Source organism: Streptomyces venezuelae, assembly GCF_008642375.1.
Lineage (GTDB): Bacteria > Actinomycetota > Actinomycetes > Streptomycetales > Streptomycetaceae > Streptomyces > Streptomyces venezuelae_G.
This window is the reverse complement of the sequence record NZ_CP029194.1, coordinates 5,609,454-5,666,060: the sequence shown is the minus strand read 5'-3', so window position 1 is coordinate 5,666,060 and position 56,607 is coordinate 5,609,454. Positions and strand designations below refer to the sequence as shown.

The following is a 56,607-nucleotide window of genomic DNA, read 5'->3' as shown; positions in this document are numbered from 1 at the left end:
CGCCCCGGAGTTGCCGCCGCCGACCACGATCACTTTCCGCGCGGCGAAGTCTCGCGGGCCGCCGTACTCGACCGTGTGGAGCTGGGCGCCCTGGAAGTCCGCACGGCCGGGGACGGCGGGGACGAAGGGGCGTGACCAGGTGCCGGTGGCGCTGATCACCGCGCGGGCGAGCCACGTGCCGGAGTCGGTCTCGACGCGCAGGAGTTCGCCGTCGCGGTGCACGCCGGCCACGCGCACGGGGCGGTGGACGGGGAGCTCGTACCGCTGCTCGTAGTCGGTCAGGTACGAGACGACGTGGGCGGCGTCCGGGTACGTCTCCCCCGGCTGCGGCGGCATGAGCCTTCCCGGCAGCGAGGAGAAGGCGGCCGGCGAGAACAGGTGCAGGGAGTCCCAGGTGTGCTGCCAGGCGCCGCCCGGCGTGGGCCGGGCGTCGAGGATCACGAAGCCGAGGCCGGCCCGGCGCAGGTGGTAGCCGGCGGCGAGCCCGGACTGGCCGCCGCCGATCACCACCACGTCCACCGGCAGGGTCACTCCGCGTCCGCCCTGCCGCGCACGAAGATCACCGCGACCAGAGCCAGGCCCACGGCCGCGCCGATCACCTGCATGCCGATGAACGCCGGGACGGAGGCGGGGGCGATGCCCGCGAACGTGTCGGTGAAGGCGCGGCCGATCGTCACGGCGGGATTGGCGAAGGACGTGGAGGAGGTGAACCAGTAGGCGGCGCCGATGTACGAGGCCACGGCGACGGGCGCGAAGCGGAGCCGGTCGGTGCGGGCCAGGCCGAAGATCAGCAGGATCAGGCCGGCGGTCGCGACGACCTCGCCGAGGAGCAGGTTCCCGGCCGAGCGGTCGTGCGTGGACCACTTCACCAGCGGCTCGCCGAACATCGCGTCCGCCAGGATCGCTCCGAGGATTCCGCCGACGATCTGCGACGGGACGTAGACGGCGAGCTCGCGCCCCGTCACACCCGCGCCGCCACGGCGGGCGGTCCACCACTCGGCCAGGCTGACCGCCGGGTTGAAGTGCGCGCCCGACACCGGCCCGAGGAGGGCGATCAGGACGCCGAGACCGAAGACGGTGGCCGTGGAGTTGGCGAGGAGCTGCAGCGCGACGTCGTCGGTGAGCAGGGTGGCCTGGATGCCGGAGCCGACGACGATCGCCACGAGCGCGGCGGTGCCGACGAGCTCGGCGGCGGCGCGGGCGGCGAGCGGGGTACGGGGCGGGGTGGCGCCCGGCGCGGGCTGCGGCGACGGGTCGGTGGCCATGGCGTCCCTCGCAGCGGGCTCGGTGGCGGTCACGGGCTGGGGCTCCTCGGCAGGTGAGGCACAGGGGGCAGGGTCAGGGAGCGACGTCAGGGAGCGACGTCAGGGAGCGACGTCAGGGAGCGACGTCAGGGGCAGGAGCGCTTGAAGTTCGCCTCTGCGGTCAGGCGCGCGGTCTGCGCGAGGGCGGCGAACTGCCCGGCGAGCTGCTCGACGACGTCCGGCCTGAGCCGGTAGTAGGTGAACCGGCCGCACGGCTCCGTCTCCACCACTCCCGCCTCGCGCAGCACTCTCAGATGGTTGGAGAGGTTGGTCTGCTTTGCGCCGGTCTCCTCCACGAGGTGGGTGGTGCAGAGCGTCTCGCGGGCGAGCAGGGTCACGATCCGGAGGCGCAGGGGGTCGCCCAGCACCCGCATCAGATCAGTGTCGACTGACGTCATCATGCGCTGATACTCTCACATCACTCTGAGCTGATACCAGCCTGGGCTGACCCCCTCCTCCGTCCCTGCCCAAGGAAGAACCGATGACCTCTCCGCTCGCCTCCGTGCTCTTCGTCTGCGTCCACAACGCCGGCCGTTCGCAGATGGCCGCAGGATTCCTCGACCACCTGGCCGGCGACCGCATCGAGGTCCGCTCCGCGGGTTCGGTTCCGGGCGACCGGGTCAACCCGGCCGCCGTCGAAGCCATGGCGGAGGTCGGCGTCGACATCTCCGGCCGGAAGCCGAAGGTCCTGACGACGGAGGCGGTCCAGGCGTCGGACTACGTCATCACCATGGGCTGCGGCGACGCCTGCCCGATCTTCCCCGGCAAGAAGTACCTGGACTGGGCGCTGGAGGATCCGGCCGGCCAGGGCGTCGAGGCCGTCCGCCCCATCCGCGACGAGATCAAGGTCCTCATCGAGGGCCTCATCTCCGAGATCGAGGCGAAGCAGCAGGCGTGACGCCCGTGACGTGCCGGGTTCAGGGGGCGGAGCTCCTCATCGAGAGGCGGACGTAGAGGAACTCGTCCAGGATCTTCGACAGCGGTACGTCGGGGCGGCCCACCAGGCCCGGGAGCTCCGCCTCGGTGGCGCCGGTCTCGGCGAGGACCGCGCTGGCCCAGTCGCGGCCGAGAGTGAGGTGCCGGGTGAAGGCGGCCGCGTCGCGGGTGCCGTGCAGCCGTTCGGCGATCGCCGCGTCCCACGCCATGATCGCCTCCGGGCGCAGGGCGTACAGGGCCTTGGCGGCAGCGGTCGGGCCGAGCGAGCGGACCGACCGGCCCGTCGTGACGGGCAGCGTCACGAGGTCGCCGTAGGCGCGGCCGAAGGCGGCCACGGCGGCGTCGTCCAGGCCGGCGAGCGTGCCGTGGGGCAGGGTGTCGGACCAGGTCGCCCACCAGCCGGCGACTCCGGTGTCGAAGGGGGCGGGCTCACCGGCCCGGGGATAGCGGATGCGGCAGCCCCAGGAGTTGAGCCAGCGCAGCAGGGCGTCGCGGTGGTCGGCGCGGGCGGGGTCCAGCCCCGGGCGGGTGCGCTCGCGGAGGGCGAGCCAGCTCCTGTCGACGCCGGTGAAGCCGTTGAAGACGTCGGCGGCCGCCCGGAGGTCGGCGAAGGTCGGCGCCTCGGCCCACGGCGGCTCTGCGGCAGGCGTCCCGACGGCCGGTGTCCCGACGGCCGGTGTCCCGGCAGCCGATGCCCCGGCGGCCGGCGCGGAGGTGTCTCGCAGGTGTTCGTTCGCCACCCGCCGGGGGACGACCATCCGCCAGGCATCGGTGACGATCTCCCGCATCTCCTCCGCGTCGATCGCGGCCAGCCGTACGCGCACCCAGTTGAAGCGCTCGTCCCTGGGGGCGGGCATCGCGAACTTCTCCGGCTGCGAGGCCACCAGGGCGGCGCGTTCCTCCTTGGGGTACGAGAAGCCCATCACCGTCTCGTCAGGCGAGAGCGCCACGTAGACGATCCTGCCGACCCGGAACTTCACCCGGTCCCGCACGAGCGCCTCATGTGTGCGCGGCAGGGCGAGGGCGTGGGCCCTCACCTCGTCGACCGTCACCGCCATGCCGTCCCCCTCCGACTCCTCGCGCCGCCCGGCGCCTTCAGCTCTCCGGAGTATCCGGCACGGTGACGATGTCGACCTCGGCGAGGGCCTCCTCGGCACGCCGCCGGGCCTCCCGCTCCGTCCCGGCCACGGCGACGGCCGCGCCGATCCGCTCCTTGGAGCTGCGCAGCTTCCGCACGCGGTCTCCCGCCTTCACCGCGACGTTGCAGGAGACCACGTCGGGTACTTCCCTGGCCCGCTCGAGTCCGCCGACCGTCTCGACCACTCCGGGGCGGGCGTGCAGGAAGCGGACGGCCGCCGCCCGCTCGGCGCTGCTGGGCAGGGGGCCCGGCAGCGGCCGGCCCTTCATCAGGGTCCAGAAGTGCCGGACGAGATCCACCGGGTAGGCGCGCTCGATCAGGTCGATGATCCCGTCACCGGCGAAGCGGCCCGCGCACTCCACGAGGAACGGCGTGCCGTCGGAGACGATCCACTCGCAGTGGACCACGCCGCTGCCGAAGCCGACCGCCCCGAGGACCTGCCGCGTCCGCTCGTAGAGCTCGCCCCGCAGCTCCTCCGGAATCCCGGCGGGCACGGCGTGCCCCATCTCGACCGGACGGTCGCCGGGGAAGAGGATCTTCTCGGTCACGTTGGCGAACAGCGGGGTGCCCCGGTCGACCAGCATCTCCACGCTGTACTCGGCGCCGGCCACGTACTGCTCCACGAGCATGCGGACCTCGCGGGGCCGGTCCGGCACGAAGACGCCCTCGTCGTGATCGGTGCACTCGATCCAGGCGGCGTCCGCCTCGTCCGCCGACGAGAGGATCCTGGTCCCCGTGGAGCCCTGCCGGTTCGCCGGCTTCAGCACCACGGGCCCCTCGTGCAGCTCCATGAACTTCCGTACCTCGGAGGCGTCCGCGACGGGCGTCGAGCGCGGGTTGGGGATGCCCGCGGCGGTCGTCACCTTGCGCGTCAGCTCCTTGTCCCGCAGGATCTGCGCCGCGCCGAATCCCGCCCCCGGCAGCCCGTACCGTTCGGCGAGTCTGGCCGCGAACGGCGTCGCGTACTCCTGCAGCGGACCGATCGCGGCGGGCACCAGATCGGGGTGCGCGTTGACGAACGCGTCGGCCGCACCCGGGAGTTGGTACTCCCAGTCGATCACCTCACGGACGACCGGGGAGTCGGCCACCTGCGCGCGTACACCACGCTTACGGATCACGTCCGGCTCATCGATGATGATCACGGACCGGTCGGGCTGGAACTCGGCGAGCGAGGTCACTGCCACCGGGACGAATCCCACCATGATGACGGGGCGGTCGGTCACTGTTGACTCCTTTTCCGCTGTCCGGCTGGACTGAGGGGAGAGAGTGGGGACGGGGATGCCGAGGGCCTGCGCGGCCGAGATCGCCTACGCGGCCGAGATCGCCTACGCGGCCGTGGTCGCCTCCGCGACCTCCTCGACCTCCTGCTTCGGGCTCTTGTCCCGGGCCTCGCTCAGCCCGTACGCCGCGAAGAGCGCCGCGAGGGCTCCGGCCGCCCCGCACAGCAGCCAGACGCCGTTCCCGAAGGCGCCCCAGGCGAGGACGCCCAGGGTCGTGCCCGTCGCCGAGCCGAGGGAGAACGCGGCCTGCGAGGAGCCGATGGCACGCCCCTTGACGTTCTCCGGCTTGCCGGCGGGATGCGCCCACAGCGTGGGGCCGCTCACCATCATTCCGCTCACGAACACGGCCGTGCCCAGCAGGATCACGACGGGGGACCCGGAGATCGCGTAAGCGGTCAGGCCGAGGGCCATGACGAAGGTCCCCGCTCCGGCCGCCACCGGCGCCTTCCACTCGGAGACGTAGCTGGTGATCTTCAGCTCAAGGGCGATCAGGAGTCCCGACGAGAGCGCGAGGGCGCTGCTGTACAGGGCTGTCGGGTTGCCGTCCGCCTGGACCTTGAGGGGCAGCACGGCCATGAACTGCATGTAGAACATGGCGCTCAGCGTCATCGAGGCCAGGTAGAGGACGAACTTGGTGTCGCGCAGCATCGCGAGGTAGCCGACCTTCTCGACCGGCTGCCCCTCGGCCGTGGCGCCGGGCGCGCCGTCGGTCCGCTTGCCGGCCTTGGCCGGGAGGAACACCAGGGAGAGCAGTGCGTACGCCAGCGCGGTGGCACCGTCCACCCAGTAGAGCAGGTCCCAGTTCGCCAGGGTGAGGGCCGCTGCCGCGAACGGGCCGATGACGGCGCCGAGGTTGAGCGCGGTACGCATCATCGAGAAGGCCATCACCCGCAGTTCCGCGGGCATCACCGCGTTCAGCAGGGCCGAGGCCCCCGGGCGGTACGCCGCCGTCGCGGCACCGGCCGCGCCGATCAGCACCGCGACGAAGGCGAAGTTGGACGGGTCCTTCAGGAACGGCAGGCTCGCCACCAGCAGGGCCGAGCAGCTCATCGCGATGACGATGGTGTTGCGGGGGCCGAGCCGCTGGGTCAGCTCGCCGCCGATCAGACCGCCGATCAGCGCACCGAGGCTGTAGGCGCCGAGGCAGATGCCGGCGCGCTTCATCGACCAGTCGTTGTGCACCAGGTAGAGCACCAGGAAGGTCTGGACGAACGCGCCCATCTGGTTGACGAATACTCCGCCGAGGAGGAAGCGGGCCGTACTCGGCGTCGCCTTCAGCGCGGCGAACACACCGATCCGCTTGGCGTCGTCTGTCATGACTGAATCCCTTGATCAAAACCGAACACGTTCGTGGGGTCGTACGTGCGCTTCACCTCGACGAGCCGCGGGTAGTTGGCCCCGTAGTAGGCCTGCCGCCAGTCGTCCAGTTCCGGGTCGACGAAGTTCTGGTACGACGCGTCGGACATGTAGGAGCCCATGTCGGCGTAGAGGCCGTTGACCCAGTCCTGGACCGCGTCGACCTGCTGCGCGGAGTCCTCGCGGCTCCAGGAGGCGTCCATCGAGGCGAGGAACATCGTGTCCCGGTGCACGAACGCGCTGTCGGCCGCGGGCACCTCGTTGATGGCGCCGCCCCAGGCGAACATGCCGAGTCCGCCCCCGTCCGGGTTCCTGCTCCCCGGCCACTTCTCCATCCAGGTCAGGATCGACCGGATCCCCTGCCCGGAGACGGGCTGCTTCACATATCTCGTACGGGTCATGAAATGGTCGTCGACCGGCGAGGGGTGCGACATGTTCCCCTTCGCCTCCCAGTACGTCTGGTCCACGAAGTGACTGCTCCGCGGAGTCGCCGCGGAGAGCACCGGCGCCAGGATCTCGCGCAGCTCCTCGGAGGGCCCGAAGTAGTAGCCCGAGACCCCGACGAAGCGGTTCCCGGCAGCCGAGAGCGAGTCGGCGCCGGACGTGGCGACCCTCAGGTTGAGGGAGAAGTCGTGCGGCGCCTCCGGCATGAGGCGCTGCACGGCATCGACCACGCGCTCCGCGTCCGACCAGTCCCAGGTCAGCCGGCACATCGACACATCGCGCGCCGGGTGCGTCCGGAAGGTGAGCGACACGTTGATGCCGAAGTTCCCGCCGCCGCCGCCCCGGCAGGCCCAGAACAGGTCCGGGTTCTCCGTCTCGTTGCACACGAGCACGTCGCCGTTCGCGGTGACGACCGTGGTCTCGACGAGGGAGTCGCAGGTGAGCCCGAGCGACCGGGAGGCGTACTCGCATCCGCCGCCGAGGGTGAGTCCGGCGATGCCGACCAGCGGGCTGGTCCCGGTCGGGACGGTCAGTTCGTAGGGCCGCAGCCGGTCGTGCACCTGTCCGGTGCGCGCGCCGCCGCCGGCGGTGACCAGACCGGTCGACGCGTCGACGTCGACGAGCGAGCACCTGCCGAGGTCCACGACCAGGCCGTCGTTGAGCGAGTAGCCCGCGAAGCTGTGGCCGCCGGAGCGCGCGACGACGGGAACGCCGTGCTCGCGCGCCCACAGGACGGACCTTCTGACGTCCTCGGTGTCGGCGGCCGCGACGACCGCCCGAGGGGTACGGGTGCCCTCGTGGCGCTTGTTGCGCACGTGGGTGGCCACCCGGTAGCCGGGGTCACCCGGCCGGAAGAGTCGCCCTCGCAGCTCGCCGGCCAGCCCTGCCCAGTTCGGGTCGATCACGTGTCCTCCTGCCTCGACTCGGATTCCGCGCTCAGACGAAGAGACCGTTGAGGTCGAAGTACGTCAGCGGGTCCGCGTTCTTGGCGTCGCCGTCCTTGGAGTCGCCGTCCTCGGCGAGCAGTTCGCGGGCGGCGGCGCGCGCCGCGGTGTAGGCGATCTCCGCCATCGCGGTGCCCACGCTGATGCGCTGCACGCCGGCGGCGGCGAGTTCGGCCACGCTCGGGCCACCCGGCCCGGTCATCGCGTTGATCGGCAGCGGGGAGGCGCCGACGAGCAGCTTGAGGACGGGCAGGCTGACCAGACCCGGCACGAACAGGCAGTCGGCGCCGGCCTCGGCGTAGGCCCGGGCCCTGCTCACGACCTCGTCGAAGCGCTCGGACGCCTCGCCGACCTCGAAGAGGAAGACGTCGGTACGGGCGTTGATCAGGAGGTCCTGGACGCCGACCTGGGCCGCCGCCTCACGGGCCGCGCTGATGCGCTCCGACTGGGCCTCCACACCGAAGAGCGTGGTGTCCGCGGCGCCCGAGTCCTCGAGGTTGATCCCGACGACGCCCGCGGCGACGGCGGCGCGGACGGTCTCGGCCACGTCCTGCGCGGAGGGACCGTAGCCGCCCTCGATGTCGGCGGTCACCGGCACGTCGACGACGGAGGCGATGCGCTCGGCCATCGCGAGCATCTCGGTCCGCGACAGGCCCTGCCCGTCAGGACGTCCCAGGGCCCAGGAGACTCCGCCGCTGGTGGTCGCGACGGCCTTGGCGCCCGCCTCCGCGAACAGCGCGGCACTCGCGGCATCCCAGGCGTTGGGCAGCACGAGGGTGCTTCCGGAGTGGTACGAGTGCAGCAGCTGGGCCTTGGCGTTCAGGGAGGAGTGAGCAGTGGCCATGGGATCACCTTTCGGAGGACGGCCGCCGTCGGGCCGTCGTTTGTCGCGGAGTTCGTGGGGGGAGGGAGGGGGGAGCGCCGGTATCCACCCGGCCGGCTTCATCTCTGTGCCTGCGAGCCCCCCGGGTGTGCCGCCGCGAGGCGGTCGAGGAGTCCGGCGGCCGCGGTCCGGCTCGCGGCGAGGACCGTCTTGGCGGCGCCCCCGCTTCCCCCGGTGAACGTGTACACCGGCGAACCGTCCTCCAGGTCGCGCAGGGCGAGACCCGGCTCCCGGTGGTAGCAGTCCGACGAACTGAACCCCTCCACGCCGGACGGCTCCAGCTTCAGCCGGAGCCGCTCCGAGGCCACCTCCAGCAGCGTGCCGATCAGGGACGGGTCGACGCCGACGCCGTCCGGGTCGACGCCCCACCGGTCCGTGGGGATCCCGAGGAGCAGGCCGCCGTCCGTCAGCGGACGCCCGTAGAGACCGCTGGTCTCGTCGGTGAACGCGCCGAGCCCCGGCGGGGCGACGGGGCAGCGGACGTACTGGATCGCCTTGGTCCGGAAGCCGCCGGCCACCGGATCGTGGTCGAGCAGCAGGTGCGGCGTCCATGCGCCGGCCGCGACCACGACGGCCCGGAAGCCCTTCGCGTGCTCGCGGTCGACGCCCTGGAGCGTGCCGTCGGGCAGGACTCCGGTCACGAGTTCCTGGGAGACCGCGACCCGGGACCCGAGCAGCTCGCTCGTCATCGACGTGCGCAGCCGGTGCGGGGAGAAGTACCCGCCCTGCCGCTCCACCACCGCGACGGTGCCGTCGGGCAGGCCCCGGACCGGGCAGGGCCCGGGGAGGTCCTCGACCGCCGACCACGTCAGCGAGCCGGGCAGTCTGGCCTCCACGATCGAGGCCAGGGCCGCCACGTCGGCGCTCCCGGGCTCCAGGAAGTAGTGGGAGCCGACCTCGCGGTAGTCCGCCCGGTCCCGCAGCGCGGGACCGGCGACCAGCTCGGCCAGGCTCTCCGAGGCCGCGAGACACGACTCGGCGTCGGTCTCGAAGCCTCGGACCATTCCTCCGGAGGCACCGGTGGCGTCCCCCCGGACACTGCGGTGGCCGACGAAGAGCGTGATCTCCACGTCGGGGTCGAGCCGGCGCAGCCGCCAGGCGAGCGCCGCACCGGCGATGCCACCACCGATCACCGCGATACTCATCGCGCTACTCCCCGATCGGGTCGAGAGTCAACGTGAAGGCCTTCTCCGCCGTGTCCAGCGCCGCCTCGCACGCGTCGGGGCCGTCGCCCCGGCAGATCGCGTAGCCGAAGCGCGCCACGATTCCGCGCGGGGGCAGCAGCAGCACGGCGCCGACCGTGGTCAGGGGGGCCGCCTCGACCAGGCCCGGGCCGGACCGGGGTACCTCGACCTCGCGGACCCGGCCGTCCTCGGGCGGATAGCCGAACCGGATGCCGACGCAGTCCTGCGCGGTCGCGGTCAGGGACGGCTCCCGGCCGGTGGCCACCTGGACCGCCACGAGCGCGGGGTCGATGCCGGTGGCCAGCTTTCCCAGATACGGGATGAGGCCGCCGCCGAGCCGCCCGTTGACCTCCACGATGGCCGGGCCTGCCGGGGTGAGCTTCACCTCGGTGTGCGTGATCCCGTCCTGGACGCCCAGGGCCCGGTGGGCCCGGGTCAGGACGTCGAGCAGCCCGGCGTCGGAGAGCAGGGGGTCGGCGGCGTCGACCACATGCCCGGTCTCCTCGAAGTACGGCTCCATGCCGGTCTGCTTGCGGGCCAGGACGAAGGGCTTGTACGCCCCTGCCACGACGGCGCCGTCGACGCTGATCTCCGGTCCGACGAGCATCTCCTCGACCAGGACGCCGCCCTCGTACGCGGGGTTGCCGCCGTGGCTCCCCCGCTCGGCGACCTCGTAGGCGTGGTCGAGCGCGGTCTCGTCGTCCGCGCGGACCACGCCGATGCTGGCGCCCATCCCCCGGGGCTTCAGCACGACGGGGAAGCCGAACTCCACGGCCGCCGCGCGCGCCGCGTCGAGCGAGGTGACGTGGCGGTAGCGGGGCTGCGGCAGCCCTGCCTCGGTGAGCAGCCGGCGGGTGTGCTCCTTGTTGCGGCAGTTCTCCGCACCCGCCACGGACAGGCCCGGGAGCCCGAGTGTCTCGGCGATGTGCGCGGTCGCGACGACGAGGGTCTCGTCGTACGTCCACACGCCGGCGATGGTGTGTTCCTCGGCCAGTGCGAGCGCGGCCTTCACCAGCGCTTCCTGGTCGGGGATCAGCCGGGCCCTGTCGATGAGCCCGACCACCGTGGCGCCGCGGACGAAGGGCCGCTGCCAGGTCGGCTCGGTGGAGTCCAGGAGCCAGACGTCGTGGTGGTCGCGGGCGCTCGCGAGGAGGTACTCGCGGTAGGCCTGGCCGCCGCTGCCGACGACGAGGACCAGGGCTCCGTTGGAGGGAGGCATGCTAGACCTCCCTCAGCTCGGAGACGCCGGTGGCCGCGTGCGGCCCGTAGCGCTCCCATGTCTCGTGCAGGGTGACACGACCGTCGTCGCCGGTCTCGGGGACGCTGTTGCACCGGCCGGTGATGACGTCGCCGCTGGTCATGACCATGGTGTAGCCGAACTCCAGGGAGCCGTCGGCCAGTTGCCGACCGGACAGGGCCCCCTTGCGTACGTCACCGCCTTCGAAGTCGGCCCACAGCAGATCGCCGTCCTGGCGGTACAGGGCGACCGGGGCCCGGTCGCCGTAGGCGGGATTGCGGAAGCGCTTCCCGTCGAAGTCAGTCACGGTCGCGGATCTCCAGCGTGCAGCACTTGACGCTTCCGCCGGCCTTCAGCAGCTCCGAGAGGGATGCGCCGATCGCGTGGAAGCCGCGCTCCGTGAGCCGGGCCCTGAGGTTGGTCGCCGCCTCGGGCAGGATGACGTTGCGGCCGTCGGACAGCGCGTTGAGGCCGAACGCCTGGGCGTCCTCGTCCGTCGCCGTGATGGCGTCGGGGTAGCGGTTGCGCAGGAACTGCCGGCTCGGCTCGGAGAACGCGGCCGGGTAGTACATGATCTCGCCGGGGGCGAGGACGGCCAGGGCCGTGTCCAGGTGGTAGAAGCGCGGGTCGACGAGCTCGAGGCCGACGACGGGGAGCCTGAGGTGGCGCTCCGCCTCGCGGTGGGCCTCCGGGTCGGTGCGGAAGCCGGTGCCGGCGAGGATGACGTCCTCGTCGACGAGGAAGTCCCCCTCGCCTTCGTTGACGTGCACGGGCTCGTGGACGTCGTAGCCACGGGTCCGGAACCAGTCGGCGTACGCGGGGCCTTCGGCCGCGCGCTCCTGGTAGCGGAACTTGGCGGCGAGGACGCGGCCGTTCACGACGGTCGCGCCGTTGGCGGCGAAGACCATGTCGGGCAGGCCCGGGAGGCCCTCGATCAGCTCCACGGTGTGGCCGAGGGAGACGAACAGCGCGTGCAGCTGCTCCCACTGGAGGATCGCGAGGTCGGCGTCGACCGGCTTTCCGGGGTCCATCCACGGGTTGATGGAGTAGTCGACCGCGAAGTGCGTCGGTCGGCACATCAGGTAGTGACGCGGGCGGGCAATGCGCTCACTGGTCATGAGAGGGACACCTCAATCTTGTTCGCCAGCTCGGTGGCGGTGTTCATCGCGTCTTCGAGGGAGGTGCCGGTGGCACCGAGGAAACCGAGGATGCTGTTGCCCTCGGGGGGGCGCTTGATCAGGTCGCCGGGCTTGGCGGTCACGTTGAAGAAGAAGAGCCGGTCCGACTCCTCGACCTCCGCGGGCACCGAGATCGACCGGATCTCGCCGGGGCCGCTGATCAGGCACATCGCCGCCGTGTGGGTCTCGGTGGGCGTGTAGCCGTCGACGTCGGGCCGCTGCCCCGCGGCGACGTCCGCCGTCGCGCGGATGGGGCAGAATCCGGCGCTCAGCCGCGCCATGTGGTCCAGGCCGCCGCCGCCGGGGCGGGCGGCGATCTCCAGGATGTACGGCTCGTCGCCGTGGAAGCGGACCTCGGCGTGCATCGCGACCTGCCTGAGGCCCTGGGCGTGCGCCGCGGCCGTGACGGCCTGGTGCACCCGGGCCAGCCGGGGCCCGGAGAGCGAGGTGGGGGCGTGGTGCACGTCGTCGTCGAAGGTGGCGCCCTCGACGGTGACCCGGTCGACCACGGAGCCCAGATGGACCTCGCCGTCCCAGGCCACGGCCTCGATCAGGTACTCGTCCCCGTCGAGGAAGGACTCGATCAGCAGGCCCGACGGGCCGACGTCCATGCCGTCGGCCTCCAGCTGGAAGAGGGCCGCTTCCGTGATCCCCTGGGCGGCCGTCGCGAACCGCTCGCGCAGTTCCGCGGCGTCGTCGAGCCGGAAGACGAAGCTGCTGGCCGCGCCGAGCGTCGGCTTGAGGATCACGGGGTAGCCGAACTCCTCGGCGGCGGCCGCCGCCTCGTCCACGGTGGAGACGTACCGGAACCGCGGGTGCGGCGCCTTGTGCTCCTCGTGGGCCTGCCGCATCAGGAACTTGTTGCGGCTCGTGCGGGCGGCCTCCACCCCGATCGTGGGAAGGCCCAGCGCCTCGGCGACGTGCGCCACGGCCATGACGCCGAACTCGCTGAAGGTGAAGACTCCGTCGAAGTCCTCCTCGGCGTGCCATTCCCGTGCGGCCGCGACGATGTCGTCGACGTGCTTGCTGCCGGCCACGCGGTAGCGGTCCGCGGGCCAGAAGTCTTCCGTTCCGATGCCGTTCAGTACGTGGACGTCGACGCCCAGGTCGACCACCTGCCGGTAGCGGGCCTGGAAGTACGTGCGGTACTGGACGGCCTCGATGGCGAGCAGCTTCATGGTGCGGTCCTCGAAGGGGTGGCGATCTGCGGCAGTCGGAACGGCGGGATCTCGTCGGCGGTCTCGCCTCGGAGGTCGACGGCGACACCGGCCTCACGGGCCTGCTCGGCCACGTCGATGAGGATGGGCGAGGCGCAGGACAGCAGCGTCCGGGTCTCCAGGAGGAGGTCGCCGGGCGCCGTGCCGGGGAGGTCCGCGTTCCGCTCGAGCCGCTGTACCTGGGAGATGATCAGGTCGGCGGCACGGGCGAGGCTGTACGAGGACAGCTCGTAGCACGTGTGGAACCGCTCCTCCATCGCCGCGGCCCGGGCCCTGCCCTCGGCGGAGGTCGGCAGCGGTCCGGTGGGACCGGCGTCGTCGAGGCGCTGCGCGAGCCGGTCGGACAGCCGGTTCCACGGGGCGACCAGCCGGTCGGCCGTGATCTGCTCGAAGGCCGCCCGGCTGAAGTTCGTGCGCTGGTTCTCGGGGCACGTCAGCGAGAGGTAGAAGCGGATCAGGTCGCGGGGCACCTCGTCGACGAGCTCCTCGGCCCAGACCACGTGGCCCTTGCTGGTCGAGAACTTCTCGTGCTCGAGCTCGTAGAACTCGTTGCAGACGATGGTGTCGGGCAGGATGTACCGGCCGTCGTGGGCCATCAGCATCGCGAGGTGCGTGCCGCCCCAGAAGTAGCCGTTGTCGAAGCCGAGGAAGTACACGAGCCGGGCGGAGTTCTCGGCCCGCCACGCCTCGTCCGTGGCCGCGGCACGGTCGTCGCCGGCCCACCAGGTGCAGTACATCGACGCGGCCATGCCCTCGGCCCACGCGTTGAGCACCTGCCCGGGCGTCTCGGGGAACGGCGCCGGGATGCCCCAGCCGGTCGGGAAGGTGATGGGGAAGTCCGGCAGCGGCCGGGACAGCACTTCCTTGAACAGCTGCACGAGATGCGGCCGCCAGCCGGCGCCCTGGCTCTCGTGGTAGGCGGTGAGCTGCTCGCGGTACTCCTCCATCGGGAGGACGAGGATCTCGGCTTCCCGGAAGGCGACGGGCTCGGTGGGGTCGATGGTGGAGCGGGGGTCGATCAGCTCCGAGAAGTTGTTCGGGTGACCGCACGACTCGCAGAGCCCGCCCCGGCTCGGGGCCAGGCAGACCGGGCAGTCGCCGGCGACCAGGCCCTCCATCAGGTACTCGCCGGTGCGCTCCAGGTACGGAAACGTGCCGGTGCGGAGCCGGAGCCGGCCGGCCGCGTGGAGTGCCGTGAGGAAGTCCAGGGCCGTCCGGCGGTAGCCGTCGTCGAAGGGGGCGAACCCGTCGACGGAGATGCCCATCACCTCGAGCGTGCGCTCGATCTGCTTGGCGGACAGGGCGCACAGCTCCTGCGGAGTGGTGCCGAGCTTCGCCGCGCTCGCGACCACGTACGTCTGGCTGTCGTCCGTGCCGGTCGTGAAGACGACCGGCCGGCCGTTGGCGCGCAGGTAGCGCGCGTACACGTCACCGGCCAGGTAGGGGCCGGCGATGTGTCCGACGTGCAGGTTCCCGTTGGGTGTGGGCGGGGGCGCGATGATGACCGTGGTGGGGCTCACTCGCCCCCCTCGTGCTTCGCGACGAACACGTCCGCCATCGGGCGGTCCCACCAGACGCTGTACATCTCGAAGTCGGCGTCGCTCTCGTTGACGATCGAGTGCCGCTCTCCGGGGGTGAAGTGCACGATGTCGCCGGCGACGAAGGGGGTGCGTCCCCCGTCGTGGTCGAGGACGGCTTCGCCCTTCATGGCGATGAAGATCTCGTACTCGTGGTGAGCGTGGGGGGTCGAAGCGGTGCCGGGCCTGATGACGCACCAGGACCCCTCGAAGGGCGCGTTCAACGCGGGCCAGGGAACAAGTCGTTGGGCGTCGAGTCCGTTCTCGTGAACGAGCTCGTCGCGGTTGAGATGACGAATCTCCATCAGGTCCCCCTCAGTTCAGGCCGTGTGGGACGGCACACGGCTGTTCTCGTAATGCCGGACGATGTCTGCCGCGATTTCCCCGGAGCGGCTTGCCAGCACACTGAGGAGCGAGTCGGCGATGCCGTGCGTGGCCTCGTTGACGCCCTGCAGGTAGCAGCCTGCGGCGGTCCGGCCGGGCACCACCAGGCGGTAGTCACGGGTGACCTCGACGTCGGCGAGGCCCAGGGAGTCCGCGAGGTCGCGGACGTGCCGGGGCATGGAGCGGACGAATCCCGTGCCGAGCAGCACGGTGTCGCAGCGCACGGAGTCGGTCCTGCCGGTCCGGCGGTCCGTGTAGGTGAGGACGACGTCGTCGCCGTCCATGCGGGTCGACGTCACATCGGACATGCTGACCATGTCGATGCGCTCGGTGCCGGTGAGCCGGTCCTGGTACATCTGGTGGTAGAGGCTGTTCAGCAGGTCCGGGGCGAGGCCGCCGTAGTTCGTGCGGTACATCTCGTCGAGCATCTGGCGGCGGGCCTCCGGACGCGACGCGTGGAACTCGTCCACGAACGAGGGGTAGAACAGCTCGTTGGTGAACTTGCTCCCCTCGTAGGCCACCAGGCCGATCGACCGCATGAGCAGGGTCAGCCGAGCGTGCGGGAACTCCTGGTAGGACGACCAGAGCATCTCGCCGGCGCTCTGCGCGGCGCCGACCACGGCGATGCGGTGCGCCCCGAACTTGTCGAGCTTGCCGATGCGCTCCGAGAACTCGGTGCTGTGGATGACGCGTTCGGCCGGCAGCGACCGGAAGGCCTCCGGCACGTACGGGTCGCGGCCGCCGCCGATGACGAGGTTCCGGCAGGAGATGACGGAACCGTCGGAGAAGGTGACCTGCCACCCGTCGAGGTCGCCGGAGTCCAGCCGGACCGGGCGGATGCCGACGGCCTTCTTGTTGAACTCGACCGGAATCGGAACTTCCGCCGCGACCCAGCGGAGATAGGCGGAGATCTCCATGCGGTGCGGCGTGAAGGTGCCCGTGTTGATGAAGTCATCGAGACGGCCGACCGAATGGAGATAGTTCAGGAAGGAGAAGCGACTGGTGGGATTGCGAAGCGTCACCAGATCCTTCAGGAAGGACACCTGGCTGCGCGCCCACGGCATCATCATTCCGCGCTGCCAGGTCACATCCTCGGCCTGCTCGACCACGAGTGAACTCTCGACCAGCCACGACGGTGCCGATTCACTGAGCGCTACCGCCAGTGCGAGGTTTGCCGGCCCGGCTCCGATCGCCAGCAACTCCACGTGCCGTTCCGACACTTGACCCCCCATTTTCATGATGTTGCGAATGGACAAGCGGTGAGCATTCCCGCGGCGGAATCGCGTTCGCGCATTTCCCGATCCGCGGAATCGGCGTCATCCCCAGCCGAGATCGTCACCCAGCGCGGTCACGACGACATCGCGGCTCGGCGCGCCGCCGGTGACCAGGAAGGCGTCGGCCTGGGTCAGGGCCAGCACACCGAACGCGGAGACCACAACCGCCACTCGCTGAAGGTGTCTGGAAAGGGTGCTCATCATGTGTTTCCCCCACTGTCATCTGGTGCCACTCAGGCTCGTGACCTGCGGCGACATCCACTATCGCGAGGGAGAAACCACGGATCCAGGGAGTTGAGGGATCATGTTGCCGCTGGCAGAAATGCGACCCTAGAACGTAAGGTGCGTTCGTGATCAAAACAGGCGGATCGGACACCGCGGGATCCCTTGCGGCGGGAGCCGCGCAGGTCTACGCCTGCCTCCTCGCGCGGGAGCAGGCGACATTCCAGGAGATTCAGGCAGAAGTCCGGTGCCTTCCCGCCGACGCCGAGAAGGCCGTGCACGCCCTGATCGGCTGGGGTCTGCTGCAAGGCCCTTCGGAGGACGGCCACTTCCACGCCGTCTCCCCGGAGACCGCGCGCCGGGTCGCGCTGAGCCCGCTCTACCAGGAGGTCCAGGGGCTGCAGCACGCCATCGCGGAGACCAGCGCGGCCTTCGACATGCTCACTCCGGTCTACGAGACGCACGCAGGGGCGAGAGGCGTTCCCGACCTGGAGGAGATCCACTCCCTGCCGGCGGTGCGCAACCTCATCACCGGTCTGGCGGTCGACGCCCAGGAGGAGGTCCTGACGTCACAGCCGGGAGGCCCCCGGCCGGAGGAGCTGATCCGCGAGTCGCTGGCGAAGGCGGAGAGCCTCCTGCAGCGAAATGTGCGCATGCGGACGCTCTACCAGCACTCCGCCCAGTTCGACCAGGGCACCATCGCGTACGTGGAGCACGTGGCCCGACGCGGTGCGGCGGTCCGCACCACGGCGGCGGGGTTTCCGCGCGTCCTCATCTTCGACCGCAGGGTCGCCGTGCTCTCCCTGCGGGGGAGCAAGGAGGGCGCGCTGATCGCCCGGAGCCCGAGCGTCGTCGACATGGCGGTACAGGCCTTCGAACACGCCTGGGCGGTGGCCACGGACTTCCCCGTGAGCTACGACAGGGAAGTCACGCAGAGCACGTCCAACGCGATCCGCTCGTCCATCGAGCAGCAACTGGTCGACGGCATCAGCGACAAACGGATCTCCGAAGGCCTGGGACTCTCCCTCCGCGCCGTTCAACGGCACATCGCGGAGATCATCCGAGAGCTCGGCGCACGGAACCGCCTGCACGCGGGGTACCTGCTCTGCGAGAAGCGGCTCCACAAGGGCTCGACGCCTCCCGACGGTTCACCGGAGACGCCCGCCGCGCAGCCCTGAAGCACTCCCGGCGTCAGTCGGTGTACGTGCGCGCGGTCAGCCTGCGTTCGGCCTGCGGCGGGACGGTGAGGGCGAAACCGTGGTTCGCGGCGACGGCCCGGGTGTGGTCGGCCGAGAGCGAACCGTGCCGTTCGAGGGTCAGGGCCGGCAGGCCCGAGCGGCCGAAGCCCGAGGTGCGGTGGAAGGACAGCACCGTCGTCGACATCGGCACGTGGTGCGGGTGGTGGCGGCGGGCGACGGCCTCGTCGTCATGGGCGAGGATCCGCACGTCCGGCTCGTGGCCGAAGTCCCTGGCCACCCCGTCGGCCCGCCAGTGGGCCGGTTCGTGCTCCGCCCCGGTCAGACAGCGGGAACGGTTCACCGAGGTGATGGAGAGGAATCCGGCGCCCGTGCGGCCGAGGGCCTCGGCGAGGAAGGCGTTGGACGGGCAGCGGTAGCCGGGGGCGATCAACTGCACGGTCGGCACGCCGTCCTGGACCGCCGAGAGATGAGGAGGGATCCGCGCCGCGGCGGGACCCCGGAAGCCGAACGGCCCGAGCGTGAACAGCTCCTCCACGAGGTCCTCGATCTGCCGGCGCGGGAGCTCGGACGGCAACCGGGTCCAGTCGAAGACGGCGCCCACGTGCTCGCGGACGGTCGTGACGCTGCCGACCTGACCGGCCGGGCGGCCCTTCATCCGGTTGACCCGCTCGACGACCTCCCGGTCGGCGCGGGCCGTGAGCGCGTAGAAGTTGCCGAAGCCGTGGGCCACGGCGGCCCCTTCGCCCAGCGCCTCGACCGCCCTCCGTACGTCTCCGATGTCGCCCAGGACCAGGTCCCTGGTCGTGCTCGTCCCTCGTCCGCTCACCGCGCACCTCCACATGTCGTCGTCGTAGACGACCGGGCAACGAGCCGAGCCCCCGCCGGTCACCCGGCGGGCCGCCGTACAGGGCACGGGCCTTCCCGGCGACGGCGCGGCGCCCGCCCCGGTCCTCAGCGCAGCAGCAGGTTCGCGCCCACGTCCTCCGGGACGGCCTCGCGGACCGGAGTGCTGTCCGGGCCGGGGACGCGCATGCCCGGGATCGGGGTCCGGGTGGTGCGGTGGAGCAGGACCGTGCCGTCCTGACGCCGGACCTCCGTGTAGCCGTGGGCCAGGAGCAGTGCGGCGCGCGCCGCCTGGTCGTCCGTCGAGGCGAAGGGGAACGTCCTGTTCTCCACCCGCAGGAGCACCCAGTCCGCGCCCCGTGGCGTCGCGTCGGCGATGACCACATGCGTACGGGCCGTCAGACGGGGGGCGATGGTGTTGTCCGCCTCCACCGTCGCCCCGTCCGGGATCAGTTCGGCCGCCGTGGCGAGCGGGCGCTTGTCCGGGCTGGGCGTCCAGAAGTCCGGGCGCACGAGAAGGCCGAGGCCGAGGACGACGGCCGCCGCCGAGGAGAGGACGAGCGCGGTGAGCGCCCACCGCCGCGCCGCCGTACGGCGGTTCCGGTGGAGGCGGGCGAGGGTCTCCAGGGACGCCGTGACGAGGATCGGCCACAGGAACGCGTCGTAGTGGTTGATCACCGGCCAGTGGTTCGGATTGTCGGAGAGGACCCGCTCCGCGAGGAGGGGCACGGCGAGGAGGAAGGTCGGCGAGCCGAGCGGAAGCAGGGCCAGGGTGCCCAGGATCCAGGCCAGCATGGCGACCTTGACGAAGGGGGTGACGGAGACCTGGAGCAGCACCCACGGGGCCGTGAGGACATGCGCCAGCGCCGCCCCCGGATCGGCGCCGAGGCTGCCGTACGACCAGTAGTAGCCCTCCGGTCCGCCCATCGCCGGCAGGAACCAGGTGATCACGACGGCGGAGACCAAGGGGCCCGCGAGGGCCAGCGCCAGGCCCGTCGCCCGGCCCCCGCGGTCACCCGCGCGGTGCGCCCGTACCGCCAGGACCAGCCCGAACGCTCCGGCCACCAGCCCCATGTCCTCCTTCGTCGCGCACAGCAGGAGCGCCCAGCAGGCCGCCGCCCCGTACCGCCGGGCCAGTCCCCGCTCCAGCATCAGGAGGGTGAACGGCACCGCGAAGGCCACCTCGTGGAAGCCGTTGAAGGAGGAGTTGAGGATCGGCCAGCCCACCGCGTACACCAGCCCGCCGAGATCGGCGGCCCGGCGCGCGGCCAGCGGGCCGGCGTCCGCGAAGCAGCGCCGGGCGATGCGCCGGACCACCGGCACACCCGCCGCGAACAGCGCGGCCTGCGCGAAGAGGAGGACCCGCGGGTCGTCCCACAGCCAGTACAGGGGCGCGAGGAGCGCGAGCACCGGTGTGAAGTGGTCGCCGAGCAGGGAGAAGCCGGGCGGGAACTCGTGGTGCACGTTCTTGATCGGCGACCTCGGCAGCTCGAAGTGCGCGTAGGCGCGGACGGCCTGGTCGAAGATCCCGAGGTCGAAGCCCGTGAGCCGCAGGGCCGTCCAGGACTGCATCCCGAGGCCGAAGCAGACGAGGAAGCAGAGCAGGGTGAGGACCGCACCGCGACGAGACCGGAAGGAAGACGGGGACGGAGACGAGGACGGGGCCGGAGACGCCGACCGGGACGGTGGCGGCTCCGGCTTCCGTATGTGTCCCGAGGGCGCGGTCGTCGTCGTGGTCGTGGTCGATCCCATGGAGAACGACGCTACGCGTTCCGGTCGGGCGGGAGCGAGAATCGGGCCATGGTGATCACCACACGCTCCCTCAACCGCTCCACTCTCGCACGCCAGTTGCTCCTCGAACGGGCCCCGGTCGACGTCGAGGAGGCCCTGCGGCGGGTCGTCGCCCTCCAGGCGCAGCTGCCCGGTTCGCCGTACGTCGCGCTGTGGAACCGCGTCGAGGGCTTCGAACCGGGCCTGCTCGACGGGGCGGTGGAGGAGTTCCGGGCGGTGCGGTCCACGCTGATGCGGCTCACGCTGCACCTGGTGCACGTCGAGGACTACCGGGCCTTCCGGGAGGGCATGGAGCCGACGCTGCGCGGTTCACGGCTCGGCGACCACCGGTTCAGGGCGGCCGGGTTCACACCGGCCGACGCCGACGCGCTGCTGCCCGGGCTCCTCGCGTACGCCGAGCGCGCGCGGACCGGCGCCGAGATGCTGAGCCGTCTCGAAGAGGGCCGCGGCGGTCCGGTGGAGTCCGTGGCCTGGCGGATGATCCGGCAGTACGCGCCGCTGTGGCACGCCCCGACGGGGCCGCCGTGGTCGTACGGCACGGCGACGCAGTGCTTCGTCACGGCGGACGAACTGCCGGAGCGCACCGACCCGGACGCGGTCGCCGCGGGTCTCGCGGTGCTCGTCCGGCGCTATCTGGAGGGCTTCGGGCCGGCGTCGGTGGCGGACATCGCGCAGTTCTCGATGACGCAGCGGGTCCGGGTGCGCGGGGCCCTGGCGGCGCTCGACGGCCGGCTCGACGTCCTGGAGGGGCCCGAAGGAACGATCCTGTACGACGTGCCCGGTGCGCCCCGGCCCGACGGGGACGTGTACGCCCCGCCCCGGCTGATGGCCATGTGGGACAGCATCCTCCTGGCGTACGCGGACCGCGGCCGCGTCATCCCGCCCGAGTACCGCAAGGCGGTGATCCGCGTGAACGGCGACGTCCTGCCGACGCTGCTCGTCGACGGGTACGTCGCCGGGGTCTGGCGGCCGGTCGACGGCGGGATCGAGGCCTCGGCGTTCCGGCCGCTGCCGGCGGGCGTCTGGGCGGAGCTGGCCGCGGAGGCGGAGGCCCTCGGCGCGTTCCTGGCGGTCCGGGATCCGCTGGTCTACCGGCGCTTCGACCACTGGTGGGCCAAGGGTCTGCCGGTGGTGGAGACGAAGGTGTTCCCCACGCGCTGACCACCGGTCGCCACTGCCGGGCGCCATTGCCTGTCCCCGGGTCTGCGCATACATTCGTGCCGACACCACCTACGGACCGGGATGCTCGTCAGTCCCGGGGCGGTCCGCCGTTCACGGGCCGGACGGCGGGGGGCGGACCTTCGGGACGACGGCCCGCCGGACGCCGGGCGTACGGGATATCCGTATCCGCGTACCCGCAGGAGCTGAGCAGCACATGAGCAAGCACGTCCTGGCCCAGAACCAGTACGGCAAGGCCGAGAACCGCATCGTCACGGTCACCCGCAAGGGCAACGACGGCGCGTGGCACGAGATCCGCGACCTGAACGTGTCGGTGGCGCTGCGCGGTGAGTACCGCGACGTCCACCTGACCGGCGACAACGGCAACTGCCTGCCCACCGACACCACCAAGAACACGGTCTACGCCTTCGCCAAGGAGCACGGCGTCGACTCCCCCGAGGCCTTCGGCATCCTCCTCGCCCGGCACTTCGTGACCTCGCAGCCGGTCATCCACGAGGCGCAGATCCGGATCGAGGAGTACGCCTGGGAACGGATCTCCGTGCCGACGCGCAAGGAGCAGCACTCCTTCGTGCGCGAGGGCCAGGAGGTCCGCACCGCGCAGATCACCTACTCGGGGACCACCGGCCTCCAGGTCCTCTCGGGCCTGAAGGAGCTGACGGTGATGAACTCGACGAACTCCGAGTTCCACGGCTTCATCAAGGACAGGTACACGACGCTCCAGGAGGCGTACGACCGCATCCTCGCCACCAAGGTGACCGCCCGCTGGGCGAACTCGGCCTCGGCGGCGGCGGACGCGGAGCACGACTGGGACCGCTCGTACGACAAGGTGCGGCGCCACCTGCTGGAGGCGTTCGCGGAGACGTACAGCTACTCGCTCCAGCAGACCCTGCACGCGATGGCCGACCGGGTCCTGGACCACGTCTCCACCGTCAACGAGGTCCGGCTCAACCTCCCGAACAAGCACCACTTCCTCGTGGACCTGGAGCCGTTCGGGCTGAAGAACGACAACGAGGTGTACTTCGCGGCCGACCGGATGTACGGCCTGATCGAGGGCACGATCCACCGTGACGGCGTCCAGCCGGTGATCGCGACCAGCGACTGGATCACCGCGTAGCGGTCACCACGGCCTGGCCGTCTCGACTCCCAGCCATACGGCTCCGAGTCCGGCGGCCAGGCTGCCGGCCACGTTCAGCACCGCGTACCCCTTCGCCCCGCCCTCGTACAGCTTCAGCGTCTCGTACGAGAAGGTCGAGTACGTGGTGAGGGCGCCGCACAGGCCGGTGCCCAGCAGCAGGTGCAGCCGCTCCGAGGAGACGCCGGTGAGCAGGCCGAGGACGAACGAGCCGACGACGTTCACCGCGAACGTGCCCCAGGGAAGGCCGAGGCCGAACCGGGCCTTCGCCACCCTGTCGGTGAGATAGCGCAGGGGTGCGCCGACGGCGGCGCCCGCCATGACCAGCAGCCAGTTCACGTGGGCGTCACCCGGACCGGTACGACCGCCCTGGTGACCGCGCCCCCCGCCCAGACGGCGGCGAGGGCGGTGAGCAGGGTCGCGCCCAGATAGAGGAGGCCCCGGGCGGGGTCGCCCGCCTCCAGCAGCCGCCGGGTGTCGAGCGCGTACGTCGAGAAGGTGGTGAACCCTCCGCAGAACCCGGTGCCGAGGAACGGCCGGAGCAGCGGATGGGGAGCCACGCGGATGCGGGTCTCGGTGAGCAGCACCATGAGGACGCCGAGTGCGGCGCAGCCGGCGGCGTTCACCGTGAGGGTCGTCCAGGGGAAGGCGTGGACCGGGGTCGGCCAGAGGAGCGCGGCGCCGTAGCGGGCGGTCGCGCCGAGGGCCCCGCCGGCGGCGACGGCCCCGACGACCCGTAGCTCCCCGCGCGTTCCCATGCCCCGAAGCGTACGGGTACGGGTGCGTGACGCGACGGACGCCTGAGTGCGAGGCGCACAGGCGCGGTTCCCGGCCTGGGGCATTAACCGGGAGCCGGCCCGTGCAGCCTCGCTCTGCGATGGTCCGGCCACTCCCTGCGACGGGTCAAAGCGAGGCCTGTGAGTCTGTCAGATCCCCCCTCGGGGTATTCCGGAAGACCGTCCGGAGGTCTGGGGTCGGGCCGTGGAGGCCGCCGTGACCTGGGGTGATGTAGGGGGAGGTGGTCCGGCCACCATTCGGCGGCCGATTCGGGTGCCGGGTACACCTCGTCGCGGGAGGCGGGCACGGGCGACGGTGGTGGAGCAGCGGGAGGGAGCTGCGCAACCTTCGGGCAGGAGTGTCGTGAGTACATCCACCAAGCGCAGGGCCACCACCGGGGCCGTCTCGTCCTTGACGGTTCCCCTGAGTGTCGCCACGTCCGTCGGTGCGTCCGGCGCGGGCGAGGAGGCCTACGCCGAGCTGTGTTCCGCGCTCTTCTCCGGCTTCCCGCGCCGCGACCAGCGCCTGAAGGCCGAGCAGTACCTGTACGGCCTTCTGACCGCGCAGGGCCGCAAGTCGATCCGGAACATCGCCGCGCAGATAGGCGGCCCTGCCGCCGAGCAGAGCCTGCACCACTTCGTCTCCAGCTCCACCTGGGACTGGCAGCCCATGCGGGCCGCGCTCGCCCGGTTCCTGGAGCGGAACAGCTGCCCGCAGGCCTGGGTGGTCCGGCCGATGCCGATCCCGAAGGCCGGGGAGCACTCGGTGGGCGTGGACCGGCGTTTCGACCCGGAGCGCGGTCAGGTCTTCCACGGCCAGCAGGCGTTCGGGGTGTGGTTCGCGAGCGACGAGCTGAGCGTCCCGGTCAACTGGCGGCTGTTCCTGCCGGACCCGTGGGTCAACGACCGCACGCGGCGCGACCGCGCGGAGGTTCCCCAGGAGGCCGGCGAGGAGACGCTGGAGGAGTGCGCGGTCGCCGCGGCGCTCGACACCGCCCGCTGGACGGACGTCACCCGCAAGCCGGTGCTGCTCGACATCCGCGGCGGCGCGGGCCGTGCGGCGCTCACCCGGCTCGCCGGGGCCGGGGTGCCGGTCGTGGCGCGGATCGGTCCGGGCTCGCGGCTGGCGATAGCGGACCGATCGCTGCCGGGCTTCGGCGCGGGGCCGCTGTCGGCGGTGCAGATCCTGGAGTCGCTCAAGGGCCTGCGCAGGCCGGTGAGCTGGGTGGACACGGTGGCCGGTGTGCGGACCTCGCGGACCTCGCTCGCCACGGCCGTGCGGGTCGCGCTGCCCACGCCGGGCGGGGAGCGGATGCGGCCGCTGGTGCTGCTCGGCGAGTGGGACGACCCGCGGCGGGCTCCGGCCCGGGTGTGGATCAGCGATCTGACCCACTCCCCCGTCGGCTCCCTGCTGCGTCTGACCAAGCTCGCGCGCCGGGTGGAGCGGGACTTCGTGGAGGTCGGCGAGGGGGCGGGGCTGCGGGACTTCGTGGGCCGTTCGTTCCGCGGCTGGCACCGCCACATCACGCTGGCCTCGGCGGCCCACGCGGCGACGCTCCTGGCCTCCTCGGAGTGGGAGGCGGCCTACGACTCCGGGTACGCGTCGAGGCGCTCGGCCGGCTGACCGCACGTCATCCCGCCCGGCCTGATCGGCAGGACACCCTCTAGGGCCTGTCCGACGGATCAGGGCCGCGGCCCCGGCCATGATCCGTCGGACAGGCCCTAGGGGGCGGCCGGGCGGGTCGGGTCGGTGGCGGCCCGGCCCCGGGCGAGGACCTCGCGGGTGCGCTGGAGGCGCAGGGCGAGCTGGACCTCCAGGACCTGGCCCGGCTTCTGCCACTCCGGTCCGAGGAGTTCGCCGATCCGCTCCAGGCGGCGCGAGACCGTGTTGGGGTGGACGTGCAGCGCCTCGGCCGCGTTGGTCGGGCTGCCGCCGGAGGCGAAGTACGCCTCCAGGGTGCGCGTCAGGTCGGTGAACCGCTCGGCGTCGTAGTCGAGTACGGGCCCGATCGCGCCCTCGACGAAGCCGTCCACGTCGTGGTCGTCGGAGAGCAGCAGGCCGAGGAAGCCCAGGTCGTTCACGGAGGCGGCCGAACCGGTGCCGCCGAGGGCGCTCATGGCGTCGAGGCAGCGCCCGGCCTCCAGGTGCATCCGGCCGACGCCGTCCGGGCTCGTGGCGGGTCCGGCGGCGGCGACGGAGACGGGGTGGCCGAGCAGCGGGGACAGTTCGGCGGCGACGGCCTTGGCGGCGGCGGAGGCGTCGATGCCGGGGAGCAGCAGCACGATGCAGCCGCCCTGCACGGTCTTGAGGCCGGAGAGGCGGTACGCGTACGAGGACGCCCACACGACGGCCCGGCCCTGCTCACCGCCCTCGGGTCTGGCGAGCACGAGGACGTGCGGTCTGCGCAGGTCGACGCCGAGGCGGCGGGCCCGCTGCGCGATCTGCTGCGGCGCGTGCGGCGGGTCGGCGATGAGGTCGTCGAGGAGCTCGTCGCGGACGGGCCCCTCGGCGACGGCCGTGGAGCGCCGCATCAGGAGGAGGAAGGCGACGGACTGGGCGGCGAGTTCGAGGAGCCGCTCGTCCTCGCCGGTGAGTCCGCTGGCGGCGCGGATCACGAGTCCGCCGAGGTCCTCGGAGCCGGCGATGACGGGCGCGACCCAGGTGTCGTCGTCGGCGAGGACCGGGCGGCGGCGGGCGTGCGCGTCGAGCGAGGCCTTGGCGACGGCCTCCTCGTCGAGGCCGGGGATGTCACCGCCGGCGAGGGCGCGGCCGCCCTGGTCGCGGATGAGTACGGTCGCGTCGAGGGCGTCCCCCGCCGCCTTGGCCACGTTTCCCAGGTCGCCGCCGGCCAGGACGAGGTTCATGATGCGGCTGTGGGCCTCGCTGACGTGCCGCATCCGGGTGAGGCTGGTCCGTACGCGGGAGCTGTCCCGCTCCAGTTCGGAGACCTCGGCGCGGGTGCGGTCGAGGAGTCCGGCCTTCTCGACGGCGAGGGCCGCGAGGTCGGCGAGCGCGGCGAGGAGGCCGAGCTCCTCGGAGGTGTGGTCGCGGACGCGTCGGTCCGCCCCGTACAGCACGCCGATCACGGCGTCGCCGCTGCGCAGCGGGGCGGCCATGATGGCGTGCAGCCCCTCGCCGCGGACGGCGGCCTCGGCGGCCTCGTCGAAGGCCGGGGCGTGGACGCCCGCGTCGAGCGAGCCCGAGGGGGCGAAGCGCTCGTCGGCGAGGTAGTCGGCGGTCCAGACGGGCTCGCCGTGGAGCTGGACGGCGCCGCCGAGTCCGTACCCCTCGCTGATCCGGAAGCCGGGGGCGAGGCGTGGTCCGGCCGTCCTGGCGGGGCTGTCGGGTCCGGTGCGGGCACCCTCGGTGGTGTGGACGTAGCAGCTGCCGTGCGGACCGCGCAGGGTCACGAACGCCATGTCGAGGCCGAGGAGCCGGCGGGCGCGGCGGGTGATGACGCGGAGCAGGCTGTCGAGGTCGTAGGAGAAGGTCAGGTCGCGCGCGGTGTCGGTGAGGGCGGTGAGTCCGGCCTCGCGGCGCGCGTCGTCCTCGCGTCCGGTGCGGACCTCGCCGGCGAGTTTCACGGCCCGCTCCAGCTGGTCGAGTCCCTCGCCGGAGAGGCCGGCCAGCCGGGCTTCGTCGAGGAGGGTCTCGAAATGTGCGGACGGAGCCTGTCCGGCGAGCAGTTCGAGGACCGCGAGCAGCGCGTCGGCACCGCCGGACGCGTCCGCGCCGTGCGAGGTCATGGCCTCCACCCCCGTAGTAGAGCGAAACAAGTCATGTCGACAGGAGGTCGACGGGATCGTCCTGTCCACCGAAGCTGGTCCGGCTTCGGGAGTCCGTCGACATCGTCCCGCCGCACGTCCACAACGGCGACCTGACGTACTTCGTTCCCGGAATCGCGCGTTCCCTCAGACGAGCGATCCCACGGGGACGGGACGGGGCCGTACGGGGGTGTACTGGGCGGGTACGTGGACGGGCGCGTGCACGGCCGTCCGGGTGGACGCCCAGGCGGGCGCGTGGGTGTCGAAGACGGACCGCCCCACGGTGTTCCGCAGGGTCAGGACCGAGCGGTGGAGCCGGCGCAGGCGCGCGGAGGGTTCACAGCCGCTCTCCCCGGCGAGGGCCGCCTTCAGCCGCTCGTACGCGGTGAGGGCCTCGTCGTGGTGGCCGCAGCGCAGCAGTGCGACCAGGTAGTGGGCGTGGAGGGGTTCGTTGGTGCGGTAGCGGGCGACGAGTCCGGAGAGCTCGGAGACCAGCTCGGCGTGGTGGCCGAGGCCGAGCTGGGCCTCGATCCACTGGTCGAGGACGCTCAGGCGGGACGCTTCGAGGCGCTCGATCTCGCGGCGGAGCCGGGGGCCGGCCGCGACGCCGGCGTAGGGCTCGCCGCGCCACAGGGCGAGGGCCTCGCCGAGGCGGAGTGCGGCGCGCGTGAGATCGCCCGCGTCCATGGCCCGGTAGCCGGCGCCCGCGGCGCGCTCGAACTGCCAGACGTCGTGGACGCCGCCGCCGGTGTCGAGGCGGTAGCCGCCGGGCTGCGAGACGAGGACCGAGTCGGCGGTGCGCCGGTCGGACCAGCCCGGTCGGGTTTCGGCCGGGCCGTCGTCGCGGGTCAGCGCGGACGCGATGAGTCTTCGCAGCTCCGTTATGTGGGACTGGAGTTCGGCCCGGGCGCCGCGCGGGGCGCCCGAGGGCCAGAGCTCCTCGGTCAGGACCGTCACGGGGACGACCTGGTCGGCGCTGGCGGTGAGCAGGGCGAGCAGCTGCCTCGGGGCGGCTGCCGTCGGGGTGATGGACACGCCGTTCTCCCGAACCGACAGTCCCCCCAGGATCCGGACGTCCACCTTGCCCCCTCAGTGCCTGTGCGGTGTCTGCGCGCGGGATGACTCTCGTTGATTAGAAAAGACCCCCGTAGGCATGTCAATAAGAAACCGTAGGGTACGGAAACCTGACCCGTGATATCGGGGTGCTTCACCCCATTTGAGGGGATATTCCGGCGTCAGGATTTCGTCACTGGCTTAGACCTTTACCCCCCGAAGGACTGTTTCAGGACTCGGGGGTACGCTTTCGAAGAGAAGTTGCGGATGCCAGAGGGGTCCTCAACCGCTATTTCGCGCCAGAAACCGGCCAGCAGGTACGGTTCAGAGGGCGGCGGCGGCGGTGAGCAGCCCGAACGCGACGACGATCAGCGCCGTACGGACCAGGTGGAATCCGTTCCACCGCTTCTCGAAGGCGGCCCGCACCGCCGAGGGGTCCTCGTCGGCGCCCCCGCCCGGGCGCTCCGACGCGGCGAGCGCCACGTTCAGCGGGACGTTCCCCGCGACGGTGACCAGGTGGTTGAGGGCCGCGCAGACGAGCCCCGCGAGCACGAGCCACTTCTGCGTGTCCGTGCGTCCGTCGACGGGGACGAGGAAGGCGGCGACGGGGAACGCGACGACGCCGAAGAAGACGAGCAGGAACACGGCCCGGGGGACGCATTCGTTGATCCGGCGCATCGCCGTGACGAACTCGGCGTCCGTGAGCCGGGCGAGGGCAGGCATGATCCCGGTCTGGAAGATCAGCATGAAACCGGCGTAGAGCCCGGTGCAACCGACGGCGAGGGCGAGCAGCAGGGTGGCCATGCGGCCATTCTGGCCCGCCACCCGCCCCGTGCGTCAGCTGTACGGGTCACCCGACCTCAACTCTCCCTCGCGGGAGGCTCCTTCGCCCGGCTCAGCAGCCGCCCCGAGCAGCCGTTCCGCCTGCCGGACCGCCTCGGCGAGCTCCGTGACCACCGCCGATCCCGAGCGTCCCGCGATGTCCTCCGCCCGCTGCGCGAGCACCCCGAGACCCGGGTCGCCCGGCAGGTCGCCGCCGCGCAGCGCGTCCGCGAAGTAGGCGGTGATCGCCGTCAGTTGGAGACTGTCGTGGCCGCCGTCCCACAGCCCCGCGCCGAGGGCCTCGACCGCGACCGTGCCGGACCGCTCGCTCGGCTTCCGGGTCTGCGGGTCGAGCCAGCGGACCGTGGCGGTGGCGACCCGGCCCGTCGCCCCCGGCCGGGTCTTCACCGCGTACAGCGCGGTGACGGTGTGACCGGCGCCGACCTCACCGCCGTCCACCCCGTCGTTCCGGAAGTCCCCGTCGGCGACCTCCCGGTTCTCGTAGCCGATCAGCCGGAACTTCTCGACGGTCCCCCGGTCGAAGGCGACCTGCGCCTTGGCGTCGCGGGCGCGCAGCTCGACGTGGGCGGGCAGCTGGTCGACGAAGACCTTCCGGGCCTGCTCGGAGGTGGAGACGTACGTCGTGTGGCCGTCGCCCTTGTCGGCGAGGGTCTCCATGAACTCGTCGCCGTACTCGCTGCCCACCCCGACGCCGAAGAGCGTGATCCCGTGGGCCCTGCGCTCCTCCTCGATGCGGCGGAGGATCCCGTCCGCGTCGGTCTCGCCGGTGTTGGCGAGGGCGTCGGAGAGCAGCACGACCCGGTTGGTGGCACCCTCGCGGCGGCCTTCGACGGCGACGTCGTAACCGGTGCGGACACCGGCCTCGACATTGGTGGACGAGGCCGTCGCCAGGGACTCCACGACCTCGCGGATCCGGCCCCGGGCCTCGCCGACGCGGGTCATGGGCAGCCGGGTCTCCGCCTCGTCGCTGAAGGTGACGAGGGCCATCGAGTCGTCGTCGCGGAGCTCGTCGGCGAGCAGCCCGAGGGACTCCTTGACCAGGTCGAGGCGCCCGGGCTCGTCCATCGAGCCGGAGACGTCGACGACGAAGGTGAGGGCGGCGGGCGGGCGTTCGCCGCTCCGGTCCGCGCCGCGGGTGGCGAGCCCCACCCGGACCAGGGACCAGCCGTCCCGGCCGGTGCGGGCGCCGTCGAGGCTCACACCGAAGCCGTTGTCCGCCGGACGCGGGTAGTCGGGGCGGAAGCTGTTGACGAACTCCTCCGGCCGCACGGTCGACGGCTCGGGCAGCCGGCCCTCGGCGAGGGTGCGGCGGGCGTAGCCGTACGAGGCGGTGTCCACGTCCAGCGCGAAGGTCGAGAGGTAGTCGGGGGCGGGCGGCCTGGTGCGCTGCTCGCCCTCCTCGGGCGCCGGCGCGTCGGCCCCCGGGGTCGCCGTTCCGGGGGCGGCGTACCCGGGCTTCGTGGCACCTCCGCCGCCGGAGGTGCCCGGTGCGGTGCGGCCCTTCTCGGCGTGCGAGGCGTCACGGGACTCGCCCGAGGCGCCACAGCCCCCGACGGCCAGTCCGACGGCGAGCAGTCCGGCGATCGTGGCCCCGAACCGGGCCCGGCGGCGCCCCTGCGCCACCGCTTCCTGTCGACTCATGTCATCTCCCCCTCTTCGTGCGGCACTTGTGAATGTGACGAACGAAGGGCCCGGAAGGAGCAGTCGGATGAGTTGCGGATGGATCTCGATGTGACAACGGCGCCCCGGGCGGACGAGGGTGGCATGGATTCGCCATCCTTTTCAACAGGGGTTGTCACCGTGTGCAGTCGCATGCGTACATGGAGTGGACATCGATCGGGCGGGGGTGGTCAGCGGTGGCAGAGAGCGCGGGCTCCGTGATGCTCGCCCGTTCGGCGATGAACCGGGCCGCGACCGAGGGACAGCGGCCCGCGGGGCGCCCGGTCCGGGGCGCGCGGCGCATCAGTGCCGCGCTCGCCGGGCTGGCCGCTTCCACCCGGCACGAGCTGCTGACCTTCGACGACCCCGTCGCCTCCGCGGGCTGCGCGATCCCCGGGCCGTTCCTGGAGCTGGCGGGAGCGTGCATGCGGGCCGCGGCGGAGCGGGCCGACGAGGTCCGGCGGATCGTGCCGCGCCATGCCCTGCCCCGGCTGGAGAGCGGGCTCGGGGTGCCCGGCCGGGCCCGGTTCGCGGACGCGATCCCGTTCAAGATGATCGTCGTGGACCGGACGGTGGCGGCGGTCCCGCTCGACCTGGAACTGCTGTACAACGGCCTGCTGCTGATCCGCGACCCGGTGGTGGTGCAGGCCCTCGTCCGGGCGCACCACGCCTGCTGGGCGGCGGCCGAGGAGCTGACCTACGTACCGCCGCCTCCCCCGCCGCGGGATCTCGCGCCGCAGTTGCGGCCGGTCCTGGACGCGCTCCTGTCGGGGCTGACGGACGAGGCCGCGGCGGCCCGGCTCGGCATGTCGGCGCGGACGTACAGCCGCAGAGTGGGCGAGCTGATGGCCTCCCTCGGCACGACGAGCCGCTTCCGCGCGGGCGCGGAAGCGGCTCGGAGGGGGTGGGTGTAGCGGCTGCTACGAGACGACGTCCTTGCGGGCGAAGCCGCGGAAGGCGAGGGCGAAGAGCACCACGGCGTACGTCACGGAGATCGCCGCTCCCTTGACCATGCCGCCCCACTCCAGCTGCGGCTGGAGCGCGTCGATCCAGGCGAACTGCCAGTGCGCGGGCAGGAAGTCGCGCCAGTCGCCGAGCGCCGTGACGGCGTCCAGGACGTTGCCGACGATGGTCAGGCCGACGGCGCCGCCCACCGCGCCGAGCGGCGCGTCGGTGCGGGTGGAGAGCCAGAAGGCGAGCCCGGCGGTGACCAGTTGGGAGACGAAGACGAACGCGACGGCGATGCCGATGCGCAGGACCGCGTCCATGGCGGGCACGGAGCCGCCGGTCGGCAGCTGGAGCGGCCCCCAGCCGTAGGCGACCGTGCCCGCGGCGAGGGCCACGAGCGGCAGGAGGACCATCGCGGCCGCGCTGTAGCCGAGGGCCACGGCCAGCTTCGAGGCGAGGAGCCGGGAGCGGGGCACGGGCGCGGCCAGGAGGTAGCGCAGCGAGGACCAGCTCGCCTCGGAGGCGACGGTGTCGCCGCAGAAGAGCGCGACGGGGATGACGAGGAGGAAGCCGGCTGAGACGAAGAGGCAGGTCGCGGCGAAGTTGGCGCCGGAGGCCGTCGCCGTGTCCATGAGGGTGATCCGGCCGTTGCGGTCACCGTCCCCGGCGCCGCCGATCGCGAAGGCGGCGATCAGGACGAAGGGGAGGGCGACGAGGATCCCGCCCATGATCAGGGTGCGGCGCCGCTTCCACTGGCGCAGGGCTTCGACGCGCAGCGGCAGGGTGCGTCCGGCCCGGTAGCCGGGGGCGGAGTCCGCCGCGCCCGTGAGGGTGCTGGTGGTGCTCATGCGGTTCCTCCTCCGATCAGGGTCAGGAAGGCGTCTTCGAGGCGCCGGTGCGGTCCGACCCCCGTCAGCGGTACGTCCAGGCGGACGAGCTCGCCGATGAGGGCGGTCGCGTCCGCGCCGTCGAGGCGGACGAGGAGCCCGCCGTCGGCGCGGGCGGCGGAGCCGACGCCCGGGAGGGCGCCGATCTTCTCGACGAGCGGGTCGTCGACCTCGCCGGCCAGGGTCACGAGCAGGGTGTCGCCGGAGCCGGTGATCTCGGCGACCGGTCCGGCCTGGACGAGCTGTCCCCGGTCCATGACGACGAGGTGCGTACAGGACTGCTCGACCTCCGCGAGGAGGTGACTGGAGACGATGACGGTCCGGCCCTCGGCCGCGTACCGGATCATCACCTCCCGCATCTCGCGGATCTGCGGCGGGTCGAGGCCGTTGGTCGGCTCGTCGAGGATGAGCAGGTCCGGCAGGCCGAGCATGGCCTGGGCGATGGCGAGGCGCTGCCGCATGCCCTGCGAGTAGGTCCGCACGGCGCGTTCGAGGGCGCTGCCCAGGTTCGCGATCCGCAGGGCGTCGTCGACATGGGCGTCCTCGGCGGGCCGGCCGGTGGCCTTCCAGTACAGCTCCAGGTTCTCCCGGCCGGAGAGGTGCGGCAGGAAGCCGGCGCCCTCGACGAAGGAGCCGACCCGGGAGAGGACCGGGGCGCCGGGGCGGATGGCCTGGCCGAAGACCCGGATCTCGCCCTCGTCGGGCCGGATGAGGCCCATGAGCATGCGCAGGGTGGTGGTCTTGCCGGCGCCGTTCGGGCCGAGGAGTCCGAGGACCTGGCCCTGTTCGACGCGGAAGGAGAGGTCCCTGACGCTGTACCGGTCTCCGCCCGCGTACTTCTTCGAGAGTCCGGTGATCTGGAGGGGTACGGAGGTGAGTTCCGGGTCCGGTGCGGGGGCCGTGGTGCGGCGGCGGGCGGTCAGGAGGAGGACCGCGGCGACGACCAGGCCGAGGAGCGGCAGGCCCCAGACCCACCAGGGCAGCGCGGCGGCCTGGGTGTCGAGGCCGGGCGCGGTCGGGACGGTGAGCGGGCCCTCGACGGCGACGGTGTAGGCGGCGGGGACGGCCGGGGAGGCGTAGCCGAGGTCGGTGGCGGCGAGGACGAGGCGCAGCCGGTGCCCGGCCTCCACCTCGTGGTCGATCGCGGGCAGGGTGAGTGTGACGCTGCGTCCGGCCTTGGCGTCCTCGACGCGGACGGGGGTGACGAGCTGGGAGGGCAGCACCTGCTGCCGTCCGTCGGGCCCGACGTCGTACACCTTGGCGAAGAGGACGGCCGAGCCGTCGGCCGCGGTGGAGGTGACCTTGATTCGGACGGTCGGGGTGCCGGTGATCCGGACGGCCCCGGTCTGCGGCTTCGCGTCGAAGCGGGCGAACTGGCCGGGGAAATCGAGGGAGAGGCCGACGCCGAGGGAGGAGAGACCGGAGAGTCCGCCGCCGAGGCCGGGGACGGCGGAGATCGCGGGCGGTGCGGCACCGGCCGGATTGGCGAAGGTCTGCGGCGGACCGGCGAGGGCGATGTTCCCGGTGGCCGCGGTGGCGGCGGTGAGGCCCGGGTAGCGGTCGGCGGTCGCGGCGCGCAGGGTGGCCTGCCCGTCGGTGGAGTCGACGCCGCCGGTGCGGCTGACGCGGAAGGCGGGGCCGGTGTCGGTGCTGGTGTCGCGCTTGAGCCAGCGGTCGAACCAGGTGCTGATCCGCCGCTCGACGCGCTCGGTCTCACGGTCTCCGCCGTCGTGGCCGCCGGCGATCCAGTCGACGGCGACAGGGGCGCCGTTGGCGGCGAGCGTACGGGCCATGGCATCGGACTGGGCGAGGGTGAAGAGGGAGTCGGACTGGCCCTGGACGATGAGCGCGGGGACCTTGATCCGGGCGCCGACGGCGGAGGGGCTGCGGGCTTCGAGGAGCGCGCGGGCGGCGGCGTCGGGCTTTCCGCTGACGGCGACGCGCTGGTAGAGCGAGCAGAGTTCGGCGGTGAAGCGGCCGCAGCCGTCGGTCTTCCCGGATGCGGCGCGTGCGGCAGGCGCGCCCGGCTGGTCGGCCGCGCCCGGCGGGTTCGACCCACCCGGCTGGTTCGCGGCGCCCGGCTGGTTGCCCGCGGAGAAGAAGATCCCGGCCCAGAGCTTCTTGAAGACGTCGTTCGGGAAGAGGGCGTCCGCGAGGTTCCAGTACGTGATCTGGGGGGCGACGGCGTCGACGCGCGGGTCGTGTCCCGCGGCGAGCAGGGAGATCGCGCCGCCGTAGGAGGCGCCGGTGACGCCGACGCGCGGGTCGCCGGTCTTGTCGAGGAGGACCTCGGGGCGGGCCGCGAGCCAGTCGATCAGCTTCCGTACGTCCGCGACCTCGTGGTCGGGGTCGTTGAGGCCGATCTCCCCGGTGGAGGCGCCGAAGCCGCGGGCGGACCAGGTGAGGACGGCGTAGCCGTCGCGGGCGAGCTGTTCGGCCTGGGCGCGGACGTCGTCCTTGGAGCCGCCGAAGCCGTGGCCGAGGAGGACGGCGGGGCGCCGTTCTCCTCCGCCGCTCGTGAAGTACGAGGTGTCGAGCCGTGTGCCGTCGAGGTCGAGCGCCCGGTCCGCGCGGTGCACGGGCGGCGGTTCGTCGGAGGCGACGGCGGTCCAGGTGCCGGCACCCGCGAGGACGGCGAGGACGGCGGTGACCGCGGCCCACCGGGGAAGTCGGAGTCGCATGGGTCGAGCCTAGGCGGCCTCCCTGTGCGGCACTGCGGTCCGGAGGGGGAGGTGCCCGACCTCCTGGGGTCGTACGGAGGGGAGTCCCGTACACCGGACGCAGTATCCGCACCCTTGTGTTGCTCATGACAACACGGGACCCTGTGGGACACCGCACCACGCACGTACCCGTACTTGCCCGTGATCCGGACAACGAAAGGTCCAGGTGCCCCACCACATGAATCGGACCGCCCGCCGCCTCGGCGCCCTCGTCCCCGTCCTCGCGCTCGCCGCCGGACTCCAGTTCGCCGCCTCCCCCACCGCGCAGAGCGCCTCCCCCACGGTCGCGCCCACCGGTGACCTGCGGCTCGCCCCGGCGTCCACCGCCGTCGAGAACAGCTGGATCGTCGTCCTGAAGGACGGCTCCACCCGCGCCGCCGACCTCGGCGCCACCCCGAAGCACGTCTACCGCTCGGCCCTCAAGGGCTTCTCCACCACGATGTCGCAGGCCCGCGCCGCACGGCTGGCCGCCGACCCCCGGGTCGCGTACGTCGAGCAGAACGCGACCGTCCGGGTCGCCGACACCCAGACCGGTGCGACCTGGGGCCTGGACCGCGTCGACCAGCGCGACCTGCCGCTGTCGACGACGTACACCTACGACACGACCGCGTCGAACGTCACCGCGTACATCATCGACACCGGGATCCGGACCTCGCACGGCGAGTTCGGCGGCCGGGCCACGGTCGGCACCGACACCGTCGGCGGCGGGCAGAACGGCCAGGACTGCCAGGGCCACGGCACCCATGTCGCCGGCACCGTCGGCGGGGCGAAGTACGGCGTCGCCAAGGGCGTGAAGCTGGTCGCGGTCCGCGTCCTCGACTGCAACGGCTCCGGCACCACCGCCGGCGTCATCGCGGGCGTCGACTGGGTCACGGCCAACGCGGTCAAGCCCGCCGTCGCCAACATGAGCCTGGGCGGCGGCGCCAACGCCTCCCTCGACGACGCCGTCAGGCGCTCGATCGCCTCGGGCGTCACCTACGCGGTCGCCGCCGGCAACGGCAACTTCCTCGGCCTCCCCGCGAGGGCCTGCAGCTACTCCCCCGCCCGCGTCGCCGAGGCGATCACGGTCGGCGCGACGGACTCGGCCGACAAGCGGGCCTCGTTCTCGAACTACGGCACCTGCGTCGACCTCTTCGCCCCGGGCGTCTCCGTCACCTCGGCGTGGAAGGACGACGACACGGCGACGAACACCATCTCCGGCACCTCGATGGCCGCCCCGCACACCGCGGGCGTCGCCGCGCTCTACCTGGCGGCCAACCCCGCCGCCACCCCGGCGCAGGTCGGCACCGCGCTGGTGAACAACGCGACCTCCGGCAAGGTCCAGGACCCGAAGTCGGGCTCCCCGAACAAGCTGCTGCACTCGCGCTGGTAGCGCCCATGGGCGCATGACGACGGCCCCCGGGGTGCGGCGGTACGCACCCCGGGGGCCGTTCGGGTCCTACGCGTCGGGCTCAGTGGTTGCGGGGGAAGCCCAGGTCCACGCCCGCCGGGGCGTCGGACGGGTCCGGCCAGCGGGTGGTGACGACCTTGCCGCGCGTGTAGAAGTGCACGCCGTCGTTGCCGTAGATGTGGTGGTCGCCGAAGAGCGAGTCCTTCCAGCCACCGAAGGAGTGGTAGCCCACCGGCACCGGGATCGGCACGTTGACGCCGACCATGCCGGCCTCGACCTCCATCTGGAAGCGGCGGGCCGCGCCGCCGTCACGGGTGAAGATCGCGGTGCCGTTGCCGAAGCGCGAGCCGTTGATGAGGGCGAGGCCCTCCTCGTACGTCTCGGCGCGCAGCACGCAGAGCACCGGGCCGAAGATCTCGTCCTGGTACGCCTTGGCCGTCGTCGGCACGTGGTCCAGGAGGGACAGGCCGATCCAGTGGCCGTTCTCGTGGCCCTCGACCGTGTAACCGGTGCCGTCGAGGACGACCTCGCAGCCCTCGGCCGCCGCGCCGGTGACGTAGGAGGCCACCTTGTCGCGGTGGACGGCCGTGATGAGCGGGCCCATCTCCGAGGTCGGGTCGGTGCCGGGGCCGATCTTGATCTTCTCGGCGCGCTCGCGGATCTTGTCGACGAGCTGGTCCCCGATGGAGCCGACGGCCACGACCGCCGAGATCGCCATGCAGCGCTCGCCGGCGGAGCCGTACGCCGCCGAGACGGCCGCGTCCGCCGCCGCGTCGAGGTCGGCGTCGGGGAGGACCAGCATGTGGTTCTTCGCGCCGCCGAGCGCCTGGACGCGCTTGCCGTTGGCGGAGGCGGTGGTGTGGATGTGGCGGGCGATCGGGGTCGAGCCCACGAAGGAGATCGCGGAGACGTCCGGGTGCTCCAGGAGGCGGTCCACGGAGACCTTGTCGCCGTTCAGGACGTTGAAGACGCCGTCCGGGAGGCCCGCCTCGGCGAGCAGCTCGGCGATCTTCAGGGCCGGCGACGGGTCCTTCTCGCTCGGCTTGAGGATGAAGGTGTTGCCGGTCGCGATGGCGATCGGGAACATCCACATCGGGACCATGGCCGGGAAGTTGAAGGGCGTGATGCCCGCGACGACGCCCACCGGCTGGCGGATCGAGGCCACGTCCACGCGGTTCGACACCTGGGTGGAGAGCTCGCCCTTGAGCTGGACGGTGATGCCGCAGGCCAGGTCGACGATCTCCAGGCCGCGGGCGACCTCGCCGAGCGCGTCCGAGTGGACCTTGCCGTGCTCGGCGACGATCAGCTCGGCGATCGCGTCGCGGTTGGCGTCGAGCAGCGCGCGGAACGTGAAGAGGATCGTGGTGCGCTGCGCGAGGGACGAGGTGCCCCAGGTGGCGAAGGCGTCCTTGGCGGCGGCGACGGCGGCGTCCACCTCCTCGACGGAGGCGAGCGCGACACGGGTGGTCACGGCGCCGGTGGCCGGGTCGGTGACCGGGCCCCAGTTGCCCGACGTGCCCTCGACGGCCTTGCCACCGATCCAGTGGTTGACAGTCTTGACGGTGTTCGTCATGACGAGATGCTCCTTCAGAGATGGCGGCGTCGGGCGGTGACGTGCCGGTCGTACTCCTCGCGGGCCTTGACCGCCGACGGGCGGGTCGACGTCTCGGCCACGGGCACATCCCACCATGCCTGGGCCGGGGGCGGGCCCGACACTGTGTCTGCCGTTTCGGTCTCGACGTAGACACATGTGGGAACCGTCGCCGCCCGCGCGTCCGCAAGGGCTTCCCGCAGGTCACGCACGGTGCGGGGGCGCAGCACGCGCATGCCGAGGGAGGCGGCGTTGGCCCCGAGGTCGACGGGGAGCGGCGCGCCGGTGAAGGCGCCCTCCACGTCCCGGTGGCGGTAGTCGGTGCCGTACCGCTCGGCGCCGACCGCCTCCGAGAGGCCGCCGATGGAGGCGTACCCGTGGTTCTGCAGGATGACCAGCCGCAGGGGCAGCCGCTCCTGCACGGCGGTGACGATCTCGGTGGGATTCATCAGATACGTACCGTCGCCGACGAGGGCCCAGACGGGCCGGCCGGGCGCGGCGAGCAGGACTCCGAGGGCTGCCGGGATCTCGTAGCCCATGCAGGAGTACCCGTACTCGACGTGGTACTGGTCCGTGGAGCGGGTCCGCCAGAGCTTGTGGAGGTCACCGGGGAGGGAGCCGGCGGCGTTGATCAGGATGTCGCTGCCGTCGACCAGAGTGTCGAGTACACCGAGGACCTGGGCCTGGGTGGGCCGGGTGTCCTCGTCGGGGACGGCGTAGGCGGTGTCGACCCGGGTCCGCCAGCGGAGCTTCTCCTCGGCGTACTCGTGGACGTAGTGCCGGGTGACGTGATGGGGCTCCAGGAGCGTGTGGAGCTGCTCCAGGCCCTCGCGGGCGTCCGCCACGAGCGGGAGCGCGGCCAGCTTGTGGGAGTCGAAGGCGGCGATGTTGAGGTTGACGAACCGGACGTCGGGGTGGCCGAAGAGGGTGCCGGAGGCGGTGGTGAAGTCGGTCCAGCGGGTGCCGACGCCGATGACCACATCGGCGGTGCGGGCCAGGTGGTCGGCGACGGCGGTGCCGGTGTGGCCGATGCCTCCGACGTCCTGGGGGTGGTCGTGCGGCAGCGAACCCTTGCCGGCCTGGGTGGAGGCGACCGGGATGCCGGTCAGCGCGGCGAAGTCGTGGAGCGCCTCCTCGGCCCCGCTGTACCGGACGCCGCCGCCGGCGACGATCAGCGGACGGGTGGCCCGGCCGATCGCCGCGACCGCCGCGTCCAGTTCGTCCTCGTCCGGGGAGGGGCGGCGGACCCGCCAGACCCGCTCGGCGAAGAACTCGTCCGGCCAGTCGTACGCCTCCGCCTGGACGTCCTGGGGCAGTGCGAGGGTCACCGCGCCGGTCTCCACGGGGTCGGTGAGGACCCGCATGGCGGCGAGCGCGGCCGGGACGAGGGCCTCGGGCCGACCGACGCGGTCGAAGTAGCGGGAGACGGGCCGCAGGCAGTCGTTGACCGACACGTCGCCGGCGTAGGGGAGTTGGAGCTGCTGGAGCACGGGGTCGGCGGGGCGGGTCGCGAAGGTGTCGCCGGGGAGGAGCAGGACCGGCAGGTGGTTGATCGTGGCGAGGGCGGCGCCGGTGACGAGGTTGGTGGCGCCGGGGCCGATGGACGTGGTGACGGCGTGCGCGGAGAGCCGGTTCGACTGGCGGGCGTAGCCGACGGCCGCGTGGACCATGGCCTGTTCGTTGCGGCCCTGGTGGAAGGGCATGAGCTCGGCGTCCTCGACGAGGGCCTGGCCGATCCCGGCGACGTTCCCGTGGCCGAAGATGCCCCAGGTGGCGGAGATCAGCCGCTGCCGGACCCCGTCGCGCTCCGTGTACTGGGCGGCGAGGAAGCGGACGAGGGCCTGGGCGACGGTCAGCCGGACGGTCATACGTACCCCTCCTCGTGGTCCGGGTGGAAGGAGATCTTCCACTCCCGCTCGGCTCCGGGGCCCGCCATGACGTTGAGGTAGTAGAGGTCGTGGCCCGGCTGGGCGATCGAGGGCCCGTGCCAGCCGTCCGGTACGAGGACGGCGTCGCCGTCCCCGACCTCGGCGAGGAGCTCGGCCCCGCCCGGCCGGGAGGGCGAGATCCGCTGGTAGGCGAGGCCGTGCGGGCCGGCGATCTCGTAGTAGTAGATCTCCTCCAGGACGGACTCGGCGCCCGGGCGGTGCTCGTCGTGCTTGTGCGGCGGGTAGGAGGACCAGTTGCCGCCGGGGGTGACGACCTCGACGGCGATCAGCCGGTCACAGGCGAAGGCGCCCGCGGCGGCGAAGTTCCGCACCTGGCGGGCGCGGTTGCCGCTGCCCCGGGTCTCGACGGGAACCTCCGGCGCGGGGCCGTAGCGGGCGGGGAGTCGTCGCTCGCACTTCGCTCCTGCCAAAGCGAAGCGGCCCCCCGCGCCGGAGGCGATCTGGGCGTGGGCGTCGCGCGGTACGTAGGCGAAGTCGGTCACGGCCGTGAACACGCTGTCGCGGCCGAGGAGTTCGAGGACTTCGCCGTCGACGCGCACGCTACAGGCACCGGCGAGGGGAAGCACGACCCATTCGGAATCCCCGCTCTCGAAGGAGTGGGTCTCTCCCGGCCCGAGGGTGAGGACCCGCAGGGCGGAGTGCTCCCAGCCGGCCTGCTCGGGGTCGACGCGGAGCGCGTACGGCCCGTGGGCGGCGGAGCCGGCGGGCAGATGGAGACGCGCGGGGCGGGTGGGGCCGGAGTTCATGACGGGATCCCTACCCCCTTTCCGGGATCGTTCCCGTGCCCGCGGCGAGCGCCTCGGCGATCTCCTCCGCGTACGGCATGGCGGACGAGCAGGCGAGGCGGCCCGCGACGATCGCGCCGGCGGCGTTGGCGTGGCGCAGGATCCGTTCGAGGTCCCAGCCGGCGAGGAGGCCGTGGACGAGCGCCCCGCCGAAGGCGTCGCCCGCGCCGAGCCCGTTGACGACCTCCACCGGCAGCGGCGGCACCTCGGCGGACGTCCCGTCGGCGGCGAGCGCGAGGACGCCCTCGGGCCCCTGCTTCACGACGGCGAGCCGGACCGCGCCGGTGGCGAGCAGCGCGCGGGCGGCGGCGTGCGGTTCGCGCTCCCCGGTGGCGACCTCGCACTCGTCGAGGTTGCCGACGGCGACGGTCGCGTGGCGCAGCGCCTCGGCGTAGTACGGGCGGGCCTCGGCCGGGTCCGTCCAGAACACGGGCCGCCAGTCCAGGTCGAGGACCGTCACCTCCCGGCCGGCCCGGGCGCGCAGCGCCTCCAGGGTCGCGGTGCGGCTCGGTTCGGCGCAGAGGCCGGTGCCGGTCGCCCAGAAGACCCGGGCGGCGCGGATCGCTCCGAGGTCGAGCTCGTGCGGGTGGATCTCCAGGTCGGGCGCCTTGGGCCGGCGGTAGAAGTGGAGCGGGAAGTCGTCGGGCGGGAAGAGCTCGCAGAAGGTGACGGGGGTGGGGTAGGCGGCGACCTCGGTCACCCAGTGGTCGTCCACGCCGAAGCGCTTGAGGTCGTGGTGGAGGGCGGTGCCGAAGGGGTCGGCGCCGGTGCGGGAGACGAGGGCGGTGCGGCGGCCGAGCCGGGCGGCGGCGACGGCCACGTTGGCCGGGGAGCCGCCGAGGAACCTGCCGAAGGTTTCGACGCGGTCGAGCCCGACGCCGCTCTGCAGCGGGTACAGGTCCACGCCGAGGCGTCCCATGGTGATCAGCTCGTACGGCTCCGTCTCCACGCGCCACCTTTCGCTTCGCGCCCCCCTCAGGTCTAGTCGGCCGTCCGGAGGCGTGTCAACGACATGTCCGGACATTCGGACGCGGGTCGGATGCCCTGCCCCGGCCGCGCCGCCCCGGCGTCCGCCCGCTTGACGCTGCTCTCGCGCCCCGGTCAAGGTGGCAGGCATGACGAAGCCGCCGAAGCCGTCGTTGCCCCCGTCGCCGTCGAGTCCGTCCCGTATCCGTATCGGCTCCGCCCCGGACTCCTGGGGGGTGTGGTTCCCCGACGATCCCCGGCAGGTGCCGTGGCAGCGCTTCCTCGACGAGGTCTCCGGCGCGGGGTACGAGTGGATCGAGCTGGGTCCGTACGGCTATCTGCCCACCGATCCGGCCGTCCTCGCGGAGGAGACGGCACGGCGCGGGCTGCGGGTCTCGGCGGGGACGGTCTTCACCGGGCTGCACCACGGCCCGGGTGTCTGGGACCGCACCTGGGCACACGTCGCCGAGAACGCCGCGCTCGCCCAGGCCGTGGGCGCCGGCCATCTCGTCGTCATCCCGTCGTTCTGGCGGGACGACCGGACGGGCGAGGTCCTGGAGGAGCGCACGCTCTCCGCGGAGCAGTGGCGGGATCTGACCCGTCTGACGGAACGTCTGGGGCGGGAAGTGCGGGAGAGATACGGGCTTCGGCTCGTCGTCCATCCGCACGCCGACACCCATCTCGACGGAGAGGAGAGCGTGACGCGCTTCCTCGACGCCACCGACCCGGAGGCCGTCGCGCTCTGTCTGGACACCGGGCACTACGCCTATGCCGGCGGGGACAGCGTCAAGCTGATCGAGAGCTACGGGGAGCGGATCGGCTACCTCCACCTCAAGCAGGTCGATCCGGAGATCCTGGCCCGGGTGGTGGCCGAGGAGGTGCCGTTCGGCCCGGCGGTCGCGCGGGGCGTGATGTGCGAACCGCCGTCCGGGGTGCCCGCCCTGGAGCCGGTGCTCGCGGCCGCGCGGGCGCTGGACGTGGACCTCTTCGCGATCGTCGAGCAGGACATGTACCCGTGCGAGCCGGACGCTCCGTACCCGATCGCGCTGCGCACCCGGCGCTTCCTGCGCTCCTGCGGCGTGTGACCGGCGCATACCTGTCCGACCGGGGGTGACGCACGCGGACACACCGCCGTCCGCGTGCATCACTTCCGTCACACAGGTCGCTTCCCCGTCACGCGTGTCTCCGTTACGCGGGTCTTCCGTCACAGGCGCTCGACAGCCGCTCTCCTCCTGTCGGCAGCGGCCGTTCACCCGGGCACAGGCTCAGTGATCACCAACGCCCGCCCGCAGCGCCCCCGAACGGCACCCCCTGCCGCCGCTGCGCGGCGCGCAGGGAGGTACCAGGCATGACGGACAGAAGTCTCTGGTCGTACAAGGACATCGCCGCACACATCCGCGTCCAGCCGGACACGGTCCGGTCCTACCGGAAGCACGGCCTCCTGCCTGCGCCCGACCAGGTCGAGTCGGGCAAGCCCTACTGGTACGCGGACACGATCCGCGCCTGGGTCGCCAGCCGCCCCGGCAACCGGGCCCGCCGCGACTAGCGCCTGTCCGACGGAAAGGACGCCGGGCCCCGGGGTGTCGCTCCGGGGCCCGGCGTCCTGTCGTGCCGGGTCGTGCCGTACCGGGTCGTGCCGTACCGGGTCAGAGAGCGGGGCTGTACTCCTTGCGGCCGGCGTCGGAGTCGGTGTCGGTGCCGGTGCCGGTGCCGGTGCCGGTGTCCTTCGGGGCGGCGGGGGCCGGGGCGTCCGACTCGCTGACGCCGAAGCGGTCGTGGAAGCGGCGCAGGGGTCCCGGGGCCCACCAGGTGAGGCGGCCGGTCAGCTTCATCACGGACGGGACGAGGAGGCTGCGGACCACCATCGCGTCCATGAGGACCGCGAGGGCGACGCCGAGGCCGAGCATCTTGGTGTTGGTGACCCGTGAGGTGCCGATCGCGACCATGACGACGGCGAGGATCACGGCGGCCGCGGTGATCAGACCGCCGGTGCGGCGGAGGCCGAAGCGGACGGAGTGCTCGTGGTCGCCGGTGGCGTCGTACTCCTCCTTGATGCGGGAGAGCAGGAAGACGCCGTAGTCCATGGAGAGCCCGAAGGCCACGCAGAACATGAGCACGGGCAGGGTGGTCTCGATGTCACCGGTGGAGGTGAAGCCGAGGAGTCCGGCGAGGTGGCCCTCCTGGAAGACCCAGACGACCGCGCCGAACATCGCCGTGAGGCTGAGGGCGTTGAGGACGACCGCCTGGACGGGCACGATCACGCTGCCGGTGAGCAGGAAGACGAGGAGCAGGGTGGCGAGGACGACGATCGCCGCCGCCCAGGGCAGCCGCTCGGCGAGCGCGTCCTTGGAGTCGACGAGGACGGCGGCCTGGCCGGTGACGGAGGTCTCGAAGGGCGCGGGCGTGGCCCGGAGTTCGCTCACGACCTGCTGGGCCCCGGAGCCGACGGTCTCGCCCTCGGGCACGACGGTGAAGTAGGCCTGGCCGGCGCCGCCTCCGGTGACGGGGCCGTCGGCGCGGCCGACGCCCTCGATGGTGGAGATCCGCTCGCGGAAGGCCTCGTACTGGGCCGGGGTGGCCTCGCCCTCGGCGAGGACGGTGAGCCCGCCGCCGGGGTTGCCGGGGAAGCCGTCGCGGAGCTCGTCCTGGACGACCCGGGAGGCGGCGGTGACGGGGAGCTGGCGGTCGTCGGCGGTGCCGAACTTCACGCCGAGGAAGGGCAGTCCGAGGAGGACGAGTCCGGCGGCGGTGGCGACGGCGAAGACGGGCGCGCGGCGCATCACGAGGTCGGCGGTCCGGGCCCAGCCTGACCCGTCGGTGTCCTCGCGGGGCGGGCGGCCGCGCCGGAGGAGGCGGCGCAGGTCCAGGGCGTTGACCCGGTCGCCGAGCAGCACGAGGGCCGCCGGGAGCAGGGTGAGCGCGGCGGTCGCGGCGAGGACGACGACGGCTATCCCGGCGTAGGCGAAGGAGCGCAGGAAGTACTGCGGGAAGACGAGCATCGCGGAGAGCGAGACGGCGACGGTCAGGGCGGAGAACAGCACGGTCCGTCCCGCCGTGCGCAGGGTGGTGCGGACCGCGGTGTACGTGTCGGCCCCGGTGGCGAGCTCCTCGCGGTAACGGCGGACGACGAACAGGGCGTAGTCGATGGCGAGTCCGAGCCCGAGGGCGGTCGTCAGGTTCTGCGCGAACACGGAGACGTCGGTGAACTCGGTGATGCCGCGCAGGACGGCGTTGGTGCCGAGGATGGCGACGATGCCGACGCCGAGCGGCAGCAGGGCGGCGACGGCGCTGCCGAAGACCATGACGAGGAGGACGAGGGTGAGGGGCAGGGCGATGAGCTCGGCCCGGAGCAGGTCCTCCTGGATGACGGTCTGCATCTCGTGGCGGACGGCCAGGCCGCCGCCGAGGGAGACCTCGACGGGGCCGTGGGTGCCCCGGTACTGGGGGGCGATCCGGTCGAGTACGGCGGCGGCGTCCTTCTCCTCGCCGGCGATCCGGGCGGCGATGACCGCCTGGCGGCCGTCCACGGAGCGGAGGGCGGGCGAGCCGGTGGACCAGTACGAGCCGACGCCGTCGACGCCCGGCTCGGCGTCGAGCCGCTCGGCGAGCTTCCGCGCCTCGGCGACGACGGCGGGGTCGTCGACCGCGGCGGTCTTCGTGGCGCCCCCGGCCTTCCCGGTGTCTCCGGACTCTCCGATGTCGACGAGGAGCAGCAGGTTGGGCTGAGAGCCGGGGAACTCCCGGGCCAGTGCCTCCGTCGCGTACGTGGACTCGGCGGCCGGGTCCTCCCAGCCCCCGCTGCCCATCCGGTCCGCGACGCCGCCGCCCGCCAGGACGGCGAGGGCGGTGAGTACGAGCGCCACGAGGAGCGTGAGGCGCGGCCGGGCGGTGACGAACCGCGTCCACCCGCCGCCCGTGCCCCCGCCGGGTGCTGATTTCTTGACTTCGGCCATGCCGCGGTGTCCCCTTCACCTGACCCATGTGCGCGCTTCCCGGCAGGTCACATGGGTCGCCCATTGCCATAGAATGACAAACACGAGTGATCGCTCGCGTTTCCTTAGAATGCGAGCGACCTCTCGCATTTGTCAATCGCACCACGAGGAGAGCTGGGGACGGCCATGTCCGAGAAGCCCGAGATGTCCGAGGACCAGAAGCCGCGCCGCCGTCAGGCGCGCGGTGAGCGCCGCATCACGCAGCTGCTCCAGGCCGCCGCGAACGTCTTCTGCGCGAACGGATACACGGCCGCCAGCACCAACGCGATCGCCCGCGAGGCACACGTCTCGCCCGGCACGCTCTACCAGTACTTCCCGAACAAGGAGGCCATCGCCGTCGAGCTCGGCGGGCGCCTCATGCACGAGATGCGCGAGGCCCACGGCCAGGCCTTCACGCCGGAGAACCTGGCGCTGCCATTGCCGGAACTGCTCGACGCGGTCGTCGACCCGCTGATCGCCTTCAACTGCGCCAACCCGGTCTTCCTCGCCCTGATGCACGGCTCCGAGATCCCCGGCCGGATCGCCGAGGAGCACGACGCCCTGCACGCCTCGCTGATCGAGCGGGTCCGGCTGCTGATCGCCCACTACCTCCCGGACAGCCCGCCGGCGGACTGCGTCCGGGTCGCGGACATGGCCTTCGCGGTCTTCAAGGGCGGCCTCCACCTGGTCCTTGCCGCCCCCGAAGGCCCCGAGCGGGACGCCACGATCGCCGAGCTGAAGCAGGTCCTCCTGCGCTACCTCGACCCGGTCATCGGCGAGGGCGCCCTCGCCGCCGGCGCCGTCGCGCCCGCGGCCCTCGCACCCGCCGGTGACGGACTCACCACGTCTCGGAACCCCTGACCGCCTCGGAGGGCAGGGCCTGCTTCCCCGCCCGCGCCCGCAGCTTCAGCGCGAGCAGCGGGAAGACGAGGACGGAGACCATGCCGGCCCCGACGAGCGCCGCCGCGTCACCCGGCGACAGCTCGTGGCCCTCCACGCCGATGGCCGTGATCGCGACGACGAGCGGCAGCGCGGTGGAGCCGTAGAGGACGAGCCCGCCCCGGTCCCTGCGGTCGAGGTCGCGCGGGGCGAGGAACCAGATCGGCCCGCCGCGCACGAGCAGGAAGAGGAGCAGGAAGACCGGCAGCAGGAGCAGGGTCCGGCCGCCGGAGAGGAGCGAGTCCAGGTCGAACTCGATCCCGGTGACGACGAAGAAGACCGGGACGAGGAAGCCGAAGCCGACGCCCTCGACCTTCTCCAGGATCTCCGGGCCGCTCTCGGGCGCGGCTCCGGTCAGCACGAGCCGGGTGATGAGACCGGCCGCGAAGGCACCGAGCAGCACGTCGAGCCCGAGCGCCGTCGAGGCCCCCAACATCAGGGCGAGCACCAGGAAGACGAACCGGACGGCGAACTGGCCGCTGCTGTGCAGGGTCTTGGCGATGATCCGGGAGAACCACGGCGGACGCGGCCGCAGCGCCCAGAGGACCGCCGCCGCCGTGAGCGCGGCGAAGGCACCGAGCAGCACCGCCGACTCGGCCGCGGCGCGCCCACTGAGCAGCAGCGCCATCGCGATGATCGGCCCGAACTCGCCCACCGCGCCGAAGGCCATGACGACCGAGCCGAACCGGCCGTGGAGCGCGCCCGCGTCCCGCAGCACGGGCAGGACGGTGCCGAGCGCGGTGCTGGTCAGCGCCACCCCGATGAAGACGCCCTTGGCGTAGCCGCCGCCCAGCAGGATCCCGGTGCCGAGCCCGAGGGCGAGGGCGGCGACCCAGGACCAGACCGCGCGCCGGAGGGTGTCGCCGCGGACCTTGCCGAACTCGATCTCGTACCCCGCGAGGAAGATCAGCATGGTGAGACCGAGCTGCGAGAGGCCGTCGATCAGCGCGTCGGTGCGGGCCCAGCCCAGGACGTCGGGGCCGATGAGGATGCCGAGGAGGATCTCGAAGATGACGAGGGGTACGGGCAGCTTGCGCCCGACCCCGTAGGCGAGCAGCGGCGCCAGGACGGCGATCGCCATGATCAGGATCAGCGTGGTCCCCGAATGCGACATAACGGGTATTTACCATAGGCTCCGACCGGACCACCTGTCGGCGGAGGGGCCTTGGGGACCTTCCCGGTGCACGAGTGCCCGCCCACCGCGCCGACGCGGCTCGGGTGGCCGAGATCACTCGCACGACGCGGGCCGGACACGCATCCAATCGATACCCCCTAGGGGTATAATCGGTCTCCGCAAGGACCCGCACCCAGTATGGAGAGCGCCATGACCGCAGAGACGAAGACCGAACTCACCACCGTCTACCAGGTCAAGGGCATGACCTGCGGCCACTGCGAGGGCGCGGTCTCGAGCGAGATCTCCGAGATCCCCGGCGTCTCCTCGGTCACCGCCGTCGCCAAGACCGGCGAGGTCACCGTCGTCTCCGATGCCGCTCTCGACCGCGAGGCCGTGGCCGCCGCCGTGGACGAGGCCGGCTACGAGCTGGTCTGACCCGCACCGGACCGGTCTGACCCGCGCCGGAACAGACATCGCAGGGCCGTACCGTTGTCCCGTACGGCCCTGCTCCCGTTTGGAACCGCATCATGACCGGCACCACCGTCACCGAGCTGACGATCGGCGGGATGACCTGCGCCTCCTGCGCGGCCCGCGTCGAGAAGAAGCTCAACCGGATGGACGGCGTCACCGCCACCGTCAACTACGCCACGGAGAAGGCGCACGTCGAACACGCGCCGCACGTCGGCGTCGACGAGCTGATCGCCACCGTCGTGAAGACCGGCTACACCGCCGAGGAACCCCTCCCGCCGGAGCCCGGCCCCGACGAGCAGGCGGCGGAGCAGGAGGACCCCGAGCTCGCCGGCCTCCGGCAGCGGCTCACCGTCTCGGCGCTCCTCGCCGCCCCCGTGGTCCTGCTCGCCATGGTCCCCTCGCTCCAGTTCGACAACTGGCAGTGGCTCTCCCTCACCCTCGCCTCCCCCGTCGTCGTCTGGGGCGGGCTCCCCTTCCACCGGGCCGCCTGGACCAACGCCCGGCACGGCGCCGCCACCATGGACACCCTCGTCTCGGTCGGCACCCTCGCCGCCTACGGCTGGTCGCTCTGGGCCCTCTTCCTCGGCGACGCCGGCATGCCCGGCATGCGCCACGGCTTCGACCTCACCGCCGACCGCTCCCACGCCTCCTCCGCGATCTACCTGGAGGTCGCCGCCGGGGTCGTCACCTTCATCCTGCTCGGCCGCTACCTGGAGGCCCGCGCCAAGCGGAAGGCGGGCGCCGCCCTGCGGGCCCTCATGGAGCTCGGCGCCAAGGACGTGGCCGTCCTGCGCGGGACCACGGAGGTACGGATCCCGGTCGCGGAGCTGCGGGCCGGCGACCTCTTCGTCGTACGCCCCGGGGAGAAGATCGCCACCGACGGCACCGTCACCGCGGGCGCCTCCGCCGTCGACGCGTCCCTGCTCACCGGCGAGTCGATGCCGCTGGACGTCACCGAGGGCTCCGAGGTGACCGGCGGCTGCGTCAGCGTCTCGGGCAGGCTCGTCGTCCGCGCCGCCGCCGTCGGCGCCGACACCCGGCTCGCCCGCATGGCGAAGCTCGTCGAGGACGCGCAGAACGGCAAGGCCGAGGTCCAGCGGCTCGCCGACCGGATCTCCGCCGTCTTCGTCCCGGCGGTGCTGCTCCTCGCGCTCGGAACCCTCATCACCTGGCTCCTGATCACGGACGACCCGACCGCCGCCTTCACCGCCGCCGTCGCCGTCCTGATCATCGCCTGCCCCTGCGCCCTGGGCCTCGCGACCCCGACCGCCCTCATGGTCGGCACCGGCCGCGGCGCCCAGCTCGGCATCCTCATCAAGGGCCCGGAGGTCCTGGAGTCCACCCGCCGCGTCGACACCGTCGTCCTCGACAAGACGGGCACGGTCACCACGGGCCGCATGTCCCTGCGGAAGGTGTACGTGTACGGCGGGCGCTACGGCACCGACTCCACCGACGAGACCGAGCTGCTGCGGCTCGCGGGCGCCCTGGAGCACTCCTCCGAGCACCCGGTCGCCCGCGCGGTCGCGGCCGCCGCCGCCGAGCGGTGCGGCGAGCTCCCCGTACCGAAGACCTTCGAGAACGTCCCCGGGCTCGGCGTGCGCGGCTCGGTCGACGGCCGGCTGGTCCTCGTCGGCCGCGCCGCCCTCCTCACGGCCGAGGGCGTCGAGGTGCCCGGGGCCCCGGAGCCCGGCGCCGTCCACGTCGCCTGGGACGGCGTCGCCCGCGGCGCCCTGACCGTCGCCGACACCGTCAAGGACACCAGCGCCGAGGCCGTCGCCCGGCTGCGCGGCCTGGGGCTCCGCCCGGTCCTGCTCACCGGCGACCACCGGGCGGTCGCGGAGGCCGTCGCGGCGGAGGTCGGCATCGACGAGGTGATCGCCGGGGTGCTGCCCGAGGAGAAGGCCGGGGTGATCCGGCGGCTCCAGGACGAGGGCGGGACGGTCGCGATGGTCGGCGACGGGGTCAACGACGCCGCCGCCCTCGCCACCGCGGACCTCGGTCTCGCGATGGGCACGGGCACGGACGCGGCCATCGAGGCGAGTGACCTGACCCTGGTCCGCGGCGACCTCCGCGTCGCGGCGGACGCCATCCGCCTCTCCCGCCGCACCCTGGCGACGATCAAGGGCAACCTCGCCTGGGCCTTCGGCTACAACGTGGCCGCCCTGCCCCTGGCGGCGGCCGGACTCCTCAACCCGATGATCGCGGGCCTCGCGATGGCCTTTTCGTCCGTGTTCGTCGTATCCAACAGCCTGCGGCTGCGGCGCTTCACGTGAATTGACCTACACGTGACTCACAGGACCTTCACAAAGAGATCTAGATCACAGATATTGGGGGGTAACCATCTGGGCTGTTCGCGAGTCTAAGTGGGCGATGCCGAGAACGTCTTGGGGGACGTTCATGGGATGTCTTGGGGGACGTCCCTAGGCAAGCGTTGGCCGGGGCACGTGCACCGGGGAGCTTTGAGCGGCCCTCCCGTACGTACCCCGGCAGACCGCGTCGCGCCCGACCCGCGCAGCTGCTGCTGACGCCGGCAGACGCCCGGCCCGGATCCCGTGGGGGGAATCCGCACCGGGGGATATGGGAAGCGCCCCGTCCGTCGACCCGTGGGGGGATCGGCGGCGGGGCGCTTCTCGCTTTCCTTCGAGGCTCGGTTCGCCTCCGGGGCGCTTCAGTCGGCGTCCCTTCGGCTCACTCGCCGGGCGCAACCGGGCCCCTGAGGTCCTAGCGGGCCTCGACCGGGACGAAGTCGCGCAGGACCTCGCCCGTGTAGATCTGGCGCGGACGGCCGATGCGGGAGCCGGGCTCCTTGATCATCTCGTGCCACTGAGCGATCCAGCCGGGCAGGCGGCCGAGCGCGAAGAGCACGGTGAACATCTCGGTCGGGAAGCCCATGGCGCGGTAGATCAGGCCCGTGTAGAAGTCCACGTTCGGGTAGAGGTTGCGCGAGACGAAGTACTCGTCGGAGAGCGCGTGCTCCTCCAGCTTGAGCGCGATGTCGAGCAGCGCGTCGTCCTTGCCGAGCGCCGAGAGGACATCGTGCGCCGCGGCCTTGATGATCTTGGCGCGCGGGTCGAAGGACTTGTACACCCGGTGGCCGAAGCCCATCAGGCGGACGCCGTCCTCCTTGTTCTTCACCTTGCGGATGAAGGAGTCGACATCGCCGCCGTTGGCCTGGATGCCTTCCAGCATCTCCAGGACCGACTGGTTGGCGCCACCGTGCAGCGGGCCCCACAGGGCCGAGATGCCGGCGGAGATCGAGGCGAACATGTTCGCCTGCGAGGAGCCGACCAGACGCACGGTGGAGGTCGAGCAGTTCTGCTCGTGGTCCGCGTGCAGGATCAGCAGCTTGTCGAGCGCGGAGACGACGACCGGGTCGAGCTCGTACTCCTGCGCCGGCACCGAGAAGGTCATGCGCAGGAAGTTCTCGACGTAGCCGAGGTCGTTCCGCGGGTAGACGAACGGGTGACCGATCGACTTCTTGTACGCGTACGCCGCGATCGTCGGAAGCTTGGCGAGCAGCCGGATCGTCGAGAGGTGGCGCTGCTTCTCGTCGAACGGGTTGTGGCTGTCCTGGTAGAAGGTGGACAGCGCGGAGACCACCGACGACAGCATCGCCATCGGGTGGGCGTCCCGCGGGAAGCCACGGAAGAAGTTCTTGACGTCCTCGTGGACCAGCGTGTGCTGCGTGATCTCGTTCTTGAAGGTCGACAGCTCGTCGACCTTGGGAAGCTCACCGTTGATCAGCAGGTACGCCACCTCAAGGAAGGTGGAGCGCTCGGCAAGCTGCTCGATGGGGTAGCCGCGGTACCGCAGAATCCCCTGCTCACCATCGAGGTAGGTGATCGCGGATTTGTAGGCGGCGGTGTTGCCGTATCCGCTGTCCAGGGTGACCAGACCGGTCTGGGCTCGGAGTTTTCCGATGTCGAAGCCCTTGTCGCCGACGGTGCTCTCGACCACCGGGTAGGTGTATTCACCGTCCGCGTACCGCAGTACTACAGAGTTGTCGCTCACGTCATCCCTCACCGACGTAGTGCCTCTTCTTCGAGGTGCCCTGACTGTCTCTACCATCCCCCATTTGGCTCAGGAGAGTGCACTCGGGGTCGACCATTGGGCCAATCGGCGGCACTCAGTGCCGCCAACCTTCATATCCTGCCCCCTTCGCCCCGGTTCCGGAAGTCCTGCGTGATCTTTCACCCATCTTCTGCCGGAGGCGGCTACGCGTCAGTGGGGCCCGCTTCGGTGGAGCAAGGACGAGTTGCTCTCCGATGACCGATCTCACTAGCATGTTTTGCGTGAAGATTGTCGCGCAGGTGAAGTTGTTGCCTGCGTCCGCTCATGACGCGGACACGCTGGCGGCGACCCTGCGGGCCTGCAACCGTGCCGCGAACCATGCTTCCGAGGTGGCGTTCGCCAAGGACCTCAAGCGGCGGAACGTGTTGCAGCAGGAGGTGTACTTCGCCCTCAAAGCGGACTACGACCTCGGGGCCCAGCCCGCTGTGCGGGTCGTGAAGAAGGTCTGCGACGCCTACGCCACGCTGAAGGCGAACATCAAGGCCGGAAACCTCGGCCGGGAGGACTCGAAGCGCCGCCTTCGGGCGGAGTCGAAGCCGATCCGGTTCCGTGAGGACGCGGCCCAGCCGTTCGACGACCGCATCCTGACCTGGAGCCTCGACGCCCGCACGGTATCGATCTGGACCGTGGCCGGACGCATCAAGCACATCCCGTTCGTCTGCTCCGAGCAGGCCATGGAACTCCTCGCCTCCCGCAAGGGCGAGTCCGACCTGGTGATGCGGGACGGCGTTTTCTTCCTGATCGCCACCGTCGACGTGCCCGAGCCCGAGGTTTTCGAGCCGGACGGTTTCCTCGGCGTGGATCTGGGCATCGTGAACATCGCCACCACCTCGGACGGCGAGATCATGGCCGGGCACGGGCTCAACCGCTACCGGCGGCGGCACCGTGACCTGCGGCAGAAGTTGCAGAAGAAGCGCACCAAGAGCGCGAAGCGCGTCCTCAAGCGCGTCCGGCGCCGGGAAGCCCGGCACGTCGCGAACACCAACCACATCATCGCCAAGCAGCTCGTCGCCACCGCTGAACGCACCTCGCGCGGGATCGCCCTGGAAGACCTCTCGGGCATCCGGCAGAGGGTTACGGCCAAGAAGGACCAGCGGACACGACTGCACTCCTGGGCGTTCGCCCAGCTCGGCACCTTCGTCGAGTACAAGGCACGCAGGGTGGGGGTGCCCGTGGTCTTCGTGGACCCGCGCAACACCTCCCGCCAGTGCTCGGAGTGCTGGCACACCCACCGCACGAACAGGGTGACTCAAGCACGGTTCGTCTGCCGGTCCTGCGGGACCGTCATGCACGCGGACCACAACGGCTCCCGCAACATCGCCCACCGGGGCGAAGCCGCGTGGAAGCGGGGCGCGGTCAACCGCCCCAGAACCAGCACACGCTGATTCCGGACGCAGGGGAACCACGCGACAGCCAGCCGCGCTCCACCTGCAAGCTCAGCCCTTCACGGGCCGGGCAGTCGACACCGGAGCTCCGCCTGTGAGGCGATGGGACAGTGCGGTAAAGCGTCGGCCCGCGGAGACCGTGCGGACCGCCTGGGCGATCGCGCGGCGGGAGCCGACCAGCACAACCAGCTTCTTGGCGCGGGTCACCGCCGTGTAGAGCAGGTTCCGCTGGAGCATCATCCAGGCACTCATGGTGACGGGGATCACGACCGCCGGATACTCGCTGCCCTGCGAACGGTGGATGGTCACCGCGTACGCGTGGGCCAGCTCGTCCAGCTCGTCGAAGTCGTACGGCACCTCCTCGTCCTCGTCCGTCCGGACGGTCAGCCGCTGCTCGACGGGGTCCAGGGCGGTGACGACGCCGACCGTGCCGTTGAAGACGCCGTTCGCACCCTTGTCGTAGTTGTTCCTGATCTGCGTCACTTTGTCGCCTACCCGGAAGACCCTGCCACCGAACCGCTTCTCCGGCAGATCGGGGCGGGCCGGGGTGATCGCCTGCTGGAGCAGGCCGTTGAGCGCGCCCGCGCCCGCGGGACCCCGGTGCATGGGGGCCAGGACCTGGACGTCCCGGCGCGGGTCGAGGCCGAACTTGGCCGGAACACGCCGGGCCGCGACCTCCACGGCGACCCGGGCGGCGTCCTCGGTCTCCTCCTCGACGAAGAGGAAGAAGTCCGGGAGGCCCTGGGTGAGGGGCGGGGTGCCGGCGTTGATCCGGTGCGCGTTGGTGACGACGCCGGACTGCTGGGCCTGCCGGAAGATCCGGGTCAGCCGCACGGCGGGGACGGGGCTGCCGGGGGCGAGCAGGTCGCCGAGGACCTCGCCCGCACCGACCGAGGGGAGCTGGTCCACGTCCCCCACGAGCAGCAGGTGGGCACCGGGTGCCACCGCCTTGACCAGCTTGTTCGCCAGGAGCAGGTCGAGCATGGAGGCCTCGTCGACGACGACCAGATCGGCGTCGAGCGGCCGGTCCCGGTCGTAGGCCGCGTCCCCGCCCGGCTTGAGCTCCAGGAGCCGGTGGACGGTGGAGGCCTCGGCGCCGGTCAGCTCGGCGAGCCGCTTGGCGGCCCGGCCGGTGGGGGCGGCGAGGACCACCTTGGCCTTCTTGGCGCGGGCCAGCTCCACGATCGAGCGGACCGTGAAGGACTTGCCGCAGCCGGGGCCGCCCGTGAGGACCGCGACCTTACGGGTGAGGGCGAGCCGGACCGCGTCCTCCTGCTCGGGCGCGAGCGTGGCCCCGGTGCGCTCCGCGAGCCAGGCCAGCGCCTTGTCCCAGGCGACGTCCCTGAAGGCCGGCATGCGGTCCTCCCCGGCCCGCAGCAGCCTCCCGAGCTGCCCGGCGAGCGACAGCTCGGCCCGGTGGAAGGGGATCAGGTACACGGCGGTGACGGGCAGCCCCTCGGGGCCGGGAACGGTCTCCCGTACGACCCCTTCGGGATCCTCCGCCAGCTCGGCGAGGCACTCGATGACAAGCCCGGTGTCGACCTGGAGGAGCTTCACCGCGTCGGCGATCAACCGCTCCTCGGGGAGGAAGCAGTGCCCCTGGTCGCTGGACTGCGAGAGGGCGTACTGGAGCCCGGCCTTCACCCGGTCGGGACTGTCGTGGGGGATGCCCACGGACTGGGCGATCTTGTCGGCGGTGAGGAAGCCGATGCCCCAGACGTCGGCGGCGAGCCGGTACGGCTGGTTCTTCACGACGGAGATGGAGGCGTCCCCGTACTTCTTGTAGATCCGGACCGCGATGGAGGTGGAGACACCGACGCCCTGGAGGAAGACCATGACCTCCTTGATCGCCTTCTGCTCCTCCCAGGCTGCGGTGATGTTCCTGGTCCGCTTGGGGCCGAGCCCCGGCACCTCGATCAGGCGGGCGGGGGCCTCTTCGAGGATGTCGAGGGTGTCGAGGCCGAAGTGCGTGGTGATGCGGTCGGCGAAGACCGGGCCGATGCCCTTGATGAGGCCGGAGCCCAGGTAGCGGCGGATGCCCTGGATCGTGGCGGGGAGGATCGTCGAGTAGTTGTCGACGGCGAACTGCTTCCCGTACTGCGGGTGGGAACCCCAGCGGCCCTCCATCCGCAGCGACTCCCCCGGCTGGGCGCCGAGCAGCGCGCCCACGACCGTGAGCAGGTCACCGGCACCGCGCCCGGTGTCGACGCGCGCGACCGTGTACCCGCTCTCCTCGTTGGCGTAGGTGATCCGCTCCAGGACCCCTTCGACCACCGCCTGACCCCGACCCTCGTTGGACATGGACCGACCGTAGCGAAGGGCTCGGACATCGTGTGACCAGCTGGAGAAAACCGGCTCCGGTCAGTCCCGGTCCACGAAGAACCCGGCGCGGAGCTGCGGATCGCGCAGCAGCGCCAGTACCTCGTCCTCACCCGCGAGCAGCGCCTCGGCGGCCGGGTGGAGGGACTGGTGGAACATGGCGACGAGCACGTCGCCGAGAGGGCGGTCCCAGGCGACCCGGACGATCTCGCGCGCCTTGTCGTGCCGCCCCTTGTCCGTGGCGTGGCGCCAGCGCACCAGGGCTCCGTGGGCCGTCACGTACGCGTCGACCCGACCCTTGAC

The 56,607-nt window shown here is 72.0% G+C and carries 49 protein-coding genes (2 of these 49 running past the window's edge); 13 read left to right on the top strand and 36 right to left on the bottom strand.

What is annotated here, in order from left to right; genetic code table 11:
* The 3 genes from DEJ46_RS26050 to DEJ46_RS26040 form a co-directional block, all read right to left on the bottom strand.
* Positions 1-531, bottom strand: partial view of an ArsO family NAD(P)H-dependent flavin-containing monooxygenase gene (locus DEJ46_RS26050; protein ID WP_150270140.1) — the 5' portion only. 531 nt of this gene lie to the left of the window's left edge; the window shows 531 of its 1,062 coding nt (coding positions 1-531); its start codon is at positions 529-531; the stop codon falls past the left edge of the window.
* Positions 528-1,298 (bottom strand): aquaporin, encoded by a 771-nt coding sequence (locus tag DEJ46_RS26045; protein ID WP_150270138.1) that lies wholly within the window; start codon positions 1,296-1,298, stop codon positions 528-530. The genes DEJ46_RS26050 and DEJ46_RS26045 overlap by 4 nt, the downstream gene beginning before the upstream one ends.
* 92 nt (positions 1,299-1,390) lie before the next feature.
* Positions 1,391-1,705 carry an ArsR/SmtB family transcription factor gene (locus DEJ46_RS26040; protein ID WP_150270136.1) on the bottom strand — a complete coding sequence of 105 codons (315 nt, stop codon included), beginning with the start codon at positions 1,703-1,705 and terminating at the stop codon, positions 1,391-1,393.
* An 80-nt stretch (positions 1,706-1,785) separates the two neighbouring features.
* Here DEJ46_RS26040 and DEJ46_RS26035 point away from each other — a divergent pair, with 80 nt between their 5' ends.
* Positions 1,786-2,202, top strand: a complete 417-nt coding sequence (locus tag DEJ46_RS26035; RefSeq protein ID WP_150270134.1) for an arsenate reductase ArsC — start codon at positions 1,786-1,788, stop codon at positions 2,200-2,202.
* 19 nt (positions 2,203-2,221) lie between these two features.
* Here the strand turns inward: DEJ46_RS26035 and DEJ46_RS26030 are convergent, their stop codons facing one another.
* From DEJ46_RS26030 to DEJ46_RS40545, 14 genes are all read right to left on the bottom strand, one after another.
* On the bottom strand, positions 2,222-3,298 hold the full coding sequence (locus DEJ46_RS26030; RefSeq protein ID WP_150270132.1) for an MmcQ/YjbR family DNA-binding protein: 1,077 nt from the start codon (positions 3,296-3,298) through the stop codon (positions 2,222-2,224).
* A gap of 37 nt (positions 3,299-3,335) precedes the next feature.
* A complete protein-coding gene (locus DEJ46_RS26025; RefSeq protein ID WP_150270130.1) occupies positions 3,336-4,601 on the bottom strand; it encodes an ATP-grasp domain-containing protein in 1,266 nt (421 codons plus the stop codon).
* A gap of 102 nt (positions 4,602-4,703) precedes the next feature.
* On the bottom strand, positions 4,704-5,975 hold the full coding sequence (locus DEJ46_RS26020; RefSeq protein ID WP_150270128.1) for an MFS transporter: 1,272 nt from the start codon (positions 5,973-5,975) through the stop codon (positions 4,704-4,706).
* A complete protein-coding gene (locus DEJ46_RS26015; protein WP_150270126.1) occupies positions 5,972-7,363 on the bottom strand; it encodes an FAD-binding oxidoreductase in 1,392 nt (463 codons plus the stop codon). Before DEJ46_RS26015 ends, DEJ46_RS26020 begins: the two co-directional genes overlap by 4 nt.
* Positions 7,364-7,394: 31 nt before the next feature.
* On the bottom strand, positions 7,395-8,246 hold the full coding sequence (locus tag DEJ46_RS26010) for an isocitrate lyase/phosphoenolpyruvate mutase family protein (RefSeq protein ID WP_150270124.1): 852 nt from the start codon (positions 8,244-8,246) through the stop codon (positions 7,395-7,397).
* Positions 8,247-8,344: 98 nt separating this feature from the next.
* Positions 8,345-9,430 (bottom strand): FAD-dependent oxidoreductase, encoded by a 1,086-nt coding sequence (locus DEJ46_RS26005; RefSeq protein ID WP_150270122.1) that lies wholly within the window; start codon positions 9,428-9,430, stop codon positions 8,345-8,347.
* Between the two features lie 4 nt (positions 9,431-9,434).
* Positions 9,435-10,688, bottom strand: coding sequence for an ATP-grasp domain-containing protein (locus DEJ46_RS26000; RefSeq protein WP_150270120.1), 1,254 nt, complete (start codon positions 10,686-10,688; stop codon positions 9,435-9,437).
* A 1-nt stretch (position 10,689) separates the two neighbouring features.
* On the bottom strand, positions 10,690-11,013 hold the full coding sequence (locus tag DEJ46_RS25995; protein WP_150270118.1) for a hypothetical protein: 324 nt from the start codon (positions 11,011-11,013) through the stop codon (positions 10,690-10,692).
* Positions 11,006-11,824, bottom strand: coding sequence for a dimethylargininase (ddaH, locus tag DEJ46_RS25990; RefSeq protein ID WP_150270116.1), 819 nt, complete (start codon positions 11,822-11,824; stop codon positions 11,006-11,008). Before ddaH ends, DEJ46_RS25995 begins: the two co-directional genes overlap by 8 nt.
* Positions 11,821-13,062, bottom strand: a complete 1,242-nt coding sequence (locus DEJ46_RS25985; protein ID WP_150270114.1) for an ATP-grasp domain-containing protein — start codon at positions 13,060-13,062, stop codon at positions 11,821-11,823. Before DEJ46_RS25985 ends, ddaH begins: the two co-directional genes overlap by 4 nt.
* Positions 13,059-14,621, bottom strand: coding sequence for a class I tRNA ligase family protein (locus tag DEJ46_RS25980; RefSeq protein WP_150270112.1), 1,563 nt, complete (start codon positions 14,619-14,621; stop codon positions 13,059-13,061). Before DEJ46_RS25980 ends, DEJ46_RS25985 begins: the two co-directional genes overlap by 4 nt.
* Positions 14,618-14,983 carry a cupin domain-containing protein gene (locus tag DEJ46_RS25975; protein ID WP_150270111.1) on the bottom strand — a complete coding sequence of 122 codons (366 nt, stop codon included), beginning with the start codon at positions 14,981-14,983 and terminating at the stop codon, positions 14,618-14,620. Before DEJ46_RS25975 ends, DEJ46_RS25980 begins: the two co-directional genes overlap by 4 nt.
* A 15-nt stretch (positions 14,984-14,998) precedes the next feature.
* A complete protein-coding gene (locus tag DEJ46_RS25970) occupies positions 14,999-16,294 on the bottom strand; it encodes a lysine N(6)-hydroxylase/L-ornithine N(5)-oxygenase family protein (RefSeq protein ID WP_190622886.1) in 1,296 nt (431 codons plus the stop codon).
* A gap of 84 nt (positions 16,295-16,378) precedes the next feature.
* Positions 16,379-16,507, bottom strand: coding sequence for a hypothetical protein (locus DEJ46_RS40545; RefSeq protein ID WP_263411759.1), 129 nt, complete (start codon positions 16,505-16,507; stop codon positions 16,379-16,381).
* Positions 16,508-16,686: 179 nt separating this feature from the next.
* Here DEJ46_RS40545 and DEJ46_RS25965 point away from each other — a divergent pair, with 179 nt between their 5' ends.
* Positions 16,687-17,736, top strand: coding sequence for a hypothetical protein (locus tag DEJ46_RS25965; RefSeq protein WP_150270107.1), 1,050 nt, complete (start codon positions 16,687-16,689; stop codon positions 17,734-17,736).
* Positions 17,737-17,749: 13 nt separating this feature from the next.
* Here the strand turns inward: DEJ46_RS25965 and DEJ46_RS25960 are convergent, their stop codons facing one another.
* The gene (locus DEJ46_RS25960) at positions 17,750-18,583 is read right to left on the bottom strand and encodes an L-threonylcarbamoyladenylate synthase (protein WP_223835092.1); all 834 of its coding nucleotides are present in this window, start codon (positions 18,581-18,583) and stop codon (positions 17,750-17,752) included.
* Positions 18,584-18,708: 125 nt separating this feature from the next.
* Entirely contained in the window at positions 18,709-20,352 is a 1,644-nt protein-coding gene (locus DEJ46_RS25955) for a DUF2079 domain-containing protein (RefSeq protein ID WP_150270105.1), read from the bottom strand.
* Between the two features lie 48 nt (positions 20,353-20,400).
* Here DEJ46_RS25955 and DEJ46_RS25950 point away from each other — a divergent pair, with 48 nt between their 5' ends.
* Together DEJ46_RS25950 and pucL are read left to right on the top strand one after the other, a co-directional pair.
* Positions 20,401-21,552, top strand: a complete 1,152-nt coding sequence (locus DEJ46_RS25950; RefSeq protein ID WP_150270103.1) for a winged helix DNA-binding domain-containing protein — start codon at positions 20,401-20,403, stop codon at positions 21,550-21,552.
* Positions 21,553-21,766: 214 nt separating this feature from the next.
* Complete coding sequence (pucL, locus tag DEJ46_RS25945; RefSeq protein WP_150270101.1) at positions 21,767-22,684, top strand: factor-independent urate hydroxylase; 918 nt, start codon at positions 21,767-21,769, stop codon at positions 22,682-22,684.
* Positions 22,685-22,687: 3 nt separating this feature from the next.
* Here pucL and crcB (DEJ46_RS25940) read toward each other — a convergent pair whose 3' ends face one another.
* Positions 22,688-23,041 carry a fluoride efflux transporter CrcB gene (gene crcB, locus DEJ46_RS25940; protein ID WP_150270099.1) on the bottom strand — a complete coding sequence of 118 codons (354 nt, stop codon included), beginning with the start codon at positions 23,039-23,041 and terminating at the stop codon, positions 22,688-22,690.
* Positions 23,038-23,460, bottom strand: a complete 423-nt coding sequence (gene crcB, locus DEJ46_RS25935; protein WP_150270097.1) for a fluoride efflux transporter CrcB — start codon at positions 23,458-23,460, stop codon at positions 23,038-23,040. Before crcB (DEJ46_RS25935) ends, crcB (DEJ46_RS25940) begins: the two co-directional genes overlap by 4 nt.
* A gap of 382 nt (positions 23,461-23,842) precedes the next feature.
* On the opposite strand from crcB (DEJ46_RS25935), the gene DEJ46_RS25930 reads away from it, so the two are divergent.
* Complete coding sequence (locus tag DEJ46_RS25930) at positions 23,843-25,102, top strand: transposase (protein ID WP_150270096.1); 1,260 nt, start codon at positions 23,843-23,845, stop codon at positions 25,100-25,102.
* A 98-nt stretch (positions 25,103-25,200) separates the two neighbouring features.
* Here DEJ46_RS25930 and DEJ46_RS25925 read toward each other — a convergent pair whose 3' ends face one another.
* From DEJ46_RS25925 to DEJ46_RS25910, 4 genes are all read right to left on the bottom strand, one after another.
* The gene (locus DEJ46_RS25925) at positions 25,201-27,225 is read right to left on the bottom strand and encodes a helix-turn-helix domain-containing protein (RefSeq protein ID WP_150270094.1); all 2,025 of its coding nucleotides are present in this window, start codon (positions 27,223-27,225) and stop codon (positions 25,201-25,203) included.
* Positions 27,226-27,390: 165 nt separating this feature from the next.
* Positions 27,391-28,278, bottom strand: a complete 888-nt coding sequence (locus tag DEJ46_RS25920) for an AfsR/SARP family transcriptional regulator (protein WP_223835090.1) — start codon at positions 28,276-28,278, stop codon at positions 27,391-27,393.
* A 342-nt stretch (positions 28,279-28,620) separates the two neighbouring features.
* Positions 28,621-29,100 carry a DUF1772 domain-containing protein gene (locus DEJ46_RS25915; RefSeq protein ID WP_150270091.1) on the bottom strand — a complete coding sequence of 160 codons (480 nt, stop codon included), beginning with the start codon at positions 29,098-29,100 and terminating at the stop codon, positions 28,621-28,623.
* Between the two features lie 33 nt (positions 29,101-29,133).
* A complete protein-coding gene (locus tag DEJ46_RS25910) occupies positions 29,134-30,780 on the bottom strand; it encodes a vWA domain-containing protein (protein WP_150270089.1) in 1,647 nt (548 codons plus the stop codon).
* 215 nt (positions 30,781-30,995) lie between these two features.
* On the opposite strand from DEJ46_RS25910, the gene DEJ46_RS25905 reads away from it, so the two are divergent.
* On the top strand, positions 30,996-31,712 hold the full coding sequence (locus DEJ46_RS25905; protein WP_150270087.1) for a helix-turn-helix transcriptional regulator: 717 nt from the start codon (positions 30,996-30,998) through the stop codon (positions 31,710-31,712).
* A gap of 6 nt (positions 31,713-31,718) precedes the next feature.
* On the opposite strand, the gene DEJ46_RS25900 is transcribed toward DEJ46_RS25905, so the two are convergent.
* Both DEJ46_RS25900 and DEJ46_RS25895 read right to left on the bottom strand, forming a co-directional pair.
* On the bottom strand, positions 31,719-32,594 hold the full coding sequence (locus tag DEJ46_RS25900) for an ABC transporter permease (RefSeq protein ID WP_150270085.1): 876 nt from the start codon (positions 32,592-32,594) through the stop codon (positions 31,719-31,721).
* Entirely contained in the window at positions 32,591-35,314 is a 2,724-nt protein-coding gene (locus DEJ46_RS25895) for a CocE/NonD family hydrolase (protein ID WP_150270083.1), read from the bottom strand. The genes DEJ46_RS25900 and DEJ46_RS25895 overlap by 4 nt, the downstream gene beginning before the upstream one ends.
* 217 nt (positions 35,315-35,531) lie before the next feature.
* On the opposite strand from DEJ46_RS25895, the gene DEJ46_RS25890 reads away from it, so the two are divergent.
* Entirely contained in the window at positions 35,532-36,725 is a 1,194-nt protein-coding gene (locus DEJ46_RS25890; RefSeq protein ID WP_150270082.1) for a S8 family peptidase, read from the top strand.
* 79 nt (positions 36,726-36,804) lie between these two features.
* Here the strand turns inward: DEJ46_RS25890 and mmsA are convergent, their stop codons facing one another.
* The 4 genes from mmsA to iolC are packed head-to-tail and all read right to left on the bottom strand — an operon-like array spanning position 36,805 to position 42,092.
* On the bottom strand, positions 36,805-38,316 hold the full coding sequence (mmsA, locus tag DEJ46_RS25885; RefSeq protein ID WP_150270080.1) for a CoA-acylating methylmalonate-semialdehyde dehydrogenase: 1,512 nt from the start codon (positions 38,314-38,316) through the stop codon (positions 36,805-36,807).
* A 14-nt stretch (positions 38,317-38,330) separates the two neighbouring features.
* A complete protein-coding gene (gene iolD, locus DEJ46_RS25880) occupies positions 38,331-40,202 on the bottom strand; it encodes a 3D-(3,5/4)-trihydroxycyclohexane-1,2-dione acylhydrolase (decyclizing) (RefSeq protein WP_150270078.1) in 1,872 nt (623 codons plus the stop codon).
* Positions 40,199-41,029, bottom strand: coding sequence for a 5-deoxy-glucuronate isomerase (gene iolB, locus DEJ46_RS25875; RefSeq protein ID WP_150270076.1), 831 nt, complete (start codon positions 41,027-41,029; stop codon positions 40,199-40,201). The genes iolD and iolB overlap by 4 nt, the downstream gene beginning before the upstream one ends.
* Positions 41,030-41,039: 10 nt before the next feature.
* Positions 41,040-42,092, bottom strand: coding sequence for a 5-dehydro-2-deoxygluconokinase (iolC, locus tag DEJ46_RS25870; protein ID WP_150270074.1), 1,053 nt, complete (start codon positions 42,090-42,092; stop codon positions 41,040-41,042).
* Positions 42,093-42,183: 91 nt separating this feature from the next.
* Between iolC and DEJ46_RS25865 the strand changes: the two genes are divergently transcribed.
* Positions 42,184-43,119, top strand: a complete 936-nt coding sequence (locus DEJ46_RS25865; protein ID WP_150270072.1) for a sugar phosphate isomerase/epimerase family protein — start codon at positions 42,184-42,186, stop codon at positions 43,117-43,119.
* Positions 43,120-43,382: 263 nt separating this feature from the next.
* Entirely contained in the window at positions 43,383-43,580 is a 198-nt protein-coding gene (locus tag DEJ46_RS25860; protein ID WP_150270070.1) for a helix-turn-helix transcriptional regulator, read from the top strand.
* 100 nt (positions 43,581-43,680) lie between these two features.
* Here DEJ46_RS25860 and DEJ46_RS25855 read toward each other — a convergent pair whose 3' ends face one another.
* A complete protein-coding gene (locus DEJ46_RS25855) occupies positions 43,681-45,987 on the bottom strand; it encodes an MMPL family transporter (RefSeq protein WP_223835088.1) in 2,307 nt (768 codons plus the stop codon).
* Between the two features lie 165 nt (positions 45,988-46,152).
* On the opposite strand from DEJ46_RS25855, the gene DEJ46_RS25850 reads away from it, so the two are divergent.
* Positions 46,153-46,866, top strand: a complete 714-nt coding sequence (locus DEJ46_RS25850) for a TetR/AcrR family transcriptional regulator (RefSeq protein WP_150270068.1) — start codon at positions 46,153-46,155, stop codon at positions 46,864-46,866.
* On the opposite strand, the gene DEJ46_RS25845 is transcribed toward DEJ46_RS25850, so the two are convergent.
* Complete coding sequence (locus DEJ46_RS25845; RefSeq protein WP_150270067.1) at positions 46,844-48,058, bottom strand: cation:proton antiporter; 1,215 nt, start codon at positions 48,056-48,058, stop codon at positions 46,844-46,846. The two genes, DEJ46_RS25850 and DEJ46_RS25845, sit on opposite strands and share 23 nt — an antisense overlap.
* A gap of 210 nt (positions 48,059-48,268) precedes the next feature.
* Here DEJ46_RS25845 and DEJ46_RS25840 point away from each other — a divergent pair, with 210 nt between their 5' ends.
* Together DEJ46_RS25840 and DEJ46_RS25835 are read left to right on the top strand one after the other, a co-directional pair.
* Positions 48,269-48,493, top strand: a complete 225-nt coding sequence (locus DEJ46_RS25840; protein WP_150270065.1) for a heavy-metal-associated domain-containing protein — start codon at positions 48,269-48,271, stop codon at positions 48,491-48,493.
* Positions 48,494-48,585: 92 nt separating this feature from the next.
* On the top strand, positions 48,586-50,802 hold the full coding sequence (locus DEJ46_RS25835) for a heavy metal translocating P-type ATPase (protein ID WP_150270063.1): 2,217 nt from the start codon (positions 48,586-48,588) through the stop codon (positions 50,800-50,802).
* Between the two features lie 448 nt (positions 50,803-51,250).
* Here the strand turns inward: DEJ46_RS25835 and DEJ46_RS25830 are convergent, their stop codons facing one another.
* Positions 51,251-52,540 carry a citrate synthase gene (locus tag DEJ46_RS25830; protein WP_055643377.1) on the bottom strand — a complete coding sequence of 430 codons (1,290 nt, stop codon included), beginning with the start codon at positions 52,538-52,540 and terminating at the stop codon, positions 51,251-51,253.
* Between the two features lie 272 nt (positions 52,541-52,812).
* On the opposite strand from DEJ46_RS25830, the gene DEJ46_RS25825 reads away from it, so the two are divergent.
* Entirely contained in the window at positions 52,813-53,985 is a 1,173-nt protein-coding gene (locus DEJ46_RS25825; RefSeq protein ID WP_150274773.1) for an RNA-guided endonuclease InsQ/TnpB family protein, read from the top strand.
* A 51-nt stretch (positions 53,986-54,036) separates the two neighbouring features.
* Here DEJ46_RS25825 and DEJ46_RS25820 read toward each other — a convergent pair whose 3' ends face one another.
* Together DEJ46_RS25820 and DEJ46_RS25815 are read right to left on the bottom strand one after the other, a co-directional pair.
* Positions 54,037-56,286, bottom strand: a complete 2,250-nt coding sequence (locus DEJ46_RS25820; RefSeq protein WP_150270061.1) for an ATP-dependent RecD-like DNA helicase — start codon at positions 56,284-56,286, stop codon at positions 54,037-54,039.
* A 60-nt stretch (positions 56,287-56,346) separates the two neighbouring features.
* On the bottom strand, positions 56,347-56,607 hold the final stretch of the coding sequence (locus tag DEJ46_RS25815) for an HNH endonuclease (protein WP_223835086.1). It continues 420 nt past the right edge of the window; the window shows 261 of its 681 coding nt (coding positions 421-681); the start codon falls outside the window, past its right edge; it ends in the stop codon at positions 56,347-56,349.

Coding starts and splice junctions, on each gene's coding strand:
- DEJ46_RS25890 (WP_150270082.1), top strand. CDS start 35,532: ATGAATCGGACCGCCCGCCGCCTCGGCGCCCTCGTCCCCGTCCTCGCG.
- DEJ46_RS26000 (WP_150270120.1), bottom strand. CDS start 10,688: ATGCCTCCCTCCAACGGAGCCCTGGTCCTCGTCGTCGGCAGCGGCGGC.
- DEJ46_RS25985 (WP_150270114.1), bottom strand. CDS start 13,062: ATGAAGCTGCTCGCCATCGAGGCCGTCCAGTACCGCACGTACTTCCAG.
- DEJ46_RS26020 (WP_150270128.1), bottom strand. CDS start 5,975: ATGACAGACGACGCCAAGCGGATCGGTGTGTTCGCCGCGCTGAAGGCG.
- DEJ46_RS25845 (WP_150270067.1), bottom strand. CDS start 48,058: ATGTCGCATTCGGGGACCACGCTGATCCTGATCATGGCGATCGCCGTC.
- DEJ46_RS25975 (WP_150270111.1), bottom strand. CDS start 14,983: ATGGAGATTCGTCATCTCAACCGCGACGAGCTCGTTCACGAGAACGGA.
- ddaH (WP_150270116.1), bottom strand. CDS start 11,824: ATGACCAGTGAGCGCATTGCCCGCCCGCGTCACTACCTGATGTGCCGA.
- DEJ46_RS26035 (WP_150270134.1), top strand. CDS start 1,786: ATGACCTCTCCGCTCGCCTCCGTGCTCTTCGTCTGCGTCCACAACGCC.
- DEJ46_RS25860 (WP_150270070.1), top strand. CDS start 43,383: ATGACGGACAGAAGTCTCTGGTCGTACAAGGACATCGCCGCACACATC.
- DEJ46_RS25840 (WP_150270065.1), top strand. CDS start 48,269: ATGACCGCAGAGACGAAGACCGAACTCACCACCGTCTACCAGGTCAAG.
- DEJ46_RS25955 (WP_150270105.1), bottom strand. CDS start 20,352: ATGGGATCGACCACGACCACGACGACGACCGCGCCCTCGGGACACATA.
- iolD (WP_150270078.1), bottom strand. CDS start 40,202: ATGACCGTCCGGCTGACCGTCGCCCAGGCCCTCGTCCGCTTCCTCGCC.
- DEJ46_RS25825 (WP_150274773.1), top strand. CDS start 52,813: ATGTTTTGCGTGAAGATTGTCGCGCAGGTGAAGTTGTTGCCTGCGTCC.
- DEJ46_RS25950 (WP_150270103.1), top strand. CDS start 20,401: ATGGTGATCACCACACGCTCCCTCAACCGCTCCACTCTCGCACGCCAG.
- DEJ46_RS25865 (WP_150270072.1), top strand. CDS start 42,184: ATGACGAAGCCGCCGAAGCCGTCGTTGCCCCCGTCGCCGTCGAGTCCG.
- DEJ46_RS25835 (WP_150270063.1), top strand. CDS start 48,586: ATGACCGGCACCACCGTCACCGAGCTGACGATCGGCGGGATGACCTGC.
- DEJ46_RS25925 (WP_150270094.1), bottom strand. CDS start 27,225: ATGACCTCGCACGGCGCGGACGCGTCCGGCGGTGCCGACGCGCTGCTC.
- crcB (WP_150270097.1), bottom strand. CDS start 23,460: ATGGGAACGCGCGGGGAGCTACGGGTCGTCGGGGCCGTCGCCGCCGGC.
- DEJ46_RS25915 (WP_150270091.1), bottom strand. CDS start 29,100: ATGGCCACCCTGCTGCTCGCCCTCGCCGTCGGTTGCACCGGGCTCTAC.
- pucL (WP_150270101.1), top strand. CDS start 21,767: ATGAGCAAGCACGTCCTGGCCCAGAACCAGTACGGCAAGGCCGAGAAC.
- iolB (WP_150270076.1), bottom strand. CDS start 41,029: ATGAACTCCGGCCCCACCCGCCCCGCGCGTCTCCATCTGCCCGCCGGC.
- DEJ46_RS26005 (WP_150270122.1), bottom strand. CDS start 9,430: ATGAGTATCGCGGTGATCGGTGGTGGCATCGCCGGTGCGGCGCTCGCC.
- DEJ46_RS26040 (WP_150270136.1), bottom strand. CDS start 1,705: ATGATGACGTCAGTCGACACTGATCTGATGCGGGTGCTGGGCGACCCC.
- DEJ46_RS25895 (WP_150270083.1), bottom strand. CDS start 35,314: ATGCGACTCCGACTTCCCCGGTGGGCCGCGGTCACCGCCGTCCTCGCC.
- DEJ46_RS25820 (WP_150270061.1), bottom strand. CDS start 56,286: ATGTCCAACGAGGGTCGGGGTCAGGCGGTGGTCGAAGGGGTCCTGGAG.
- DEJ46_RS26010 (WP_150270124.1), bottom strand. CDS start 8,246: ATGGCCACTGCTCACTCCTCCCTGAACGCCAAGGCCCAGCTGCTGCAC.
- DEJ46_RS25900 (WP_150270085.1), bottom strand. CDS start 32,594: ATGAGCACCACCAGCACCCTCACGGGCGCGGCGGACTCCGCCCCCGGC.
- mmsA (WP_150270080.1), bottom strand. CDS start 38,316: ATGACGAACACCGTCAAGACTGTCAACCACTGGATCGGTGGCAAGGCC.
- DEJ46_RS25850 (WP_150270068.1), top strand. CDS start 46,153: ATGTCCGAGAAGCCCGAGATGTCCGAGGACCAGAAGCCGCGCCGCCGT.
- DEJ46_RS25855 (WP_223835088.1), bottom strand. CDS start 45,987: ATGGCCGAAGTCAAGAAATCAGCACCCGGCGGGGGCACGGGCGGCGGG.
- DEJ46_RS25910 (WP_150270089.1), bottom strand. CDS start 30,780: ATGAGTCGACAGGAAGCGGTGGCGCAGGGGCGCCGCCGGGCCCGGTTC.
- iolC (WP_150270074.1), bottom strand. CDS start 42,092: ATGTCCGGACATGTCGTTGACACGCCTCCGGACGGCCGACTAGACCTG.
- DEJ46_RS25970 (WP_190622886.1), bottom strand. CDS start 16,294: ATGGGGGGTCAAGTGTCGGAACGGCACGTGGAGTTGCTGGCGATCGGA.
- DEJ46_RS26030 (WP_150270132.1), bottom strand. CDS start 3,298: ATGGCGGTGACGGTCGACGAGGTGAGGGCCCACGCCCTCGCCCTGCCG.